The 56,848-nt window shown below is 60.9% G+C and carries 53 protein-coding genes (2 of these 53 only partly in view); 37 read left to right on the top strand and 16 right to left on the bottom strand.

The features are described from left to right. Both V3W27_RS02395 and V3W27_RS02400 read right to left on the bottom strand, forming a co-directional pair. Positions 1–1,219, bottom strand: partial view of a GspE/PulE family protein gene (locus V3W27_RS02395; protein WP_330205835.1) — the 5' portion only. Its footprint begins 566 nt before the window's first position; 1,219 of the gene's 1,785 nt are visible here — the first part of the coding sequence; its start codon is at positions 1,217–1,219; the stop codon falls past the left edge of the window. A gap of 90 nt (positions 1,220–1,309) precedes the next feature. After that, a complete protein-coding gene (locus tag V3W27_RS02400; RefSeq protein ID WP_096796142.1) occupies positions 1,310–1,648 on the bottom strand; it encodes a hypothetical protein in 339 nt (112 codons plus the stop codon). Between the two features lie 126 nt (positions 1,649–1,774). On the opposite strand from V3W27_RS02400, the gene V3W27_RS02405 reads away from it, so the two are divergent. Continuing rightward, positions 1,775–2,245, top strand: coding sequence for an Lrp/AsnC family transcriptional regulator (locus V3W27_RS02405; RefSeq protein ID WP_007951785.1), 471 nt, complete (start codon positions 1,775–1,777; stop codon positions 2,243–2,245). A gap of 135 nt (positions 2,246–2,380) precedes the next feature. Here V3W27_RS02405 and V3W27_RS02410 read toward each other — a convergent pair whose 3' ends face one another. After that, positions 2,381–3,751, bottom strand: a complete 1,371-nt coding sequence (locus V3W27_RS02410) for a CYTH domain-containing protein (RefSeq protein WP_096796143.1) — start codon at positions 3,749–3,751, stop codon at positions 2,381–2,383. A 156-nt stretch (positions 3,752–3,907) separates the two neighbouring features. Here V3W27_RS02410 and argE point away from each other — a divergent pair, with 156 nt between their 5' ends. Continuing rightward, on the top strand, positions 3,908–5,062 hold the full coding sequence (argE, locus tag V3W27_RS02415; protein WP_330205836.1) for an acetylornithine deacetylase: 1,155 nt from the start codon (positions 3,908–3,910) through the stop codon (positions 5,060–5,062). Between the two features lie 266 nt (positions 5,063–5,328). Further along, positions 5,329–6,627 carry an amino-acid N-acetyltransferase gene (gene argA, locus V3W27_RS02420; protein ID WP_007967974.1) on the top strand — a complete coding sequence of 433 codons (1,299 nt, stop codon included), beginning with the start codon at positions 5,329–5,331 and terminating at the stop codon, positions 6,625–6,627. 124 nt (positions 6,628–6,751) lie between these two features. Here the strand turns inward: argA and tauA are convergent, their stop codons facing one another. Next, on the bottom strand, positions 6,752–7,747 hold the full coding sequence (tauA, locus tag V3W27_RS02425) for a taurine ABC transporter substrate-binding protein (protein ID WP_330205837.1): 996 nt from the start codon (positions 7,745–7,747) through the stop codon (positions 6,752–6,754). Positions 7,748–8,111: 364 nt separating this feature from the next. Between tauA and V3W27_RS02430 the strand changes: the two genes are divergently transcribed. The 8 genes from V3W27_RS02430 to V3W27_RS02465 all read left to right on the top strand — a co-directional run bounded on the left by V3W27_RS02430 (position 8,112) and on the right by V3W27_RS02465 (position 15,393). Next, positions 8,112–9,461 (top strand): OprD family porin, encoded by a 1,350-nt coding sequence (locus V3W27_RS02430; protein WP_247267251.1) that lies wholly within the window; start codon positions 8,112–8,114, stop codon positions 9,459–9,461. A gap of 295 nt (positions 9,462–9,756) precedes the next feature. Then, complete coding sequence (locus V3W27_RS02435) at positions 9,757–10,395, top strand: peroxiredoxin (RefSeq protein WP_007967980.1); 639 nt, start codon at positions 9,757–9,759, stop codon at positions 10,393–10,395. A 317-nt stretch (positions 10,396–10,712) separates the two neighbouring features. Beyond that, positions 10,713–11,306 (top strand): NADPH-dependent FMN reductase, encoded by a 594-nt coding sequence (ssuE, locus tag V3W27_RS02440; protein WP_096797603.1) that lies wholly within the window; start codon positions 10,713–10,715, stop codon positions 11,304–11,306. A gap of 89 nt (positions 11,307–11,395) precedes the next feature. Further along, complete coding sequence (locus tag V3W27_RS02445) at positions 11,396–12,376, top strand: sulfonate ABC transporter substrate-binding protein (protein ID WP_330205838.1); 981 nt, start codon at positions 11,396–11,398, stop codon at positions 12,374–12,376. A 25-nt stretch (positions 12,377–12,401) separates the two neighbouring features. Beyond that, a complete protein-coding gene (gene ssuD, locus V3W27_RS02450; RefSeq protein ID WP_003229262.1) occupies positions 12,402–13,550 on the top strand; it encodes an FMNH2-dependent alkanesulfonate monooxygenase in 1,149 nt (382 codons plus the stop codon). An 8-nt stretch (positions 13,551–13,558) separates the two neighbouring features. Beyond that, entirely contained in the window at positions 13,559–14,341 is a 783-nt protein-coding gene (ssuC, locus tag V3W27_RS02455; protein WP_098966154.1) for an aliphatic sulfonate ABC transporter permease SsuC, read from the top strand. After that, positions 14,338–15,144 carry an aliphatic sulfonates ABC transporter ATP-binding protein gene (gene ssuB / locus V3W27_RS02460; protein WP_330205839.1) on the top strand — a complete coding sequence of 269 codons (807 nt, stop codon included), beginning with the start codon at positions 14,338–14,340 and terminating at the stop codon, positions 15,142–15,144. The genes ssuC and ssuB overlap by 4 nt, the downstream gene beginning before the upstream one ends. A gap of 33 nt (positions 15,145–15,177) precedes the next feature. Next, entirely contained in the window at positions 15,178–15,393 is a 216-nt protein-coding gene (locus V3W27_RS02465; protein ID WP_007967989.1) for a TOBE domain-containing protein, read from the top strand. Positions 15,394–15,554: 161 nt separating this feature from the next. Here the strand turns inward: V3W27_RS02465 and V3W27_RS02470 are convergent, their stop codons facing one another. Beyond that, complete coding sequence (locus V3W27_RS02470) at positions 15,555–16,187, bottom strand: TetR/AcrR family transcriptional regulator (protein ID WP_027610513.1); 633 nt, start codon at positions 16,185–16,187, stop codon at positions 15,555–15,557. Between the two features lie 246 nt (positions 16,188–16,433). Continuing rightward, positions 16,434–17,810: a glutamine synthetase family protein gene (locus tag V3W27_RS02475; RefSeq protein ID WP_003229254.1), complete on the bottom strand. Its 1,377-nt coding sequence runs from the start codon at positions 17,808–17,810 to the stop codon at positions 16,434–16,436. 730 nt (positions 17,811–18,540) lie between these two features. Here V3W27_RS02475 and V3W27_RS02480 point away from each other — a divergent pair. The 7 genes from V3W27_RS02480 to V3W27_RS02510 all read left to right on the top strand — a co-directional run bounded on the left by V3W27_RS02480 (position 18,541) and on the right by V3W27_RS02510 (position 26,900). Then, the gene (locus V3W27_RS02480) at positions 18,541–19,899 is read left to right on the top strand and encodes a glutamine synthetase family protein (protein ID WP_007967993.1); all 1,359 of its coding nucleotides are present in this window, start codon (positions 18,541–18,543) and stop codon (positions 19,897–19,899) included. Positions 19,900–19,955: 56 nt separating this feature from the next. Further along, positions 19,956–21,320 carry an aspartate aminotransferase family protein gene (locus V3W27_RS02485; RefSeq protein WP_330205840.1) on the top strand — a complete coding sequence of 455 codons (1,365 nt, stop codon included), beginning with the start codon at positions 19,956–19,958 and terminating at the stop codon, positions 21,318–21,320. A 171-nt stretch (positions 21,321–21,491) separates the two neighbouring features. Then, positions 21,492–22,601, top strand: a complete 1,110-nt coding sequence (locus V3W27_RS02490; RefSeq protein WP_027610515.1) for a polyamine ABC transporter substrate-binding protein — start codon at positions 21,492–21,494, stop codon at positions 22,599–22,601. A gap of 187 nt (positions 22,602–22,788) precedes the next feature. Next, positions 22,789–23,886 carry a polyamine ABC transporter substrate-binding protein gene (locus tag V3W27_RS02495; RefSeq protein WP_047596655.1) on the top strand — a complete coding sequence of 366 codons (1,098 nt, stop codon included), beginning with the start codon at positions 22,789–22,791 and terminating at the stop codon, positions 23,884–23,886. A 67-nt stretch (positions 23,887–23,953) separates the two neighbouring features. Then, complete coding sequence (locus tag V3W27_RS02500; protein ID WP_003229245.1) at positions 23,954–25,096, top strand: ABC transporter ATP-binding protein; 1,143 nt, start codon at positions 23,954–23,956, stop codon at positions 25,094–25,096. Positions 25,097–25,131: 35 nt separating this feature from the next. Next, the gene (locus tag V3W27_RS02505) at positions 25,132–26,013 is read left to right on the top strand and encodes an ABC transporter permease subunit (RefSeq protein ID WP_171061891.1); all 882 of its coding nucleotides are present in this window, start codon (positions 25,132–25,134) and stop codon (positions 26,011–26,013) included. Beyond that, the gene (locus V3W27_RS02510; RefSeq protein WP_007968003.1) at positions 26,010–26,900 is read left to right on the top strand and encodes an ABC transporter permease subunit; all 891 of its coding nucleotides are present in this window, start codon (positions 26,010–26,012) and stop codon (positions 26,898–26,900) included. Before V3W27_RS02505 ends, V3W27_RS02510 begins: the two co-directional genes overlap by 4 nt. 142 nt (positions 26,901–27,042) lie before the next feature. On the opposite strand, the gene V3W27_RS02515 is transcribed toward V3W27_RS02510, so the two are convergent. Continuing rightward, entirely contained in the window at positions 27,043–27,684 is a 642-nt protein-coding gene (locus tag V3W27_RS02515; RefSeq protein WP_330205841.1) for an HD domain-containing protein, read from the bottom strand. Between the two features lie 315 nt (positions 27,685–27,999). Between V3W27_RS02515 and V3W27_RS02520 the strand changes: the two genes are divergently transcribed. Next, complete coding sequence (locus V3W27_RS02520) at positions 28,000–28,965, top strand: GlxA family transcriptional regulator (protein WP_330205842.1); 966 nt, start codon at positions 28,000–28,002, stop codon at positions 28,963–28,965. Positions 28,966–29,079: 114 nt separating this feature from the next. Here V3W27_RS02520 and V3W27_RS02525 read toward each other — a convergent pair whose 3' ends face one another. Together V3W27_RS02525 and V3W27_RS02530 are read right to left on the bottom strand one after the other, a co-directional pair. Next, positions 29,080–31,491, bottom strand: coding sequence for a penicillin acylase family protein (locus tag V3W27_RS02525; RefSeq protein WP_330205843.1), 2,412 nt, complete (start codon positions 31,489–31,491; stop codon positions 29,080–29,082). Positions 31,492–31,593: 102 nt separating this feature from the next. Then, positions 31,594–32,172, bottom strand: coding sequence for a DUF6436 domain-containing protein (locus V3W27_RS02530; RefSeq protein WP_330205844.1), 579 nt, complete (start codon positions 32,170–32,172; stop codon positions 31,594–31,596). 99 nt (positions 32,173–32,271) lie between these two features. Here V3W27_RS02530 and V3W27_RS02535 point away from each other — a divergent pair, with 99 nt between their 5' ends. Next, on the top strand, positions 32,272–33,219 hold the full coding sequence (locus V3W27_RS02535) for an alpha/beta hydrolase (protein ID WP_330205845.1): 948 nt from the start codon (positions 32,272–32,274) through the stop codon (positions 33,217–33,219). 103 nt (positions 33,220–33,322) lie between these two features. On the opposite strand, the gene V3W27_RS02540 is transcribed toward V3W27_RS02535, so the two are convergent. Then, positions 33,323–34,075 (bottom strand): DUF2059 domain-containing protein, encoded by a 753-nt coding sequence (locus V3W27_RS02540; RefSeq protein WP_097088904.1) that lies wholly within the window; start codon positions 34,073–34,075, stop codon positions 33,323–33,325. Positions 34,076–34,183: 108 nt separating this feature from the next. Between V3W27_RS02540 and V3W27_RS02545 the strand changes: the two genes are divergently transcribed. Both V3W27_RS02545 and V3W27_RS02550 read left to right on the top strand, forming a co-directional pair. Next, positions 34,184–34,816 carry a 2OG-Fe(II) oxygenase gene (locus V3W27_RS02545; RefSeq protein ID WP_103369653.1) on the top strand — a complete coding sequence of 211 codons (633 nt, stop codon included), beginning with the start codon at positions 34,184–34,186 and terminating at the stop codon, positions 34,814–34,816. Position 34,817: 1 nt separating this feature from the next. Continuing rightward, positions 34,818–35,303, top strand: coding sequence for a DUF523 domain-containing protein (locus tag V3W27_RS02550; RefSeq protein ID WP_330205846.1), 486 nt, complete (start codon positions 34,818–34,820; stop codon positions 35,301–35,303). 120 nt (positions 35,304–35,423) lie between these two features. Here the strand turns inward: V3W27_RS02550 and V3W27_RS02555 are convergent, their stop codons facing one another. Beyond that, on the bottom strand, positions 35,424–35,993 hold the full coding sequence (locus tag V3W27_RS02555) for a transporter substrate-binding domain-containing protein (RefSeq protein WP_027610527.1): 570 nt from the start codon (positions 35,991–35,993) through the stop codon (positions 35,424–35,426). Between the two features lie 135 nt (positions 35,994–36,128). Between V3W27_RS02555 and V3W27_RS02560 the strand changes: the two genes are divergently transcribed. Further along, positions 36,129–36,554 carry a DUF4399 domain-containing protein gene (locus tag V3W27_RS02560; RefSeq protein WP_027610528.1) on the top strand — a complete coding sequence of 142 codons (426 nt, stop codon included), beginning with the start codon at positions 36,129–36,131 and terminating at the stop codon, positions 36,552–36,554. A gap of 61 nt (positions 36,555–36,615) precedes the next feature. Here V3W27_RS02560 and serA read toward each other — a convergent pair whose 3' ends face one another. Then, positions 36,616–37,845, bottom strand: coding sequence for a phosphoglycerate dehydrogenase (serA, locus tag V3W27_RS02565; protein WP_003229219.1), 1,230 nt, complete (start codon positions 37,843–37,845; stop codon positions 36,616–36,618). Between the two features lie 204 nt (positions 37,846–38,049). On the opposite strand from serA, the gene V3W27_RS02570 reads away from it, so the two are divergent. The 4 genes from V3W27_RS02570 (at position 38,050) to V3W27_RS02585 (ending at position 42,399) form a co-directional block, all read left to right on the top strand. Continuing rightward, a complete protein-coding gene (locus V3W27_RS02570; RefSeq protein ID WP_330205847.1) occupies positions 38,050–39,444 on the top strand; it encodes an FAD-binding oxidoreductase in 1,395 nt (464 codons plus the stop codon). Between the two features lie 39 nt (positions 39,445–39,483). Next, a complete protein-coding gene (locus V3W27_RS02575) occupies positions 39,484–40,149 on the top strand; it encodes a fumarylacetoacetate hydrolase family protein (protein WP_027610530.1) in 666 nt (221 codons plus the stop codon). Positions 40,150–40,455: 306 nt separating this feature from the next. Beyond that, positions 40,456–41,379, top strand: coding sequence for an SdiA-regulated domain-containing protein (locus tag V3W27_RS02580; RefSeq protein WP_330205848.1), 924 nt, complete (start codon positions 40,456–40,458; stop codon positions 41,377–41,379). Positions 41,380–41,481: 102 nt separating this feature from the next. Further along, entirely contained in the window at positions 41,482–42,399 is a 918-nt protein-coding gene (locus tag V3W27_RS02585; protein WP_330205849.1) for an SdiA-regulated domain-containing protein, read from the top strand. A 150-nt stretch (positions 42,400–42,549) separates the two neighbouring features. Here the strand turns inward: V3W27_RS02585 and rpiA are convergent, their stop codons facing one another. Beyond that, positions 42,550–43,224 (bottom strand): ribose-5-phosphate isomerase RpiA, encoded by a 675-nt coding sequence (rpiA, locus tag V3W27_RS02590; protein WP_095137581.1) that lies wholly within the window; start codon positions 43,222–43,224, stop codon positions 42,550–42,552. Positions 43,225–43,370: 146 nt separating this feature from the next. On the opposite strand from rpiA, the gene ilvA reads away from it, so the two are divergent. Next, entirely contained in the window at positions 43,371–44,885 is a 1,515-nt protein-coding gene (ilvA, locus tag V3W27_RS02595) for a threonine ammonia-lyase, biosynthetic (protein WP_027610533.1), read from the top strand. 39 nt (positions 44,886–44,924) lie between these two features. Further along, positions 44,925–45,350, top strand: a complete 426-nt coding sequence (locus V3W27_RS02600; protein WP_121182505.1) for a DUF2269 domain-containing protein — start codon at positions 44,925–44,927, stop codon at positions 45,348–45,350. Positions 45,351–45,461: 111 nt separating this feature from the next. Here V3W27_RS02600 and V3W27_RS02605 read toward each other — a convergent pair whose 3' ends face one another. Next, on the bottom strand, positions 45,462–46,118 hold the full coding sequence (locus V3W27_RS02605) for an HAD family hydrolase (RefSeq protein ID WP_247267263.1): 657 nt from the start codon (positions 46,116–46,118) through the stop codon (positions 45,462–45,464). Positions 46,119–46,261: 143 nt separating this feature from the next. Here V3W27_RS02605 and V3W27_RS02610 point away from each other — a divergent pair, with 143 nt between their 5' ends. Continuing rightward, positions 46,262–46,741, top strand: a complete 480-nt coding sequence (locus V3W27_RS02610) for an RNA pyrophosphohydrolase (RefSeq protein ID WP_003229203.1) — start codon at positions 46,262–46,264, stop codon at positions 46,739–46,741. A gap of 22 nt (positions 46,742–46,763) precedes the next feature. Beyond that, positions 46,764–49,043 carry a phosphoenolpyruvate--protein phosphotransferase gene (gene ptsP, locus V3W27_RS02615; protein ID WP_007965577.1) on the top strand — a complete coding sequence of 760 codons (2,280 nt, stop codon included), beginning with the start codon at positions 46,764–46,766 and terminating at the stop codon, positions 49,041–49,043. 108 nt (positions 49,044–49,151) lie between these two features. Here ptsP and V3W27_RS02620 read toward each other — a convergent pair whose 3' ends face one another. Continuing rightward, the gene (locus V3W27_RS02620; protein WP_330205850.1) at positions 49,152–49,898 is read right to left on the bottom strand and encodes an NRDE family protein; all 747 of its coding nucleotides are present in this window, start codon (positions 49,896–49,898) and stop codon (positions 49,152–49,154) included. A 130-nt stretch (positions 49,899–50,028) separates the two neighbouring features. Here V3W27_RS02620 and V3W27_RS02625 point away from each other — a divergent pair, with 130 nt between their 5' ends. The 3 genes from V3W27_RS02625 to V3W27_RS02635 all read left to right on the top strand — a co-directional run bounded on the left by V3W27_RS02625 (position 50,029) and on the right by V3W27_RS02635 (position 52,742). Then, a complete protein-coding gene (locus V3W27_RS02625; RefSeq protein ID WP_027610537.1) occupies positions 50,029–50,811 on the top strand; it encodes a sulfite exporter TauE/SafE family protein in 783 nt (260 codons plus the stop codon). A gap of 93 nt (positions 50,812–50,904) precedes the next feature. Further along, on the top strand, positions 50,905–51,720 hold the full coding sequence (gene lgt / locus V3W27_RS02630; RefSeq protein WP_007965581.1) for a prolipoprotein diacylglyceryl transferase: 816 nt from the start codon (positions 50,905–50,907) through the stop codon (positions 51,718–51,720). A 50-nt stretch (positions 51,721–51,770) separates the two neighbouring features. Next, positions 51,771–52,742 carry a thymidylate synthase gene (locus V3W27_RS02635; protein ID WP_047596629.1) on the top strand — a complete coding sequence of 324 codons (972 nt, stop codon included), beginning with the start codon at positions 51,771–51,773 and terminating at the stop codon, positions 52,740–52,742. 126 nt (positions 52,743–52,868) lie between these two features. Here V3W27_RS02635 and cadR read toward each other — a convergent pair whose 3' ends face one another. Further along, on the bottom strand, positions 52,869–53,318 hold the full coding sequence (cadR, locus tag V3W27_RS02645; RefSeq protein ID WP_007964189.1) for a Cd(II)/Pb(II)-responsive transcriptional regulator: 450 nt from the start codon (positions 53,316–53,318) through the stop codon (positions 52,869–52,871). An 84-nt stretch (positions 53,319–53,402) separates the two neighbouring features. On the opposite strand from cadR, the gene V3W27_RS02650 reads away from it, so the two are divergent. The 3 genes from V3W27_RS02650 to V3W27_RS02660 all read left to right on the top strand — a co-directional run. Then, on the top strand, positions 53,403–55,718 hold the full coding sequence (locus V3W27_RS02650) for a heavy metal translocating P-type ATPase (RefSeq protein ID WP_330205851.1): 2,316 nt from the start codon (positions 53,403–53,405) through the stop codon (positions 55,716–55,718). 16 nt (positions 55,719–55,734) lie between these two features. Next, on the top strand, positions 55,735–56,598 hold the full coding sequence (locus V3W27_RS02655; RefSeq protein ID WP_041072184.1) for a LysR family transcriptional regulator: 864 nt from the start codon (positions 55,735–55,737) through the stop codon (positions 56,596–56,598). Positions 56,599–56,840: 242 nt separating this feature from the next. Beyond that, positions 56,841–56,848, top strand: partial view of a putative 2-aminoethylphosphonate ABC transporter ATP-binding protein gene (locus V3W27_RS02660; protein ID WP_003229183.1) — the start only. Its footprint extends 1,069 nt past the window's final position; the window shows 8 of its 1,077 coding nt (coding positions 1–8); the start codon lies at positions 56,841–56,843; its stop codon lies beyond the right edge, outside the window.

A 56,848-nucleotide genomic window follows, 5' to 3' on the forward strand; every position in this document is an offset into this window, starting at 1 on the left:
GCGCACGCACGCCGGCGGCGAAGCTCAGGTCGATGTTGTGCTGCACCTGCATCTGGTTGAATGCCGGCTCGACCATTTCGATCGGGTCTTCGATGGTGCAGAGGTTGATCTCCGGCGTCGCCAGTTTCTTCAGCGTGGTGTACAGCGTGGTGGTCTTGCCCGAGCCGGTTGGTCCGGTGACCAGAATGATGCCGTTAGGCTGGCGGGTCATGTCCTGCCAGCGGCGCAGGTCGTCGGCGGAAAAGCCCAACTGATCGAAGTCCTTGAGCAGCACTTCCGGGTCGAAGATCCGCATGACCATTTTTTCGCCAAACGCGGTGGGCAGCGTTGAGAGCCGCAGCTCCACCTCGCCGCCGTCCGGGGTTTTGGTCTTGACCCGGCCGTCCTGGGGTTTGCGCTTCTCGGCGACGTTCATCCGCCCGAGGCTTTTCAGGCGACTGACGATCGCCATGGTCACCTGCGGCGGGAATTGATAGACGTTGTGCAGCACGCCGTCGATGCGGAAACGCACGGTGCCCTGTTCGCGGCGCGGTTCGATGTGGATATCGCTGGCGCGCTGCTGGAAGGCGTACTGGAACAGCCAGTCGACGATGTTGACGATGTGCGCGTCGTTGGCGTCCGGCTCCTGATCGCTGGCGCCGAGGTTGAGCAGTTGTTCGAAGTTGCCGAGGTTGCCGTTTTGCTGATCGGCGTTGTTGGCGCCGCTGACCGATTTGGCGAGGCGGAAGAATTCGACGCTGAAGCGCTGGATGTCCACCGGGTTGGCGACCACCCGTTTGATCGGCAGCTTCAGCACGTGGGTCAGGTCAGCCTCCCAACCGGTGACGTAGGGCTGGGCGCTGGCGACGACCACGGCGTCGCGGTCGACCGCCACCGCGAGAATCTTGTGGCGTTGGGCAAAGGCGTAGGACATCAGCGGGGTGATCGCCGCAACGTTGATCTTCAACGGGTCGATGCGCATGTACGGCTGGCCGGCCTGCTGCGCCAGCCACAGGGTCAGGCTTTCCAGGTCCAGATGTTTGCCCGGACGGCTGAGGTCATCCAGTTGCTGGCTGGCGATGAACTCCAGCGGATGTTGCTGGCCGTGGGTCGCATGGCGGCGCCGGGCGTTGAGCGCCTGCTCCGCCGAGTCCTGGCTGATAAAGCCCTGGGCGACCAGCTCACGCAACACATCGTTGAGATCCAGCCAGCGGTCCTGAGTGGCGAGTTGAACGGACATGCGGGCTCCTTTTGAACGACTGTGCGCAAAGGATAGTCGTGGCCCCGCAGACTGTTGGGCCACTACCCGACAAAGCCGTTGCCGGATTTGTCAGCCGGACGCCTGGGCCGGCGCAGCCCACGCCGTGTCGGCGTCTTGCAGGTTCACCGAGCAGACGCTGATCAGGTTACGAAGTTTTTCCGCAATCACCTGGGCGCGATGCCAGCTCAGACCATCAATGACGATATCGATCGACAGCAGATCGTCGAGCCGCTCGACGTGGACCTGTTGCGGCGTGAGGAATTGCAGCGCAAACAGATTCAGCACCCGCACCAACAGATCCGGCTCGGCCTCGGCAAGCAGTTGATAACGCGCGCAGCAGTGCGCGTTGTTGACGTTCCACACATCGGCGCGGGGCGCGGGGGTATTCACGGCTTCGAGGTGAGGCATGTCCGGTCTCCAGAGTCAGTGGAGGAATTTTTACATTCGGTGTCGGGCATTTCTTGTCTAAGATGAGCGGATTCGCGGATTGCTCGACTGGAACGATTCGCAAAATGATCATTTTGAGGATTGATTATGCATAGCGAGCTGGACAGTTACGACCGGCGGATTCTCGCCTTGCTGCAAGAGGACGCGTCACTGTCCAGCGCGCAGATCGCCGAGCAGGTGGGACTGTCGCAGTCGCCGTGCTGGCGGCGGATTCAGCGGATGAAGGAGGAGGGGATCATTCGCGGGCAGGTGACCTTGCTTGATCGCAAGAAGATCGGCCTGAACACGCAGATCTTCGCCGAGATCAAACTCAACGCCCACGGGCGTTCGAACTTCACCGAATTCACCGAGGCGATTCGCGGCTTTCCGGAAGTGCTGGAGTGTTATGTGTTGATGGGCGCGGTGGATTTTCTGTTGCGCATTGTCGCGGCGGACATCGAGGCGTATGAGCGATTCTTCTTCGAAAAGCTGTCGCTGGTGCCAGGGATTCAGGAGGTGAACTCGATTGTGGCGCTGTCGGAGATCAAGTCCACGACCAGCCTGCCAGTTTTGCGCTGATGCCTCTGTGGCGAGGGAGCTTGCTCCCGCTGGGCTGCGAAGCGGCCCCAAAATCTGCAATTGCAGGAATTGGGAGTCCTTCGGCCTCGAGCGGGAGCAAGCTCCCTCGCCACAGTTTTCAGGTGTTGCTGAGCATCACATGCGCAGCAGCATTTTCCACGCACGATTCTGATAAACCGCAATCGCCTGCTGCTTGCGCGCATCGAGCAGTTCGTCAGTGATCGTCGGCTCGTTGGCCAGTTGCGCCAGTTTGTTCAGCTCGCCGTACAGGCGATCCATTTCCGCGATCTCCAGCACGTTACGCGCATGGTGCAGCCAGACCTGGATGCGTTCGATGCGCGGCAGTTGCTCGGCCAGATCTTCCGGCTGCTGCTGATAGCGCTGCAGTTGCAGGGACGTGGCTTCTTCGCCGAGCATGCGCGGCAGCCAGCTGTGCAGTTGCGCGGCGCCCTGACGATTGCCGCGGGTGTTGCGCTCGGCGGCCCAGGTGCGGGCCAGCAGCCAGCGCGAAACAGTCAGCGAGAACAGGCCCCAGCGTGGGTCTTCCAGTTCTTCGAGGAATTGCTCCGGCGCGGCCTTGCGTACGTCTTCGTCTTCGATACCGACCTGCACCAGCGGACGCCAGTCTTCCAGCAGTGCATCCAGCGCCACGCGCAGGTCGTGAGTGGCCGGACGCGGTGCGGCCTGGCCGAGGCTGCTGAGCAGGGCGCGCATTTCCGCGAGGTTCTCGACCCAGTCCTGCAGCAGGCGCCAGTGGCCGTTGAAGCGATATTGTTCGGCCAGACGCTGGCTGCTGCCGAGCAAGTGCCAGGCCAATGCGGCGAAGGCGTCGTCGAGTTGGGTTTCCGGGGTCAGTTGCGGCGCCGGCAGGCTCAGCGAGTAGCTGTTGGCGTCGTACAGACGGTAGCCGCGCTCGGCCTTGCTGATGTCGCACGGCATCAAGGCCAGGGTTTCGGCCAGTTCGGCGGCCAGCTCCAGCAGCGCAGCCGGCTCGCCTTCGCGCAGCTCCAGCTCCAGCTCGCAGATTTCTTCTTTCTGTTTGCCGACCACCACGTGACCGAGGTCCAGCGCGGCTTCGATCACCACTTTGGCCTTGCCGCGGCCCCAGGCGATTTCCGCGCGCTCGCGGACGAAATCGGTGGTGAAGATCGGCTTCAGGGTTTTCTTGTCCAGCTCGGCCAGCGACTCGGGCCAGCATTCGCCGTCGAGTTTCTTCACGTCGAGCTTGGCTTTGGGCAATTTCCAGTCGTACTCATTACGCTCGGACAGACCGGCCACGCTCTGGCCGCGGGTCTTGAGGGTCTGAATCACTTCGTCACCGTCCTTGCGCAGACGCAGGGCGACTTTGGCCTGAGCCAGATCGCGCTCGGGGGTGTCGAAGTACTGGTTCATCAACTCACGGCGTTCCCAGCCATTTTTGTTGCGTTTTTTCAGTAGCGGGTGCTCGCGCAGGGCAGCGAGGGTTTCGCGGCTGACGCGGAGTTTGATTTCGGTTTCTTTCTGCATGGCCGGAAAATCCAGGATCGGGAGCGCAGCCGGGGGAATGTGTGGCTGCCAAGGCCGTGCAGTGTACAGGACTCAAACTTCCTACGCCCTGCGGCGGTTTATTCCGAGCGCCGGATGGCTCTATGATGGACTTCAAATCGGGAGTTGGAGTCAGCGATGCCTTTGCCATCCATGCAAGACCAGTTCGCGGCACTGATCGCCGCACCGTCGGTCAGTTGCACCCAACCGAGCCTGGATCAGTCCAACCGGGCGGTGATCGATTTGCTCGCCGGTTGGCTGGGTGATCTGGGCTTCAGCTGCGATATCCAGCAGGTCAGCCCCGGCAAATTCAACCTGCTCGCCAGTTTCGGCAGTGGCCCCGGCGGCCTGGTCCTGGCCGGGCACAGCGATACCGTTCCTTATGACGATGCGCTGTGGCAGACCGATCCGCTGAAACTCACCGAAGTCGATGGTCGCTGGGTTGGCCTGGGCAGTTGCGACATGAAGGGCTTTTTCGCGCTGATCATCGAAGCCGTGCAGCCGCTGCTCGAGCAACCGTTCAAGCAACCGCTGCTGATCCTCGCCACTTGTGATGAAGAGAGCTCGATGTCCGGTGCCCGGGCGCTGGCCGAGGCCGGCAAGCCACTGGGCCGTGCGGCGGTGATCGGCGAGCCGACCGGGCTCAAACCGATCCGCATGCACAAGGGAATCATGATGGAGCGCATCGATATCCTCGGGCAGAGCGGCCATTCGTCGGATCCGCGTCTGGGCCACAGCGCCCTCGAAGCGATGCACGATGCCATTGGCGAACTGCGCGGTTTGCGTCTGCTATGGCAGCGTGAATTCAACAACCCGCAGTTCAGCGTGCCGCAACCGACCATGAACTTCGGCTGTATTCATGGCGGCGACAATCCGAATCGCATCTGCGGCCAGTGTTCGCTGGAGTTCGATCTGCGCCCGTTGCCGGGCATGGACCCGAAAGTCCTGCGTGCGGAAATCCTGCGCAAGCTCAATCCGGTTGCGGAACGTCATCAGGTGAAGATCGACTACCAGCCGTTGTTCCCGGAAGTGCCGCCATTCGAGCAGGCCGAAGACACCGAATTGGTGCGCATTGCTGAAAAGCTCACCGGCCACAGTGCCGAAGCAGTAGCGTTCGGCACCGAAGCGCCTTATCTTCAGCGCCTTGGCTGCGAAACCATCGTGCTTGGCCCCGGCGACATCGCCTGTGCACACCAGCCCGGCGAATACCTTGAAATGTCACGTTTGCAGCCTACCGTGCATCTATTGCGGCAGTTGATTGAACATTACTGCCTGAACCCGGACAAACGATGATGTCCACCTGTGGGAGCGGGCTTGCTCGCGAAAGCGGTGTATCAGGTATATCGATGTCGACTGACTCACCGCTTTCGCGAGCAAGCCCGCTCCCACAGGGGGACGGTGTTTTGTCAGATCAAACGCTGTAAATTGCCAGCACCCCAACCCGTATTCATGAGGAGAGCGCGCGTGTCGCCAAGCCTGTTCCGACGATAACCATCAGCCCGCTGTGCGTTTTCCGTTTCGCCCTTTTTTCGGCTGCTATTTATTACAGGCCCAGGTTCATGCCCGAATACGTCAATTGGCTTCGTCACGCGTCCCCTTACATCAATGCCCACCGCGACTGCACCTTCGTCGTCATGCTGCCCGGCGACGGCGTGGAGCATCCGAACTTCGGCAACATCGTCCACGACCTGGTGCTGCTGCACAGCCTCGGCGTGCGCCTGGTGCTGGTCCACGGTTCGCGCCCGCAGATTGAAACCCGCCTCGCTGCGCGCGGCCTGACCCCGCACTACCACCACGGCATGCGCATCACTGATGCGGCGACGCTGGAGTGCGTGATCGACGCGGTCGGTCAGCTGCGCATCGCTATCGAAGCGCGGCTGTCGATGGACATGGCCTCGTCGCCGATGCAGGGCTCGCGCTTGCGGGTGGCCAGCGGCAACCTGGTGACCGCGCGGCCGATCGGCGTGCTTGAAGGCGTCGACTATCACCACACCGGTGAAGTGCGCCGGGTCGATCGCAAAGGCATCAATCGTCTGCTCGACGAGCGTTCGATCGTGCTGCTGTCGCCGCTGGGCTACTCGCCGACCGGGGAAATCTTCAACCTCGCCTGCGAAGACGTCGCCACCCGCGCCGCCATCGACCTCGGTGCCGACAAGCTGCTGCTGTTCGGCGCCGACCTCGGTCTGATCGACGAGAACGGCAAACTGGTGCGCGAACTGCGTCCGCAACAGGTGCCTGCGCATCTGGCGCGTCTGGGCAATAACTATCAGGCGGAACTGCTGGATGCTGCTGCCGAGGCTTGCCGTGGCGGTGTCGCGCGCAGCCATATCGTCAGCTACGCCGAAGACGGCGCGCTGCTGACCGAACTGTTCACCCGCGACGGTGGCGGCACACTGGTCGCGCAAGAGCAATTCGAGCTGGTGCGCGAGGCGGCGATTGAAGACGTCGGTGGTTTGCTCGATTTGATCAGTCCGCTGGAAGAGCAGGGGATTCTGGTACGTCGTTCGCGCGAGGTGCTGGAGCGCGAGATCGAGCAGTTCAGCGTGGTCGAGCGCGAAGGGATGATCATCGCCTGTGCGGCGCTGTACCAGATTGCCGATTCGGATGCCGGTGAGCTGGCGTGCCTGGCGGTGAATCCGGAGTATCGCCACGGTGGTCGCGGCGATGAGCTGCTGGAGCGCATCGAGACCCGTGCCCGGGCGCAAGGGTTGAAAACCCTGTTCGTCCTCACCACCCGCACGGCGCACTGGTTCCGCGAGCGCGGGTTCGAACCTAGCAGCGTCGAGCGCCTGCCGGCGGCGCGGGCGTCGCTGTACAACTATCAGCGTAACTCGAAGATCTTCGAAAAGACCCTCTGAAGATTAGCGAAGGACTTTTGTGGCGAGGGGATTCATCCCCGATGGGCCGCGCAGCGGCCCCCGCTTCAGCAAAAGCAGGGGACTGCTGCGCAGTCCATCGGGGATGAATCCCCTCGCCACCTATTCAATTGTTTTCGGTTACAAACTTCGCACTGACGTACGGCGAGTAGTCCGGCAGCACCGTCTCGACCTTGCCTTGTTCCTTCAAAAACTTCGCCGTCTCACCAATCGCCTTGGCCGTGCCGCCGTCCAGCAGTGCGGTGGATTGCTGTGCCTTGGCATCCGGGAAGGCTGAACCGGCCAGCAGTTCCGGTACATCGGCGGCATTGGCACCGGTCAGTTTGGCGATTTTCTGAACCGGCGCCGAGTCAGCCGTCCAGCTGTCTTTATGCGCTGCGTAATCGGCAAATGAATCCAGCGTGACTTTGGCAAACTTCGCGACGACGTCAGGATGCTTCTCGGCGTAATCCTTGCGCGCGACCCAGACTTCGAAGGTCGGTGCGCCCCATTGGCCGACTTGAGCGGCATCGGTCAGGGTCTTGCCGGTCTTGCGGATTTCCCCCAGCGCCGGCGACCAGACGAACGCGCCATCGATATCCCCACGCTTCCAGGCTGCTGCGATTTCCGCCGGCTGCAGGTTCACCACTTTGACTTTGCTGGTGTCCAGACCCCAGTGCTTGAGTGCGCCGAGCAAGCTGTAGTGGGAGGTGGAAACAAAGGGCGTGGCGATGGTCTTGCCGACCAGGTCCTGCGGGGTGTTGATCCCGCTGCCATTGCGCACCACCAAGGCTTCGGCGGCATTGATCTGCGCCGAAACAATAAAGGCAACAATCGGCAGGTTTCGCGAAGCCGCGGCGGCCAACGGGCTGGAACCGAGGTTGCCGATCTGCACATCGCCGGAGGCAATGGCTGTCACAACTTCCGGGCCACTATTGAAGCGTCGCCAGTCGATCTTCTGGCCGATGGTTGTTTCGTAAGTACCGTCGGCCTGGGGGACTTTGCTGGGGTCGATCCCGGTTTGATAACCGATGGTGAGGTTGCCAGCGTGCGCGGAAAAACAAATCAGTGCTGACACACAAACTGTAACAAATTGACTAGATAGTGCGCGTTTAGCCATCATGGCGTCGCCTTTTCGATAGGGTTTGACGAATTGGGGTTGCGCCAAAGCTAATCGATATAAAAAAAGGCTAACAAATACCATTTAGGAATGAGCTTAGTCGCCGATACGTTGTATCCGGGCGAAGATGGCTAGATAGTGGCCATATTCCCGAATGATATGAAAAAGAATGAATAAATTCTTTTTGGGTTTATCAGGAAATCTTTACTCTGCACGGACCAAATCACTGCGATTAGACCTTGGTCGTAGACACACAAGGTTACGATTGACTTGTCAGTCACGGTCTGGCGCTAATCGCGCATCTTAGGATCCAGGGCATCAGACCCCGGGCCAGGAACACAAGAATTAGAAACGAGAGGAGCTTTACATGAACAAGTCCACCTTGGCCCTGGCTGTGGCCGTAGGGGTTATGGCGCAGCAGGCAGGCGCCGCCGGTTTCATCGAAGACAGCAAGGCCACTCTGGGCTTGCGCAACTTCTACATCAACACTGACAACCGTGACTCCGGCACCAAAGCGGCTGGCGCGCAGAACAAGAACGAAGAATGGGGCCAAGGCTTCGATCTGCGTTTCATCTCCGGTTACACCCAAGGCACCGTAGGCTTCGGTATCGACGCCATCGGCCTGCTGGGCGTGCGCCTGGATTCGGGCGGCGGCACCAACGGTGCAACCTCGACTTCCTACGGTGGCACTGTGTTCCCGAGCAAGTCCAACGGCGAAGCTGTTGATAACTTCTCGAGCCTGGGCCTGACCGCCAAGGCCAAGATCTCCCAGACCGAACTGAAGCTGGGTACCCTGCAGCCGAAGAACCCGGTCATCGTGACAAACGACGGTCGTCTGCTGCCACAAACCTGGCAGGGTGGCCAGATCACTTCCGGCGAGATCAAGGACCTGACCCTGGTCGCTGGTCAGATCGAAGCAGTGAAAGGTCGTAACTCCAGCAACAACGAGAACCTGTCCGTTGGTGGTGCGAACGCTCGCGTTGCCAACAGCAACAAGTTCTACTACGCCGGTGGTGACTACAAAATCACCAAGGACCTGACTGCCCAGTACTACTACGGCAACCTGGAAGACTTCTACAAGCAACACTTCCTGGGTCTGGTTCACAACTGGGCAATCGGCCCGGGCGTGCTGAAGTCTGACTTCCGCTACTTCCACAGCAGCGACGACGGCGCCAACGGCAACACCGCAGCCTACTTCGGCAACGGTAACTACGTCGGCAACGTCAGCGGCAAAGGTCCGATCGACAACAATCTGTACAGCGGCCTGTTCCTGTACACCGTTGAAGGCCACACCTTCGGTGGCGGCTACCAGGTTTCCAACGGCAGCTCCGACTTCCCTTGGCTGAACCAGGGCGACGGTTCGTCGAACTACACCATCACCGACATGCAGATCCAGAAGTTCGGTCGTGCCGGCGAGAAAACCTGGCAAGCACGCTACTCGTATGACTTCGCCAAAGTCGGCCTGCCAGGCCTGACTGCCGGTGTGGTCTACCTGCGCGGCGACGATATCGACACCGTTGGCTCCAACCGTCGTGAAAACGGCACCGGCGCTTCCGAGTGGGAACGCGACCTGACCGTCGGTTACGTGATCCCTGAAGGCCCGGCGAAAAACCTGGGCTTCATGTGGAAAAACGCTACCTGGCGCAACGACGTCCCAGGTCAGCGCGACCAGGATGAAAACCGCCTGATCGTCAGCTACTCGATCCCGCTGCTGTAATAGCGCGTCTCGATTCGCTGATGTAAAAAAGCCCCGTCCGGCATCGCGCCGGACGGGGCTTTTGCATTTTCGGGTCAGGCTCACCCCCGTAAGCCTGTTCCGAAATTCCCTCTTTTGCAGCTACTCAAGGCCTTCTCGAACCTTGAGGGCGATGTTCGTCGCGATGCGGGCGAGCGTCCAGTGAACGATGTTTAATATTCATTTAAATTCTAAATATCTGCTTATTTATTCTTTTTCATGATGTCGAATCCCGAGCTACAGTTGAGTTCTCCAACAACTCATCAGGAGCAGCACCATGAGCCTCAGACTCGGCGACATCGCCCCCGACTTCGAACAGGATTCCAGCGCCGGCAAGATTCGTTTCCACGAGTGGCTGGGCGATAGCTGGGGCGTGCTGTTCTCCCACCCGGCCGACTTCACCCCGGTATGCACCACCGAGCTGGGCTTCACCGCCAAGCTCAAGGATGAGTTCGCCAAGCGCGGCGTCAAAGCCATCGCGCTGTCGGTCGACCCAGTGGACTCGCACCACAAGTGGATCGAAGACATCAACGAAACCCAGAACACGATCGTCAACTTCCCGATCCTGGCCGATGCCGATCGCAAGGTTTCCGACCTCTATGACCTGATACACCCGAACGCCAACGACACCCTGACCGTGCGTTCGCTGTTCGTGATCGATCCGAACAAGAAGATCCGCCTGACCATCACCTATCCGGCGAGCACCGGGCGCAACTTCCACGAGATCCTGCGGGTGATCGATTCGCTGCAGCTCACCGACAACTACAAGGTGGCAACTCCGGCCAACTGGCAGGACGGTGAAGAGGTGGTGATCGTGCCGTCGCTCAAGGACGAGGAAGAGATCAAGCGGCGCTTCCCCAAAGGCTATCGCGCGGTGAAACCATACCTGCGCCTGACGCCGCAGCCGAATAAGTGAATCAGTGAGATTGGCGGTGTAGCCACCACCGACATTGCGAGCAGGCTCACTCCTATATTTGAAATGCGTTCCCCTGTAGGAGTGAGCCTGCTCGCGATGGCGTTAGTCCAGCCACCACGGAACCACAAAGCAGGGGATTTCAGGCCGTTTTCACGGCCTGTTTTTTTGCCCGGAACAAAGCAAATCGCATATCTCTTAAACGCATAACCAAATGAATAAATATGATTTATGGATATATAAATCAGCTGGTAAGGTCACTCCCATCGAAGCGAGATCGCAACCCGCGAATCGCCTGTAACGCTTAAGGAATTGTCTCAATGCTGGTCGTCTCACTCGGTGGCAGTCCCAGCCAGCGCTCCCGCTCAGGAGTGTTGCTTGAGCGCTCGCAACGCTGGTTGCAGGCGCAAGGGGTGGAAGTGGTGAGTTATCAGGTGCGGGACTTCCCGGCCGAAGATTTGCTCCACGCCCGCTTCGACAGCCCGAAGGTGCTCGACCTGCTGGCGCAGATTGAAAACGCTGACGGTCTGCTGATCGCCACGCCGGTGTACAAGGCGTCGTTTTCCGGGGCGCTGAAGACCGTACTCGATCTGCTGCCCGAACGCGCCTTGAACCACAAGATTGTTCTGCCGATGGCCACCGGCGGCAGCATCGCCCACATGCTGGTGGTCGATTACGCGCTCAAGCCCGTGCTGTCGGCATTGAAAGCCCAGGAAATGCTTCAAGGGATTTTTGCCGAGGACAGCCAGATCGCTTACGGCGAAGGCAGCGCCCAGGCGCAACTGGCGCCAGCGCTGGAACAGCGTCTGCATGAAGCGCTGGATCAGTTTGTCAGTGCCATGGCTCGCCGGCCGAAACCGCTGGAGCCGGGCCTGTTGAATGAACGTTTATTGAGTGCTCGCTGGAGCATTTGAGCCTTACCCGAATTTGCTCCACTCACCTTACTCAGCCGCTAACGGCCAAGCAGGTGCAGCCAAAACCCAACAGCAAAAAGGAGAGCGCTATGCGCACTGTATTTTTGCGTCGTGGTCTGGTCGCTCTGTTTGCTGCGGCTGTGTCCTTCGGCGCCATTACTCAAGCTCAAGCCGAGACATTACGGATCGGTTACCAGAAGTACGGCACGCTGGTGCTGCTCAAGGCCAAAGGCACGCTGGAAAAGCGTCTGGCCGCCCAAGGCGTGGACGTGCAATGGACTGAATTCCCCGGCGGCCCGCAACTGCTCGAAGGCCTGAACGTCGGCTCGATCGACTTCGGCGTGACCGGTGAGACTCCGCCAGTGTTTGCCCAAGCAGCGGGCGCTGATCTGCTTTACGTCGCCTACGAACCGCCAGCGCCGAACAGCGAAGCGATCCTCGTACCGAAAGACTCGCCGATCAAATCGGTAGCGGATCTCAAGGGCAAGAAAGTCGCCCTGAACAAAGGCTCCAACGTGCACTACCTGCTGGTGCGCGCACTGGAAGACGCCGGCCTCAAATACTCCGATATCCAGACCGTATTCCTGCCGCCGGCCGATGCCCGCGCCGCGTTCGAGCGTGGCAGCGTCGATGCCTGGGTAATCTGGGATCCGTACCAGGCTGCTGCCGAGCAACAGCTGCAAGCGCACACTCTGCGTGACGGTAAAGGCATCGTCGACAACCATCAGTTCTACCTCGCGACCAAACCTTACGCACAGAAAAATCCCGAGGTGATCAAGACCCTCGTCGAAGAAGTGCGCGCTGTCGGCGAGTGGTCCAAAGCCAACCCTGAAGACGTGACCCAGCAGGTCGCGCCGCTGCTCGGCCTGCCGGCGGACATCACCCTGACCTCGGTGAAACGCCAGGGCTACGGTGCGTTGTTCCTGACCCCGGAGGTGGTCGCCGCACAGCAGAAAATCGCCGACACCTTCTACCAGCTCAAGCTGATTCCCAAGCCGTTGAGCATCAAGGATGTGATCTGGACACCACCGGCCGCTGTGGCCCAAAGCTCGGTTACCCAAGCCCAGTAAATCGAATCCCCAAGGAGACCACTCCATGAGCCTCAACATCTTCTGGTTCCTGCCTACCCACGGCGACGGCCATTACCTTGGCACCGCCGAAGGCGCCCGCGCCGTTGACCACGGTTATCTGCAACAGGTCGCGCAAGCGGCGGATCGTCTGGGCTTTGGCGGCGTGCTGATTCCCACCGGCCGTTCCTGCGAGGACTCGTGGCTGGTCGCCGCGTCGCTGATCCCGGTGACCCAGCGTCTGAAATTCCTTGTCGCCCTGCGCCCCGGGATCATTTCCCCGACGGTGGCGGCGCGACAGGCAGCGACCCTGGATCGTCTGTCCGGCGGTCGTGCGCTGTTCAACCTGGTGACCGGCGGTGACCCGGAAGAGTTGGCCGGTGATGGTCTGTTCCTCAACCACGAAGAACGCTATCAAGCCTCGGTGGAATTCACCCGCATCTGGCGTCGGGTGCTGGAAGGTGAAACCGTCGATTACGACGGCGAACACATCAGCGTGAAGGGCGCCAAACTGCTCTATCCGCCGATCCAGCAACCGCGTCCGCCGCTGTACTTCGGCGGCTCCTCGGAAGCGGCGCAGGATCTGGCCGCCGAACAGGTCGAGATGGTGCTGACCTGGGGCGAGCCGCCAGCCGCGGTGGCCGAGAAGATCGAACAAGTGCGCGCCAAAGCCGCCAAACTCGGGCGTACCGTGCGCTTCGGCATTCGTCTGCATGTGATCGTGCGCGAAACCAACGCCGAAGCCTGGCAAGCAGCCGACCGGCTGATCTCGCATCTGGACGATGACACCATCAAACGTGCGCAAGCATCGCTGGCGCGCTTCGACTCGGTCGGTCAGCAGCGCATGGCCGCGCTGCACGGCGGCAGTCGCGACAACCTCGAAGTCAGCCCCAACCTGTGGGCCGGCGTCGGTCTGGTGCGTGGCGGTGCTGGCACCGCGCTGGTCGGCGATGGTCCAACCGTGGCCGCCCGCGTGAAGGAGTACGCGGATCTGGGTATCGACACCTTCATCTTCTCCGGTTATCCACACCTCGAAGAATCGTACCGCGTCGCTGAACTGCTGTTCCCGCACCTCGACATCGAGCGCCCGGAACTGCCGAAAAGCGCCGGTTATGTCAGCCCGTTCGGCGAGATGGTAGCCAACGACATTCTTCCCAAAGCCGCGTCGCAGAGCTGAGGCGCGCCATGAAAAAATTTATCCACAGCCTCGCGCCCTGGGCGTTGCCGGTGCTCCTGCTGGCGGTGTGGCAGTTGTCGGTGTCTGCCGGTTGGTTGTCGACGCGAATCCTGCCGGCACCGGTGGCGGTGATCGAGGCCGGTGTCAGCCTGGTGCGCAGCGGCGAAATCTGGACGCATCTGGCGATCAGCGGCTGGCGCGCGGCACTCGGTTTCACCATCGGCGGCAGCATCGGCCTGGTGCTGGGCTTCATCACTGGCCTGTCGAAGTGGGGCGAACGCCTGCTCGACAGCTCGGTGCAGATGATCCGCAACGTGCCGCACCTGGCGCTGATTCCACTGGTGATCCTGTGGTTCGGCATCGATGAGTCGGCGAAGATTTTTCTGGTCGCATTGGGCACGTTGTTCCCGATCTACCTCAACACCTATCACGGCATCCGCAACGTCGACCCGGCGCTGGTGGAAATGGCGCGCAGTTATGGCCTGTCCGGTTTCAGTTTGTTCTGGCAGGTGATTCTGCCGGGCGCACTGCCTTCGATTCTGGTCGGTGTGCGCTTTGCGCTGGGCTTCATGTGGCTGACGCTGATCGTTGCCGAAACCATCTCCGCCAGCTCCGGCATCGGCTATCTGGCGATGAACGCCCGCGAGTTTTTGCAGACCGACGTGGTGGTGCTGGCGATCCTGCTTTACGCGGTACTCGGCAAGCTTGCTGATCTCGCCGCCCGTGCTCTTGAGCGGGTGTGGCTGCGCTGGCATCCGGCCTATCAGGTTGCCAAGGGAGGTGCGGCATGACCGCTCAACAACCTCCACGCTTGCTGCGCGGGATTCCGCTGGTGGTGCGCAACCTGCAGAAAACCTTTGGCGCGCGGCAGGTGTTGCGCGACATCGACCTGCACATTCCGGCGGGGCAATTCGTCGCCGTGGTCGGACGCAGCGGGTGCGGCAAGAGCACCTTCCTGCGCTTGCTCGCCGGCCTCGACCAACCGACTGGCGGCGACCTGCTGGCCGGCGCCGCGCCGCTGAGCGATGCGCGGGAAGACACCCGGCTGATGTTCCAGGAAGCCCGGCTGCTGCCGTGGAAAAAGATCATTGACAACGTCGGCCTCGGCCTTAAAGGCAACTGGCGCCCGCAAGCTCTGGAGGCGCTGGAAGCGGTGGGTCTGGCCGATCGCGCCAACGAGTGGCCGGCAGCCTTGTCCGGTGGGCAGAAGCAGCGCGTGGCACTGGCCCGGGCGCTGATTCACCAGCCGCGCCTGCTGTTGCTCGACGAGCCGCTGGGTGCGCTGGATGCGCTGACCCGGATCGAGATGCAGCAACTGATCGAACGCCTCTGGCAGAAGCATGGGTTCACCATGCTGCTGGTGACCCATGACGTCAGCGAAGCGGTGGCGATTGCCGACCGGGTGATTCTGATCGAGGACGGCGAAGTCGGCCTCGACCTGCAAGTGGAACTGCCACGCCCGCGAGTGCGCGGATCGCATCGACTGGCGGCGCTGGAAACCGAAGTGCTCAACCGTGTTCTGTCCCTGCCCGGCGAGCCGCCGGAGCCGGAACCTGTTTCACCACTGCCTACGCAATTGCGCTGGGCGCAATAACTCAAGTTACATCCAACGACAGGAATCAAAGCCATGACTATCAAAGCCATCAACGTGCGCAACCAGTTCAAAGGCTCGATCAAGGAGATCGTTCTCGGCGACGTGCTGTCGGAAATCGACGTGCAAACCGCTTCCGGCATCGTCACTTCAGTGATCACCACCCGCTCGGTCAAGGAGCTGGAACTGGCGGTGGGCAGCGAGGTGATCGCCTTCGTGAAATCCACCGAGGTGTCGATCGCCAAGTTGTAAGCCAGTGAGTAAAAAACAACCCCGAAAGGCGTGAGCCCTTCGGGGTTTTTTGTACCTGGCTTGAAATCGGCTGAGCGGCCTTCGCGAGCAGGCTCGCTCCCACAGGGAACCGCATTCCAAATGTGGGAGCGAGCCTGCTCGCGAAGAGGCCGGTAAAGACGCTAGAGAATTCTTTTGGGCAGATAAGGCGGCAGATACAGCCCGATATAGGCATCAAACACCCGCATCCCTTCCTCGGCCATGCGCGGCGTGATCTGCCCATGCTGCTGCACCGAGCGCGCATACACGCGGTCACCCAGTTCCATCGCCAGGGCAAACACATCGACATCGCTGGGCAGTCGCGGCAATTCGAAGTGATGGTCGAACAGCTTGTGCATCAGGTCGCCGAGTTCGATGTCGTGCTGGCGGTCGGCCTGGGTCACTTCGGTCAGGCCGTGCTGGGCGAGGATCAACTGGCGGGCCGCCGCGTCTTCGTCGTAGATCTCCAGCATCCGCTCTTCGACCAGTCGCGACAGGTCACGCCAGTCGCGCAGGGCGTCGTGGTCGATCGGCGCTTGCAGGCAGGCGCGAAACGCCGCATGCACGTCGGCGGTCAGCGCTTCGAGCAGTGCCGGGACGCTGGCGAAGAAGTGATACACGGATGACGGCGGAATCTGCGCGCGTTCGGCGACGCTGTAGATCGACAGACTGGCCACACCCTCGGCGGCCAGCAGCGTACGCGCGGCTTCGAGTATCGAGTCGATCCGCGCCTGGCTGCGGGCACGGGGTTTGCGGACGGGGGCGGGACGCGTCATGGAAGTCTCCTGCGGGGCAGCGGGCATTGTACGAGCCACACCGTGTGTTGTCTGCCAGGACGCCTTCGGGAGCAAACCCCCTCCCACAGTTGATCTTCTGCGTACAAACGATCCCCATTCGCTGAGGCCCCTGTGGGAGGGGGCTTGCACCCGAACCGCCGCAGGCGGCCATTCAGATCAAAATTCGGCCATAAAAAACGCCGTGGGCCAAGACGGCCGACGGCGTTTTATCTGGTCGCAATCCGCTTAAACGGTATGCAGATACCAGTTGTACTCAAGGTCGGAGATGGAGTGTTCGAACTCCTCCAGCTCGCTTTCCTTGCAGGCGACGAAGATATCGATGTATTTCGGATCGATGTACTTGGCCATCACCTCGCTGTCGTCCAGCTCGCGCAGGGCATCGCGCAAGTTGTTCGGCAGGCTTTGTTCGTTCTGCTCATAGCTGTTGCCTTCGACCGGAGCGCCCGGTTCGATCTTGTTCACCAGACCGTGATGCACACCGGCCAGGACCGAAGCCATCAGCAGGTACGGGTTGGCGTCGGCGCCCGCTACGCGGTGTTCGATACGCACGGCATCGGCAGAGCCGGTTGGTACGCGGATCGCCACGGTGCGGTTGTCCAGGCCCCAGCACGGCGAGTTCGGCACATAGAACTGCGCGCCGAAGCGACGGTACGAGTTGACGTTCGGGCAGAGGAAAGCCATCTGCGCCGGCAGGGTCTCGAGCACACCGCCGATCGCGTGACGCAGCGCGGCGTTCTGCTCGGGATCCTCGCTTGCAAAGATGTTCTTGCCATCTTTGTCGAGCACCGAGATGTGGACATGCAGACCATTACCCGCCTGGCCCGGATACGGCTTGGCCATGAAGGTGGTGTCCATTTCATGGTCGTAGGCGATGTTCTTGATCAGACGCTTGAGCAGGACTGCGTAGTCGCACGCCTTGATCGGGTCGGCGACGTGGTGCAGGTTCACTTCGAACTGCGCCGGGGCACTTTCCTTGACGATGGCGTCGGCCGGGATGCCTTGCTCTTTGGCGCCTTCCAGAATGTCCTGGAGGCAGTCGACGTATTCGTCGAGGTCGTCGATCAGGTAGACCTGAGTCGAGTGCGGGCGTTTGCCGGAGATCGGCGAGCGTGGCGGCTGAGGGCGGCCGTTCACGTTTTCCTGGTCGATCAGGTAGAACTCCAGCTCGAAGGCTGCGCAGATGGTCAAGCCCAGCTCGTCAAACTTTGCAACAACTTGACGAAGCACTTCGCGCGGATCGGCGAAGAACGGGTCGCCTTCGAGTTCGTGCATGGTCATCAACAGCTGCGCGGTAGGGCGCTTCTGCCATGGCTCGTTGCACAGGGTATCGGGGATGGGATAGCAGATCCGGTCGGCGTCGCCGATGTCCAGACCCAGGCCGGTGCTTTCCACCGTAGAGCCATTGATATCCAGAGCAAATAGGGAGGCCGGCAGGTTGATGCCTTTCTCGTAAACCTTGTGGAGGCTGGTGCGTTCGATGCGCTTGCCGCGCACCACACCATTCATATCCGCAATCAGAAGGTCGACGTACAGAACCTCAGGATGTTCCTTAAGGAACGCGTTCGCTTCGTTAAGCTGAACGGCACGCGGGGGTACCGACATGATGCAACACCTTTGTTGTTAAAAATATCAATCATTGATCTTTTCTGGTTTCAGTCAACCCGAACGGCCTGCCGAAGTCAAGCGAGGCCTTTTTTGCCCTAAAAAAGCGCTGCGAGGGCATTTATGGGGCACTTTGGGGCAGTTTTTTGTCTTGGGGACGCTTGGCACCCGCGGGCTTGAGCAGGCCGTGTTGTATTTTTTACGGGGGTGTTGTGTAAAAAAATGAACAAGGCTAAGCTCCGACCAAACCCATAACAGCAATAATACCGGGGTGCTTCATGTCTCGCCTGCCGTTAATCGGCATCACCGACTGCTCGCAACAGTCCGGTCTGCATGCTCATCACATCAGTGGCGACAAATCCGTCCGTGACGCGGCCAGCATGGCTCGTGGCGGGTCGACGAGGTTCTTGTGCGCATCAGGCCCAACGGCAACGTCCGATATTCTGGACGCACGGGACAGCATCCTGTTTATGGCGTCTCCTTCCAATATAGATCCCTTTGAGTCCCAAAGCCTGTGCCGCTTCCAAAGCCGTGCTCATGATTCTGCACGCCTTGAATGTGCACAGGAAATGCAACGCCAGCGTAAAGGGCAGGTAAGCTCCTCTTTCATTGTCTATGCGCGGTGCCAGGCGTAAGCCGGTACTGCGCGCAAGCAAGCCCCCTTTAACGCGACGCCACGGCGTCAAACTTTGCCTGACACGATGTCAGGAGACTCAGCCCAGAGGCATTTATGAGTAACAACCTCGACCAGCTCACCGATTGGTTGAAAGACCACAAGATCACAGAAGTCGAATGCATGATCGGCGACTTGACCGGTATTACCCGGGGCAAGATCTCGCCGACCAACAAGTTCATCGCCGAGAAGGGCATGCGCCTGCCGGAAAGCGTGCTGTTGCAGACCGTGACCGGCGACTACGTCGAAGACGACATCTATTACGAACTGCTCGACCCGGCCGACATCGACATGATCTGCCGCCCCGACCAGAACGCCGTGTACCTGGTGCCATGGGCCATCGAGCCGACTGCCCAGGTGATCCACGACACCTACGACAAGCAAGGCAACCCGATTGAGCTGTCGCCGCGCAACGTGCTCAAGAAAGTCCTCAAGCTCTATGCCGACAAGGGCTGGCAGCCGATCGTGGCGCCGGAGATGGAGTTCTACCTGACCAAGCGCAGTGACGACCCCGACTATCCGCTGCAGCCGCCAATCGGCCGCTCGGGCCGTCCGGAAATCGGTCGTCAGTCGTTCTCCATCGAAGCGGCGAACGAATTCGACCCGCTGTTCGAAGACGTCTACGACTGGTGCGAACTGCAGGAGCTGGACCTCGACACGCTGATCCACGAAGACGGCACGGCGCAGATGGAAATCAACTTCCGTCACGGCGATGCACTGTCGCTGGCCGATCAGATTCTGGTGTTCAAGCGCACCATGCGCGAAGCCGCGCTCAAGCATGACGTGGCCGCGACCTTTATGGCCAAGCCGATGACCGGCGAGCCCGGCAGTGCGATGCACCTGCACCAGAGCATCATCGACATCGAGACTGGCAAAAACGTGTTCTCTAATGAAGACGGAACCATGAGCCAGCTGTTCCTGCACCACATCGGTGGTCTGCAGAAACTGATCCCGGAATTGCTCCCGCTGTTCGCACCGAACGTCAACTCGTTCCGCCGCTTCCTGCCGGACACTTCGGCGCCGGTGAACGTGGAGTGGGGCGAAGAGAACCGCACCGTGGGCCTGCGCGTACCGGATGCCGGCCCGCAGAACCGTCGGGTGGAAAACCGCCTGCCGGGCGCCGACGCCAACCCGTACCTGGCGATTGCCGCGAGCCTGCTCTGCGGTTACATCGGCATGGTCGAGGGCCTCAACCCGAGCGCGCCAGTGGTCGGTCGTGGCTATGAACGCCGCAACCTGCGCCTGCCGCTGACCATCGAGGACGCGCTGGAGCGTATGGAAAACAGCGCGACCATCGAGAAATACCTGGGCAAGACCTTCATCACCGGCTACGTCGCGGTCAAGCGGGCCGAGCATGAAAACTTCAAGCGCGTGATCAGTTCCTGGGAGCGTGAGTACCTGCTCTTCGCCGTCTGATACGCCGGGCGCGGTGGCCAGCCGCCGCGCCTTCACCGATAACAAGGAGAATTGGCATGACCAGCAACAACCCGCAAACCCGTGAGTGGCAAGCCCTGAGCAGCGATCACCACCTGGCCCCGTTCAGCGATTTCAAGCAGCTGAAAGAGAAGGGTCCACGGATCATCACCAACGCCAAGGGCGTGTACCTGTGGGACAGCGAGGGCAACAAGATCCTCGATGGCATGGCGGGTCTGTGGTGCGTGGCGATCGGTTATGGCCGCGATGAGCTTGCTGACGCCGCCGCGAAGCAGATGCGCGAACTGCCTTACTACAACCTGTTCTTCCAGACTGCGCACCCGCCGGCACTGGAACTGGCCAAGGCCATCGCCGATGTGGCGCCGCAAGGCATGAACCACGTGTTCTTCACCGGTTCCGGCTCCGAAGGCAACGACACCATGCTGCGCATGGTTCGCCACTACTGGGCGATCAAGGGCCAGCCGAACAAGAAAGTCATCATCAGCCGCAAGAACGGTTATCACGGTTCCACCGTGGCCGGCGCTAGCCTGGGTGGCATGACCTATATGCACGAGCAGGGCGACTTGCCGATTCCGGGCATCGTCCATATCGCGCAGCCGTACTGGTTCGCCGAGGGCGGCGACATGTCGCCGGAAGAGTTCGGCATCTGGGCGGCCAATCAGCTGGAAGAGAAGATTCTCGAAGTCGGCGTGGACAACGTCGGAGCGTTCATTGCCGAGCCGATTCAGGGCGCTGGCGGCGTGATCATTCCGCCAGAGACTTACTGGCCGCGCATCAAGGAAATCCTCGCCAAGTACGACATTCTGTTCGTCGCCGACGAAGTGATCTGTGGTTTCGGTCGTACCGGCCAATGGTTCGGTTCGGATTTCTACGATCTGAAACCCGACATGATGACCATCGCCAAAGGCCTGACCTCCGGCTACATCCCGATGGGTGGCCTGATCGTGCGTGACGAAGTGGTGAAGGTGCTCAACGAAGGCGGCGATTTCAACCACGGCTTCACCTACTCCGGGCACCCGGTGGCGGCGGCGGTGGGGCTGGAAAACATCCGGATTCTGCGCGACGAGAAAATTATCGAGAACGCGCACAACGAAACGGCACCGTATTTGCAGAAACGTCTGCGCGAACTCAACGGCCACCCGTTGGTGGGCGAAGTGCGCGGCGTTGGTCTGCTGGGGGCGATCGAGCTGGTGCAGGACAAGGCCACTCGCAAGCGTTACGAAGGTCGGGGCGTGGGCATGATCTGCCGGCAGTTCTGCTTCGATAACGGCCTGATCATGCGCGCCGTGGGCGACACCATGATCATTGCGCCGCCGCTGGTGATCAGCAAGGCGGAGATCGATGAGCTGGTGACCAAGGCGCGCAAGTGCCTGGACCTGACCCTCAGTGCGTTGCAGGCCTAAGTGCTAGGCTTCGAGCGGGGGAGCTGCGGCGCTCTCGCTCGAAGGTGTCAGAAAGGTTGGCCTTTTCTTGAAAGACCGCCTCCGATCTTGCCAGACTAGCCGCGGTTCCAGTTGTCCGGGTTCGGCCGCTGAACAAAGTGGTTCAAAAAAGAAAAATTTGGAGCATGACGCATGAAGGCATTAGGTAAAAAGCTTGCTGGCAAGACTCTTCTCGCGCTGTCCGTCGCGGGCATGATGGCGGGTGCGGTTCACGCGGACGACAAGGTACTGCACGTTTACAACTGGTCTGACTACATCGCTCCGGACACCATCGCCAACTTCGAAAAAGAGTCGGGGATCAAGGTGGTCTACGACGTATTCGACAGCAACGAAACCCTGGAAGCCAAGCTGCTGGCGGGCAAGTCCGGTTACGACGTGGTTGTGCCGTCGAACAACTTCCTGGCCAAGCAGATCAAGGCGGGCGTTTATCAGGAGCTGGACAAGTCCAAGCTGTCCAACTACGGCAACCTGAACAAGTCGCTGCTCAAGGCCGTTTCGGTCAGCGACCCGGACAACAAGCACGCCTTCCCGTACATGTGGGGCTCGATCGGCATCGGCTACAACCCGGAGAAGGTCAAGGCTGCACTGGGCGTCGACACCATCGATTCCTGGGACACTCTGCTCAAGCCGGAGAACATCGCCAAGCTCAAGAGCTGCGGTGTGAGCTTCCTCGACTCGCCGACCGAAATGCTCCCGGTCGCGCTGCACTACCTGGGCCTGCCAACCGACAGCCAGAAGAAAGAAGACATCAAGAAAGCCGAGGAACTGTTCCTCAAGATTCGTCCTTCGATCACCTACTTCCACTCCTCCAAGTACATCTCGGACCTGGCCAACGGCAACATCTGCGTAGCGGTCGGCTACTCGGGTGACGTGCAGCAGGCCAAGTCCCGTGCCGCCGAGGCCGGTGACAAGGTCAAGGTCAGCTACGCCATTCCGAAGGAAGGTGCCGGCAGCTTCTATGACATGGTCGCGATTCCGAAAGATGCGGAAAACATCGACGGCGCCTACAAGTTCATGAACTACCTGCTGCAACCGAAAGTGATGGCCGAGATCACCAACGCTGTGCGCTTCCCTAACGGTAACGCCGAAGCGACCCAGTACGTGAACAAGGACATCACCGCCGATCCAGGCATCTACCCGCCAGCCGACGTGCAGGCCAAGCTGTATGCGATCGCCGATTTGCCGGCCGCTACCCAGCGTGAACTGACCCGCAGCTGGACCAAGATCAAATCCGGTAAATAAGCCGGTTTGACGCAGCAACCGCTGGCCGTCGTCGCCGCGACGGCGGCCAGCGGATCAATTAAATGACAGGAAGTTTTGCAGGAACGGTTTTTCGAGGGTAAGTTGCGCGCCGGTTTGGTTGCCGGGCAGCCATGGCTGTCATGTAACGCGGGGCAACTTGGGCCCAACTAATTTAGAGGACCTCCACTTGCCTATTTTTTCTTCTTTGCGCAAAGCCCTGCTGGCCACTGCCGGCCTGACGATCGCTGTCGGAGCCCAGGCCGCCGGTACGGTGCATATTTATAACTGGTCGGATTACATCGGCGAGACCACCCTGGCCGACTTCGAGAAAGCCACCGGGATCAAACCGGTGTACGACGTGTTCGATTCCAACGAGACCCTGGAAGGCAAGCTGCTGGCCGGGCGTACCGGTTACGACGTGGTCGTGCCGTCGAACCACTTCCTCGGCAAGCAGATCAAGGCGGGCGCGTTCCAGAAGCTCGACAGGTCGCAGCTGCCGAACTACTCGAATCTCGATCCGGTGCTGCTCAAGCGCCTGGAGCAGAACGACCCGGGCAACCAGTACGCCGTGCCGTACCTGTGGGGCACCAACGGCATCGGCTACAACGTCGAGAAAGTCAAAGCGGTGCTCGGCATCGACAAGATCGACTCCTGGAGCGTGCTGTTCGAACCGGAGAACATCAAGAAGCTGCACAGTTGTGGCGTAGCGTTCCTCGACTCGGCCGATGAAATGATGCCGACCGTGCTCAACTACATGGGGCTGAACGCCAACAGCACCAATCCGAAGGACTACGCCAAGGCCACCGACAAACTGCTGGCCGTGCGTCCTTACGTGACCTACTTCCACTCGTCGAAATACATCGGTGATCTGGCCAACGGCGACATCTGCGTGGCCATCGGTTTCTCCGGCGATATCTTCCAGGCCAAGCACCGTGCCGAAGAAGCCAAGAAGGGTGTGAACATCGCCTACTCGATTCCGAAAGAAGGCGGCGCGCTGTGGTTCGACATGCTGGCGATTCCAAAGGACTCGTCCAACGTCAAAGAGGCCCACGCCTTCATCAACTATTTGCTGAAACCTGAGGTGATCGCCCAGGTCAGTGATTACGTCGGTTACGCCAACCCCAACCCGGGGTCGGACAAGCTGATGGAACAGTCCATCCGCACCGACGAAGCGGTTTATCCACCGCAAGCAGTCCTCGACAAGACTTACGTGTCGGTCGAGTTGCCACCCAATATTCAGCGTTTGATGACCCGTAGCTGGACCAAGGTCAAGTCGGGCAAGTAAGGCACAAACTATCCTGGGTTCGTCCGCATGGGGCGAACTGCACTGTTTTTTTCTGGGAGTTTCGTAAATGGCAGTTGCCTCCGGCGCCTATAAGAAAGCCCTCGAGGGCGACCAGACACCTAAGCAGGTGTTGGTCAAAATCGACCGGGTCACGAAGAAGTTCGACGAGACGATTGCCGTGGACGATGTGTCCCTGGAAATCAAGAAAGGCGAGATCTTCGCCCTGCTCGGCGGTTCGGGATCGGGCAAATCCACGCTGCTGCGGATGCTGGCAGGGTTTGAACGGCCCACGGAGGGGCGCATTTTCCTCGACGGCGTCGACATCACCGACATGCCGCCGTACGAGCGACCGATCAACATGATGTTCCAGTCGTATGCCTTGTTCCCGCACATGACTGTGGCGCAGAACATCGCCTTCGGCCTCAAGCAGGACAAGATCCCCAACGCCGAGATCGATGCGCGCGTGGCCGAGATGCTCAAACTGGTGCAGATGAGCCAGTACGCCAAGCGCAAGCCGCATCAACTGTCCGGCGGTCAGCGCCAGCGTGTGGCTCTGGCGCGCTCGCTGGCCAAGCGGCCGAAACTGCTGCTGCTCGACGAGCCGATGGGCGCACTGGACAAGAAACTGCGTTCGCAGATGCAACTGGAGTTGGTGGAAATCATCGAGCGTGTGGGCGTGACCTGCGTGATGGTGACCCACGACCAGGAAGAGGCCATGACCATGGCCGAGCGCATCGCAATCATGCACCTGGGCTGGATCGCCCAGATCGGCAGCCCGATCGACATCTACGAAACCCCGACCAGCCGTCTGGTCTGCGAATTCATCGGCAACGTGAACATCTTCGAAGGCGAAGTGATCGACGACGCCGAAGGCCACGCGACCATCACTTGCAAAGACCTCGACCGGCAGATCTACGTCGGCCACGGCATCAGCACTTCGGTGCAGGACAAATCCGTGACCTACGCGATTCGTCCGGAGAAGCTGCTGGTCACCGCCGAAATGCCGACCTGCGAATACAACTGGTCGAGCGGCAAGGTGCATGACATCGCCTACCTCGGCGGTCACTCGGTGTTCTACGTCGAATTGCCGAGCGGCAAACTGGTGCAGTCGTTTGTCGCCAACGCCGAACGTCGCGGCCAGCGTCCGACCTGGGGCGATCAGGTTTACGTGTGGTGGGAAGACGACAGCGGCGTGGTACTTCGCTCATGAACATGCGCAAGTTCAAACGACGGCTCAACCGAATAATTCCCAATGGCCGGCAACTGGTCATCGGGGTTCCGTTCATCTGGTTGTTCCTGTTCTTCATGCTGCCGTTCTTCATCGTCCTGAAGATCAGCTTCGCTGAAGCCGACGTGGCCATCCCGCCGTACACCGAGATCTACACCTTCGCCGAGCAGAAGCTGCAATTGCTGCTGAACCTGGGCAACTACGCGATGCTGGGCGACGACGAGTTGTACATCGCCGCCTACCTGGGCTCGCTGAAGATGGCGTTCTTCAGCACGCTGCTGTGCCTGCTGATCGGCTACCCGATGGCCTACGCCATCGCCAGCGCCCGTAAAGAGCTGCAGACAGTGCTGGTGTTGCTGATCATGATGCCGACCTGGACTGCGATCCTGATCCGTGTGTATGCGTGGATGGGCATCCTCAGCAACAACGGCCTGCTCAACGGTTTCCTGATGAGCATGGGCTTTATCGACGAGCCGCTGCAGATCCTCAACACCAACCTGGCGGTCTATATCGGCGTTGTTTATTCGTACCTGCCGTTCATGATCCTGCCGCTGTACGCCAACCTGGTGAAGCACGATCAGAGCCTGCTGGAAGCCGCTTCCGACCTCGGTTCGAGCACCTTCAACAGCTTTTGGAAAATCACCATTCCGCTGTCCAAGAACGGGATCATCGCCGGCTGCATGCTGGTGTTCATCCCGGTGGTCGGCGAGTTCGTGATCCCGGAACTGCTTGGCGGCCCGGAAACCCTGATGATCGGTAAAGTGCTCTGGCAAGAGTTCTTCAACAACCGTGACTGGCCGGTGGCGTCCGCCCTGGCGGTGGTGATGCTGGCGATCCTGATTGTGCCGATCATCTTGTTCAACCGCAGTCAGGCCAAGGAAATGGAGGGCAAAGAATGAAACGCATCCGTTTCTCCAGCCTGATGCTGGTACTGGGTCTGTTGTTCATCTACCTGCCGATGCTGATCCTGGTGATCTACTCGTTCAACGCCTCGAAACTGGTGACCGTGTGGGGCGGCTGGTCGATCAAGTGGTACGTCGGCCTGCTCGACAACACCCAACTGATGGGCTCGGTGGTGCGCTCGCTGGAAATCGCCTGCTATACCGCGGTTGCGGCGGTGGCGCTGGGTACGCTGGCAGCGTTCGTGCTGACCCGCATCACCCACTTCAAGGGCCGCACGCTGTTTGGTGGCCTGGTGACGGCGCCGTTGGTAATGCCGGAAGTGATCACCGGTCTGTCGCTGTTGCTGCTGTTCGTGGCCATGGCGCAGATGATCGGCTGGCCGCAGGAACGCGGCATCGTCACCATCTGGATCGCCCACACCACGTTCTGTGCGGCGTATGTGGCGGTGGTGGTGTCGGCGCGTCTGCGTGAGCTGGACCTGTCGATCGAAGAGGCGGCGATGGACCTCGGTGCACGGCCGTGGAAGGTGTTCTTCCTGATCACCATCCCGATGATCGCGCCGTCGCTGGCAGCCGGCGGCATGATGTCGTTCGCTCTGTCGCTGGATGACCTGGTACTGGCGAGCTTCGTTTCCGGCCCGGGTTCGACCACGCTGCCGATGGAAGTGTTCTCGGCGGTGCGTCTGGGCGTGAAGCCTGAGATCAACGCCGTGGCCAGCCTGATTCTGCTGGCGGTGTCGATCGTGACGTTCCTGGTGTGGTTCTTCAGCCGCCGAGCCGAAGAAGCGCGTAAGAAAGCCATCCAGCAAGCCATCGAAGAAGGCGCCGCCGATTCGTGGAAGCAACCGGACGTACGCCGCGCGCCTGCGCCGGAAGCGGCTTAAAGCAAACTCGGGTTGGCCCCTTTATCAAGGCCAACCCAAATCTACTGTGGGAGCGGGCTTGCTCGCGAAGAGGGCGTGTCAGTCGACTGAAATGTTGGCTGACCCACCGCATTCGCGAGCAAGCCCGCTCCCACATTGGGTATTAGGCAGTCCAGGGAGATTGGCGGATGACCTCAACAAAATTCATCGGCTTGAACCCCGGCTCCTGATCCACCAGCACATCGGTCTTCACGTTGCCAAACGTGGTCTGCGGACGATGGCGCAAGCCGTCGGCAAACGCGCAGATGATGCACTCCTTGAAACCTTCCCCGCGTGGATGCGCATGCACCACCGCCTCGCGCTGGGTGCTGCTGAACGCCGCGTAATCCATTCCCAATACATCCATCTCGACACCCGCCGTCACCAGCGCCACGGTCGGACGCAGATGCTTAGGCACCCCCGGTGTGGTGTGCAGAGCAATCGACAGCCAGACCTGCTCGATGTCGTCATCACTCAGCCCGTACGGTTTGAGAAACGCCGCTGCCGCGTTGGCGCCATCCACTTCGAAACGCTCGTCGGCACTGCGATAGCCCTCGACCAGCCCGAGGTCGTGGAACATCGCGCCGACGTACAGCAGTTCGGGGTTGTAGACCAGTTGTTGGCGCTCGCCGCTCAACGCACCGAACAGAAATACCCGGCGCGAGTGGTGGTAGAGCAGGTCGGTTTCGATGTCGCGAATGTATTCGGTGGTGGCCCGGGCGAGGGCGCTGTCGGGGATCTTGATGCCGGCAATGGTCGTGCTCATAAGGTGTTTCCTCGTCGAAAACGCCGTCGTGGCGCTGATGGACGAAGTCTGTTCCCCAAGGCACTAAACGGACAATCAACGCATGGCTGCGATCCTTGCCAATCAACCTGCAAATCGTGCCAACCTCGCTTGTTGAACCTGGATTGGCTAGGGTTGGCTCAATCAACAAGGCAGGCACGGCCCATGTGGGAGTGGGCTTGCTCGCGAAAGCGGTGTGTCATTCAACAGATAAGTTGAATGTAAGGGCCCTTTCGCGAGCAAGCCCGCTCCCACAGGGATTTGTGTTTGCCAGGGCATTGAGGACATTGGAGGCTTATGAACAAAACCATCGCCATCGTGATATTTCCCGGCGTGCAGGCGCTGGATGTCAGCGGGCCGATGGATGTGTTCGCCGAGGCCAATCGTTTTTTGCCGCCTGATGATCACTATCAACTGGAGGTGATCGGCCTCGAACGCGGGCCGATGGCTTGTTCCAACGGTTTGAATCTCAGCGCCCATCGGTACTTCAGCGAAGCGCAGGATGCTTATGACTTGTTGCTCGTCGCTGGCGGCCCGCAGTTGCCGTTCATGGATTTCGGCAAGCCATTCGACACCTGGCTGCGCGAGGCCTGCGCGCGTGCGCGGCGCTTTGGCTCGATCTGCAACGGCGCGTTCATGCTGGCGCGGGCGGGGTTGCTCGACGGGCGCACCGTGACCACCCACTGGAACGATGCCGAAGCCTTGGCACAGTTGTGTCCATCGACTCAAGTCAAGGCCGATCGCCTGTACGTCGAGGACGGTGCGCTCTACACCTCGGCCGGGGTCACCGCCGGGATCGATCTGTCGCTGTACCTGTTGGCCCGCGATCACGGCGCTGAAGTGGCGCTGAGTGTGGCCAAGCGACTGGTGGTGTTCACCCAGCGCTCGGGCGGGCAATCGCAGTTCAGTCCGTTCCTCACGCCGCATGCGGAGCCGACGTCGGCGGTGGCGATGGTGCAGTTGTATGTGCTGGCCAACCTCACCGGGGATTTGACGATTGCCGATCTTGCGAACGCGGCGAACATGAGTGCGCGCAACTTCTCCCGGGTGTTCGCCCGTGAGGCTCGGGTCACCCCGGCAGAGTTCGTCGAAAGTGCGCGAGTGGATGCGGCGCGGGTGCTGCTGGAAAGCACCACGGCACCGCTGAAGACCGTGGCCTATCAGTGCGGGTTTCGCGATGCGCAGCACATGCGCAGTGTGTTCAATCGGCGGTTGGGGGTGACGCCGCAGCAGTTTCGGCTGAATTTTGCGTTGATGCTCTGAGAGATGTGTTGAGTTGGCGGGCCCCATCGCGAGCAGGCTCACTCCTACAATTGGAATGCGTTCCCCTGTAGGAGTGAGCCTGCTCGCGATAGGGCCCGTCCGGCTAACCGAGAACTATTGGGCAGCCCGCGCCGGCAACAGCTTCAAGGTACTGCGCGTATTGGCCGTCACCTCTTCCTCGCTGAAATGCGCCTGCACGTACATCCCCTCGACGTACTCTTCGGCCTGATCGTCATAGTGGCTGTCGAACGGCACGCCGCTCTGGCCGACCGGGTTGATGGTCAGGCTGTGCGCCGGGTCGGCGAAGTCCACCAGGCGCCGCGTCGAAGGTCCATAGGTCACCGGCCACGGCGCCGGGCCGAGCTTGGCCGAGAGATTGTTCGGAACTTCGTGACTGCCCGGCGCTGCGAACGGCCCGACATTGACGATGCGGTCCAGCGGCTTCTGTTGCCCCAGCGGATGAGCATGGGTCAGGGTGTGCGCCGTGCCCCATTGCCAGTCGGACGTATTGTCGCCGAGGGTCTGTTTCAGGTGCGTCATGCTCGCCTGCCACGCCGCTTTGACTACGTCGGCGCGGGTTTCCTTGTTCGGCGTGTTGCGGTTGTCCCACCACGGTGAGTCCGCGTTCGCCGCCAGGCGCGGCAGGGCCGCGTCGATCACCCGGGTCGACAACAGCGTTTCGAAGAAATCGTTGCCCAGCTCATCACGCATCGCCGCATCGGCGAGATCGTAGAGGAACTGGTTGAACACTGTGGCGTTGACCGAATCCAGCGGATAGTCGCCTTGCCACTGCGCCAGTTGCTCGACCAGTTTCAGTTGCGCCGGATCACTCACCACTTCACGCAACACCGGCAGCAACGGTGCCAGGGTGCGCGGGCCGTAGGCGGTGGTGGTGCCCAGTTGCAGCTTCTGGTTGGCCTCGTTGCTCCACTTCAGGCTCTTGTCGCTGAGCTGGCGGTTGAGCTGCTGGCCGCGATCGGCGAGGTTGTAGTAACCGGGGATTTCCATCCCGGTCGGCGACAGCGGCTGGAAGTTGGCCGAGACGATGTAGCCGCGCGCCGGATTTTCTTCCTGCGGGTTGGCGCTGAACGGGTAGTAGCCGTCCTTGTCCGCCTGATTGCCGCTGCCGTCGAGAATGAACTCCGGGCGCACGCCCGTCGGGCGTTTCGGCAACAGCGCCGAGGCCCACCAGGCAATGTCACCCTTGGCGTTGGCGTAGACGATGTTCAGCCCCGGCGCCTGCACCTTGGCTGCCGCCGCACGGGCCTTGGCCAGGGTGTCGGCGCGGTTGAGCTGGTAGAAACCTTCGAGGATCGGGTTCGGCGTTTCGAGAAACGCCCACCACATGGCGATCGGCGTTTTACCGGCGGCAGTGCCGAGGGCGTCGTTGACGATCGGGCCGTGGGGCGACTGGCGCAAGGTCAGCGTCACCGGCGCCTGGCCCTTCACCGCGATCTGCTGCTGGGTGCTGAGCAGATCGGTCCACTGGCCGTGGTACCAGACCTGATTCGGGTTGTCCGGGTTGACCTTCTCGGCGATCAGATCCAGATCGTCATTCTGGAACATGGTCAGGCTCCAACCGAAATCCAGGTTGTGCCCCAGGAATGCGAACGGCACCAGCGCCTGATGATGGCCGTAGAGCTCAAATCCCGGTGCCGACAGTTGCGCTTCGTACCACACCGACGGCACCGAAAAACGAATGTGCGGGTCACCGGCCAGCAGCGGTTTGCCGCTCTGGCTACGGCTGCCGGCGATCACCCAGGCGTTGCTGCCTTCGAATTGCGGCAGGCCGTTTTCAATCAGCGCCTGCTCGCTGAGACGGGCGAGGGCATTGAGGTCTTTCCAGTCGCCGGCGGCGAGGGCCGGGGTCTTGTTGGCGTGACCTTTGGCGAGCACGCCTTTGGGCTGCCAGTCGAGGTCGAAGACGTTGAGGTAATCGGCGCCGAGTTGATCGCGCACGTAGGTCAGCAGTGGCTCGGTGCGAAACGCCGCGGCAAAGCTGTAGGCCATGTAACCGGCGACGCTGATGCTGTCTTCGGCGGTGAACGGCCGCTTGGGGATGCCCAGCACGTCGAACTCGATCGGCGCGGCGTGGCTGTCCTGATATTGGTTGATGCCGTCCAGATAGGCTTGCAGGGCCTTCCACGCCGGTGACTGCTTGTCGAGGCTGGCGACATAGCTGGCAGCGCGCTCACGGATGCGCAGGCTGCGGAACAGTTTGTCGGTGTCGAGCAGCTTCGGCCCGAGCACTTCGGCCAGTTCGCCGCGCGCGAGGCGGCGCATGGCTTCCATCTGGAACAGTCGGTCCTGGGCATGCACGTAGCCGAGGGCGCGATACAGATCGATTTCGTTCTCGGCACGAATATGCGGCACCCCGCGTTCGTCGTAACGCACGGTCACCGAACCCTGCAGATTGCGCAGCTCCACCTGGCCCTGACGCGTCGGTTGCTTGCTATAGACGTACCCGCCGACACTGGCGAGCAGGACAACGATGAGCAAGGCAAGAACGGTGAAAACGCGTTTCATGGTGACTCCTTGTGCATGCGGGATTGCCGCCCGTCGGGCTGCAAACAATTAGCACAGACCTTCCGTGCCGTGCATCGCTGTCCTCGAAAAGTCCGGAATGCCTTACTGCGCCAGCACCGGCCAAGGGCAATAACAACCGACCGCCAGGGTGTGAGTGGCGTTGACCGGGCGATCATCGGTCAGGGCATTGAGGATCGGTTCGATAAAGCTGTTGCTGGAGTTGCAGGTCAGCCCTTCGCTGTAAGGGCCGAAGTACGCCAGTTTGCCGCTACGGTCCCAGATCGCCACGGCGGGACTGGCCGGGATCTGCTCGGAGCCGGGCAGCACGGCGATGGTTTTCAGGTTGCTCAGGGTCGCAGGCAATTGACCGTGGGAGCCGGCGCGCTGCACGGCGAAGAATTCCACACCGCGCGCGCCGTACTGCTCGACCATCTCGGTCAGGTGCTGTTGATTGCCGACGTTGCACGGGCAGGCCGGGTCCCAGAAATGCACGAGACGGATTTTGCCGGGGCCGGCCAGTTCATCCGGCAGGCGCAACGGATCACCGGAAAACACCGCGGTGTGCTGACTGAACGCGCGCAGATAGCGTCCCTGAAACCAGTCGTACGCCGCCCACAGCACCCCGGCACACACAAGCGCGAGCAGGCTGGCAAACAGTGCGGTGCGGTAGGGCGAGCGCATGGTTTTTCGATCCTCGAAGGGGGGCTAGCTTGCCATGCTTGCCGCAACAGATGAATATCGCAGGCCGATAAAGTCTGTTTACCGCTTTGGAATACCCGCATGCCTGACACTTTCGATGCCGATCATTTACGCGCCAGCCTCAAGCCTTTGGCCCAGTGGCAGCCGTTGTCGGACGAAGCCAAGGCGTATCAGCGGTTTTATAAAACCGACTTTCCCGAGCGCGATGTCTGGCGCGGCATGGGCCGTTTCGACGTCGATGGTTATGAACTGGTCAGCCATTGCTGGTGGCCGGAAAAGGTCAAGGGCACGCTGTTTCTGCTGCACGGTTTTTACGATCACACCGGGCTGTATCGGCATGTGATCGAGTGGGCGCTGGATCAGGATTTTGCCGTCATCGCCTGCGACTTGCCGGGTCATGGTTTGTCGAGTGGGCCGCGGGCGAGCATTCGCGACTTCTCCGAATACCAGGACGCCTTGCAGGCGTTGTTCGCCGAAGCCAGTTCGATCGCCCTGCCGCAACCCTGGCATCTGTGCGGACAAAGCACTGGCGGCGCGATCGTCGTCGACCATGTGCTCAACCATGGCGAGAACAGTCCGGCGCAAGGTCAGTTGATTCTATTGGCACCGCTGGTGCGTCCGCGCGCCTGGGGCTGGTCGCAGCTCAGTTATTACCTGCTGAGGCCTTTCGTGCGGGGCATCGCCCGGCGCTTCAGCGAGAACTCCAACGACCCGGATTTCCTGCCGTTCCTGCAGACCGATCCGTTACAGCCAAAACGTTTGCCGACCGCGTGGGTCGGTGCGCTGTCGCGCTGGATCATCCGTGTCGAACACGCGAAAAAAAGTCCGCGACGGCCGCTGATCATTCAGGGGCAGGCGGACATGACCGTGGATTGGCAGCACAACTTGCAGGTGCTGAAGTGGAAGTTCGACCGGCCGCAGATTCTGCTGCTGCCGGAGGCGCGGCATCATCTGGCGAATGAGACGCTGGAAATGCGCGAGGAGTATTTCGAGTTTCTGAACAAGCGGATCAGGGGCAGAAATTTGTAGTGTTTGTAAGGGCCTCTTCGCGAGCAAGCCCGCTCCCACAGGAGACCGCGATCAACTGTGGGAGCGGGCTTGCTCGCGAAGGCGGCCGTTCAGGCGATAAAGCTTACTGGCCAAGGTTCGAGGAGCTTTGCCCCACCGCCAACCCCGCCCGAATCGCCGCCAGCGCCGCCTGGTAATACGCCTTGCCCTCGCTGGACTCGGCGAAGGTCGCGAACTGCTCCAGTTCGTCATCCGACAGATCGCGATAAACGTAGAGCAGCGTGTTGTTCAGGTCGGCGCCGATCTGCTCCATCAGGCGCTGGCGCTGACCGTTCAGCATGCCTTGCGCCTGACCGCCGCCGAGCAGGCCGGGGATCATCGAGCTCAAACTGTCCGCCGCCACCCCGGCAATCGCCAGACTGACTTCGGCGCCGGCCTCGCGCGCCGGCAGCGCTTGCGCCAGATGGCCGATGATCAGCAGACGACTGTCGCTGGCCTGCATCTTCGGCAGGCCCTTGGCGTTCTTCGCCAGTTGATCGCGACGGGTGGCGAGCAATTCAGCGGCGACGATTTTCTTGCCCAGCGGCGATTGAAAAAAAGTCAGCGCCGGTTGTGGATCGGCAAGGTGCTGGCGCAGTTGCGCTTCGGCACGCTGATCCATGGCCTGGGGGGCGAAGCGCTGGTTGCTGTTGTTGACCAGGGCTTGAAACACCGCCGGCGGCAGGTTGTTCTGGTAGCGCTGCTGCGCGGCACTCAGGGCATCATTGAAATGCGCACGTTGATCTGGCCAGCCGGCGATCTTGTACAGCTGATCGTGGCCGTCCGCCCAGGCGGGCAAAACGCAGAACATCAACAGTGAAAAAAGCAAACGGCGCATAGGGACTCCTGTCAGCAGCGGACTATTCTCCGTGCGGTGCCGGTACTTGTCGAGAATTCGTAGCAAGCCGCTGCGTGGCTCTGTCGGATTTCCTGCCGCCGGCATACTATGCGCGCCATGCAAATATCCTCTGAACACCCGCTGCTGTTACGCATCGTCGACGACCTGGCCGAACACGGCTGGTCGCAGCAGAACATTTTCCTGCCCGCAGGTTTGACCCGCGAGCTGGCGGCCGAGTGCCGCAAACGTGAGGCCGAGGGTGAACTGGCGCCGGCAGCGGTAGGCCGTGGGCCGTTTTCAGAGATTCGCGAGGGCATTCGTGGCGACCACATCCAGTGGATCGACCCGGGCCAGGCCGAGGCCAGCGACCGTTATCTGAATCTGATGGAAAGCCTGCGCGAGGCGCTCAATCGCGGGTTGTTCCTCGGGCTGGAGGATTTCGAGTGTCATTTCGCCCTGTATCCGCCGGGCGCGTTTTACCGCAAGCACGTCGACCGTTTTCGCGACGATGACCGGCGCATGGTCTCGGCGGTGGTCTACCTCAATGACGCGTGGCTGCCGGAAGACGGCGGTCAGTTGCGCATGTATCTGGACGAAGACCGGGTCCACGACGTGCAACCCACCGGCGGCTGTCTGGTGGTGTTCCTCTCCGGTGAGGTGCCCCATGAAGTGCTGCCGGCGCACCGCGAACGCCTGTCGCTGACCGGCTGGTTCCGCCGCCGTGGCAACGAGCCGTTCTGATATGCAGAAGATTCTGGTCAGCCGCTGCCTGTTGGGCCACCGCGTGCGTTACGACGGCGGGGCCAGCGGGCCGTTCGATCTGCTCGAACAGTGGATCGCCGAAGGGCGTGTGGTGCCGCTGTGTCCGGAAGTGGCTGGCGGTTTGCCAACCCCGCGTGCTGCGGCGGAAATCCCCGGCGGGCAGGGCGCCGAAGTGCTCGATGGCAACGCGGCGGTGATCACCACCGAGGGCGAGGACGTCAGCGCGCAGTTTCTCGACGGCGCGCGGCAGGCGCTGGCGCTGGTGCAAAAGCACGGCATCCGCGTCGCGGTGCTCAAGGCCAACAGTCCTTCCTGCGGGAATTTGCTGACCTATGACGGGACGTTCAGTGGGGTCAAGGTCTCTGGCGAAGGCGTGACGGCAGCATTGCTCAAGCGCCATGGTGTGCAGGTCTTCAGCGAGCTCGAACTGCCTGAAGCCGCAATCGCCCTGACCCACCTCAACTAAAAAACTCCACAAAATCCTTGTGGGAGCGGGCTTGCTCGCGAATGCGGTGTGTCATTCAAAGATGATGTTGACTGACACACCGCATTCGCGAGCAAGCCCGCTCCCACAGGGTTTATGTGTTCATTTGGGTTCGGTGAACCACTTTTGCGACAATGCCGCCAAGCGTCCATCTGCCTTGATCCGCTCCATCGCGCTCGCAAGACTGGCCTGAAACGCCGGATTACCCTTCTGAAACGGAATCGCCAACTCCACCGGCACCGCCGTCTTCGGCTTCTCCTCGGTCAGCGCCTGTACCAGCACCATCGGTCGAGGCTGCTCATCCTTCTTCGCCAGCAGCTGCGAATCGACCTTGCCGTAAGGCTCGCTGACGTCGAAACGATCCTTGAGTTCAGGTGTCAGTGCTATGTGGTTGAGCGCGACGTCGTACTTGCCGCTTTCAACGCCCTGGAGCAGGTCGGCTTCGTCGGTGACGATGAAGTCGGCGCGCACATCCAGCTCGTTGGCCAGCAGTTGCCCAAGCTCGACCTCGAACCCCGTGAGTGTGTCGCCATCCTTGAAATTGAAGGGCGGTGTATTAGCCTCAAGGGCAATGCGCAACTCGCCACGGTCGTTGACGTCATCAATCAGTTCGGCGTGAGCCAGAGGGCTCAGAAGGGGTAGCAGGCAGATCAGGCCAGGCAGAAAGCGCATGGTCACTCCTTTGAAATCATTATTGCGATGCTCTGAGTCAGGCTCGCTTTGCTATGGTTGTCGAGTGCCTTCGACAACGAATGGTCATGAAGTTGTCATGACCGCGCGGATTTTACGGAAAAACTGGAGAAGAGAATGAAAACGTTTATGTCACGAGCAGCCTTGGCTGGCCTGTTGATGGGTGTTTCAGTGCTGGCCAGTGCAGCGACCCCGGCACCCAAGGGCGCCGAAGTGTTCATCGTTTCTCCCGAAGACGGGGCCACGGTTTCTCAGGAGTTCAAGGTCAAGTTCGGGGTCAAGGACGTTGCGCTGGCACCCGCCGGTGACGTCACCAAGAACACCGGGCACCATCACCTGCTGATTGATGCCAAGGAAATCGTTCCGGCCGGTTCCGTCGTGCCGACCGACGCCAACCATATGCACTTCGGCAAGGCGCAAACCGAGGCCACAATCAAACTGGCCCCGGGCAAGCACACCTTGCAACTGGAGCTGGGCGACAGCGGCCACATGGCGTTCGATCCGCCGATCGTGTCGAAAAAGATCACCGTCAACGTCGAATGACGTTTTCGCACGCATGAAAAAGGGAGCCCGAAGGCTCCCTTTTTTGTCGCTCAGCGTCGGATCAGAACAACACGCGGCTACGGATAGTACCGTTGACGTGTTGCAGCTTCTCTTGCGCCAGCTCCGAGTACTCGGCGTCGACGTCGATCACCACGTAACCGACTTTCTCGTTGGTCTGCAGGAACTGACCGGAGATGTTGATACCGTTTTCGGCGAAGACCTTGTTGATCTCGCTCATCACACCCGGGATGTTCTCGTGGATGTGCAGCAGGCGGTGCTTGCCAGGGTGAGCCGGCAGGGCCACTTCCGGGAAGTTCACCGACGAAACGGATGTGCCGTTGTCGCTGTACTTGACCAGTTTTTCCGCCACTTCCAGACCGATGTTGGCCTGCGCTTCGGCAGTCGAGCCACCGATGTGCGGGGTCAGGATCACGTTGTCCAGGCCACGCAGCGGGCTTTCGAACTCTTCGTCGTTGGAGCGAGGCTCCACCGGGAACACGTCGATGGCCGCGCCGATCAGGTGCTTGTCCTTGATCGCGTCCGCCAGGGCGTCCAGCTCGACCACGGTGCCGCGCGCGGCGTTGATCAGGATGCCGCCCTTCTTGATGGCGCGGATTTCCTTCTCGCCGATCATCCACTGGGTCGCAGCGGTTTCCGGAACGTGCAGGGTGACGATGTCGGACATGCCCAGCAGCTCGTGCAGGTTGCCGACCTGAGTGGCGTTGCCCAGCGGCAGCTTGGTCACGGTGTCGTAGAAGAACACCTGCATCCCTAAGCCTTCCGCCAGAACCGACAGCTGAGTACCGATCGAGCCGTAGCCGACGATGCCGAGTTTCTTGCCACGGATCTCGAAGGAGTTGGCTGCGGACTTGATCCAGCCGCCACGGTGGCAGGAAGCGTTTTTCTCAGGGATGCCGCGCAGCAGCAGGATCGCTTCGGCCAGCACCAGTTCCGCGACGGAGCGGGTGTTGGAGTACGGCGCGTTGAACACGGCGATACCGCGCTCGCGGGCAGCACTCAGGTCAACCTGGTTGGTGCCGATGCAGAAACAGCCGACCGCGACCAGCTTCTTCGCGTGATCGAAGATCTCTTCGGTCAGTTGGGTGCGCGAACGAATGCCGATGAAGTGAGCGTCAGCGATCTTTTCCTTGAGCTCGGCTTCCGGCAAGGAGCCTGTCAGGTATTCGATGCTGGTGTAGCCCGCCGCCTTGAGGACGTCGACAGCCGATTGGTGGACGCCTTCGAGAAGAAGGAACTTGATCTTGCTCTTATCGAGAGAAGTCTTGCTCATCTGCGTAAACCTGTATCCCGGAGAAAAATGGCAGGAAATGGTCAACAGACATTGACCTGGACGACAAGAAAGCCGTCACCGCAGAACTGGCCTTGGGCACTGGCCTGCGGGGTCGGTATGCTAGCATAGCCACCCTGCTAAACACTCATTCCTGCGACGTGAAGCGTCTTCAGGATGACCATGAATTGTTCGAGAGTTCTGTCGATGACCAATCCTGCCCTGATTGATGAACTGAAGACCCTGGTCGAGCCTGGCAAGGTCCTGACCGACGCCGACTCCCTGAACGCGTACGGCAAGGATTGGACCAAGCACTTCGCGCCCGCGCCAAGCGCCATCGTGTTTCCCAAGACCATCGAACAGGTGCAGGCCATTGTCCGTTGGGCCAACACCCATAAGGTGGCGCTGGTGCCATCCGGCGGGCGAACCGGTCTTTCTGCCGCTGCCGTTGCCGCGAATGGCGAAGTGGTAGTGTCGTTCGACTACATGAACCAGATTCTCGACGTGAACCTCACTGACCGCACCGCCGTGTGTCAGCCGGGCGTGGTCACCGAGCACTTGCAGAACATCGCCGAGGAAAACGGCCTGTACTACCCCGTGGACTTCGCTTCGGCCGGTTCCAGCCAGATTGGCGGCAATATCGGCACCAATGCCGGCGGGATCAAGGTGATTCGCTACGGCATGACCCGTAACTGGGTCGCCGGCCTGAAAGTGGTCACCGGCAAGGGCGATGTGTTGGAGCTGAACAAAGACCTGATCAAGAACGCCACCGGCTACGATTTGCGCCAGCTGTTCATCGGCGCCGAAGGCACCCTCGGCTTTGTGGTCGAAGCGACCATGCGTCTGGATCGCGCGCCGAAAAACCTCACCGCGATGGTCCTCGGCACCGCCGACTTCGACTCGATCATGCCGGTGCTGCACGCCTTCCAGGGCAAACTCGACCTGACCGCGTTCGAATTCTTCTCCGACAAGGCCCTGGCCAAAGTGCTGGGCCGTGGCGATGTGCCGGCGCCGTTCGAGACCGATTGCCCGTTCTATGCGTTGCTGGAGTTCGAGGCGACCAGCGAAGAAGTGGCCAACACTGCGCTGGAAACCTTCGAACACTGCGTCGAGCAGGGCTGGGTGCTGGACGGCGTGATGAGCCAGAGCGAAACCCAGCTGCAGAACCTGTGGAAGCTGCGCGAGTACATCTCCGAGACCATCTCGCACTGGACACCTTACAAGAACGACATCTCGGTCACCGTGTCGAAAGTCCCGGCATTTCTGCAGGAAATCGACGCCATCGTCGGTGAACACTACCCGGACTTCGAAATCGTCTGGTTCGGCCACATCGGCGACGGCAACCTGCATTTGAACATTCTCAAGCCGGATAACCTGAGCAAGGACGAGTTCTTCGCCAAGTGCGCGACCGTCAACAAGTGGGTGTTCGAAACCGTCGAGAAGTACAACGGTTCGATCTCCGCCGAGCACGGCGTGGGCATGACCAAGCGCGACTACTTGACCTACAGCCGTTCTCCGGTCGAAATCGAGTACATGAAAGCGGTCAAAGCGGTGTTCGACCCGAACGGCATCATGAACCCGGGCAAGATCTTCGCGGTTTGATTGGCAATCCCCTGAATCAATGAAGGCAGGAGTCGGTAAATGAGCTATCAGCACCAGTACGTCGACGGCACGCGCATTCACTTCCCGATTGGGAAAGTGGTGTGCATTGGCCGCAATTACGCCGAACACGCCAAGGAACTGGACAACCCGGTGCCTACCGAGCCGTTGCTGTTCATCAAGCCGGGCAGTTGCGTGGTGCCACTGGAAGGCGGTTTCAGCATTCCGACCGAGCGCGGCTCGGTGCACTACGAAGCGGAAATCGCCGTGTTGATCGGCAAGCCGTTGTCGACCAAGCCGAGCCGCGAAGAAGTGCTCGACGCGATCTCCGGTTTCGCTCCGGCGCTGGACCTGACCCTGCGTGACAAGCAGGCCGAGCTCAAGTCCAAGGGCCTGCCATGGGAAATCGCCAAGTCGTTCGACGGCGCGGCGGTGATCGCGCCGTTCGTGGTCGGCAGCACTTTCCCAGACCTGACCGACATCGGCATTCGCCTGACCATCAACGGCGAAGTGCGCCAGGACGGCAACAGCAGCGCAATGCTCAACCCGATCGTGCCGATGATCCAGCACATGGCCGGCTGCTTCTCGCTGCAGGCCGGCGACGTGATCCTCACCGGCACGCCAGTGGGTGTTGGCCCGCTGAATGTCGGCGACGACATTGTGCTGGAACTGGTTGGCGCGAGCAGCTTCAGCAGCAGCGTGCGCTGACCGAACGCATCCGATACGCAGCAACTGTGGCGAGGGAGCTTGCTCCCGCTGGACTGCGCAGCAGGCCCCTTGAAAAGCAGGGTCGCTTCGCGCCCCAGCGGGAGCAAGCTCCCTCGCCACAATAAATCCCCTCACAACAGGGCTCACTCCCACACTGGTTATGTGTCGCGGCTCGCAAAGCCGCACGGCAATCCCGCCATTTGCCGTTTTTTTCACATTCTGTACGGATAATTCCTCTCATTCTGGCGTCTGAGCCGGCCTCTTTGTGCTATTACCCATAGCCTGAATTTTCGGAACGCGTCCCTGATGTCAGCTCAAACTCAGCTCAAAACTTCCCGTCGTTCACGTTTTGCCCTGCGCTGGTATGTCTGGTTGTTGCTGGTGATCGCAGCCGCCTATGGTCTGGCGTTTGCCATGCATTGGGACGACCGTGGTCTGCTGTGGCTACGTGAGCGACTTGAGACTCAGGCCGAGCAGAAGGCAAGCATCTGGTTGCCGGATTATCGGGCAGTGATCGACGGCAAGCTGCTGCCGGGAATGGAAAAGGACGAGGCTTCGGACCTTTCCTACAACCCACAGACCAAAACCCTGTTTTCGGTGATGGGCAAGAACCCGTTCCTGGTCGAACTGACCCTGCAGGGTGATGTGCTGCGCAAGATGCCGCTGGTGGGCTGGACCAACCCGGAAGGCGTAACCGTGATGGAAAACGGCCTGATGGCGATTGTTGATGAGCGCGAACACCTGCTGACCATCGTCAAGGTCGATGCCAGCACCCGCGAGCTGAATATCGCCGACTTCCCGAAATACGACCTCGGTCCGTCGAAAAACCAGAACAAGGCATTCGAAGCAATCACCTGGGATCCGCACAACCAACAGTTGCTGCTGGGCGAAGAGCGGCCGCCGGCGTTGTTCACCTGGAAGAGCGACGGCAGCCAGATCCTCAAGGGCGACAAGCAGAAGCTGGCCAATGATGAACTGGACATTCGCAACCTCTCGGCACTGGCCATCGACCCGCGTACCGGCCACACCCTGGTGCTATCGGCCGACTCGCACCTGTTGCTGGAACTGGACGAGAAGGGCGAGCAGGTCAGCTTCATGACCCTGCTCGGCGGCTTCAATGGTTTGAAGGACACCATCCCCCGCGCCGAAGGCGTGACCATGGACGACGCCGGTACGCTGTACATGGTCAGCGAGCCGAACCTGTTCTATCGCTTCGAAAAGCACAAGTAAGCCCATCGCGGTCGGCTTGTGGTCGCAGGCAAGTGGCCATTAAGCTTCAGTTCAGACAGGCGTGATATTTCATCCGCCTGTTTTGATCCCGAGCCTGCCCGAATGCGTCGACTTGCCCGCCCCAAGCCCCTGTTTATCATCCTGTCGGTTGTTGTCCTGATCGTGTTGATCGCGATCGGCCAATACCTGCGCCTGTTCGAGCGCGCCTGGTTCAATCTGCATACCTTGTGGCAGCCGTTGAGCAGCGTGGCCATTGGTCTGGATCAATACCGGGTCGAGGTCGAGGCCAGGATCATCGACGGCCTGAACGACGATGTCTCGGCGCTGACCTACGATCCGGTGCGCAAAAGCCTGTTCACCGTGACCAACAAGAATGCCGAGCTGGTCGAGTTGTCGCTCGAAGGCAAAATCCTGCGGCGCATCGCGCTGATCGGCTTCGGCGATCCTGAAGCGGTGGAGTTCATCAGCGCCGACACCTATGTGATCACCGACGAGCGCCAGCAACGCCTGATCAAGGTGCATCTGGAGCGGGACACCACGTTCCTTGATGCGGCGGACGCTGAACAGATGACTCTGGGCGTGCACATGAGCGGCAACAAGGGCTTCGAAGGCTTGGCGTATGACTCGGTGGGCAAGCGCCTGTTCGTCGCCAAGGAGCGTGACCCCATGCTGATTTATGAGGTGCACGGTTTTCCGCACTTCAATCCGGAAAAGTCCTACGCGGTGCACGTGATCAACAACCCCAAGCGCGATGCCGGGATGTTCGTGCGCGATCTGTCGAGCCTGCAATACGACGAGCGCAGCGGCCATTTGCTGGCGCTGTCCGACGAGTCGGGGCTGATTCTGGAACTGGATGTGGACGGGCGGCCGTTGAGTACCTTGTCGCTGAACAAGGGGCGGCAGGGTTTGCAGAAGAGGGTGCCGCAAGCCGAAGGCATTGCGATGGATGACGACGGGACGTTGTATCTGGTGAGTGAACCGAACTTGTTTTACGTCTTCAAGAAACCTGCGCAAAACTGACTGACACCCCAAAAAACCAAATGTGGGAGCGGGCTTGCTCGCGAATGCGGTGTGTCAGAACAATTAATGTATCTGACGCACCGCATTCGCGAGCAAGCCCGCTCACACAGGGGGAATGCATTTGCCTGCAAGAGTGTGGGCGGTCTCGGCTTACTCGGCCTTCAGCGTCTTCACACCTTCGCTGGTACCCAACAACAGCAGATCCGCCGGACGCGCCGCGAACAGGCCGTTGGTGACCACGCCGACGATCGCATTGATCTGCGCCTCCAGCTCCACCGGATTGGTGATCTGCAGGTTGTACACGTCGAGGATGATGTTGCCGTTGTCGGTCAGCACGCCTTCGCGGTAGACCGGGTCGCCGCCCAGTTTTACCAATTGGCGGGCGACGTGGCTGCGGGCCATCGGGATCACTTCGACCGGCAGCGGGAATTCACCCAGCACCGGCACCAGTTTGCTGGCGTCGGCGATGCAGATGAAGGTCTTGGCCACGGCCGCGACGATCTTCTCGCGGGTCAGGGCCGCGCCGCCGCCCTTGATCAGGTTCAGGTGCGCGTCGCTCTCGTCGGCGCCGTCGACGTAGAACTCCAGGTCGCTGACGGTGTTCAGCTCATACACCGGAATCCCGTGGCCCTTGAGGCGCGCCGCAGTGGCTTCGGAGCTGGCAACCGCGCCATCGAATGCGCCCTTGTGCTGGGCCAGTGCATCGATGAAGCAGTTGGCGGTGGAGCCGGTGCCGACCCCGACGATGCTCTTGTCGTCGAGTTTCGGAAGGATGAAGTCGACGGCGGCCTGAGCCACTGCCTGTTTGAGTTGATCCTGGGTCATGCGGGCTCCGGAAGCGGGCAAGGTGAGTGCGGAAAGGCCGGCATTATAGCCGCAAGCCGGGCTAAAACCTCCTGATTCGTGTGGTCGCACGGGCAAAAGCCGGGTTAGACTCGTCGGTCCCGCCCAATCGCCAGTGATGCTTTCCGATGCTCGAACAGTACGTCAAAAAGATCCTCACCTCGCGCGTTTATGACGTTGCCGTAGAAACCCCGCTGCAGAACGCTCGCCAGCTCTCCGAGCGGCTGGGCAATGACATCTGGCTCAAGCGCGAAGACTTGCAGCCGGTGTTCTCGTTCAAGATTCGCGGGGCGTACAACAAGTTGACCCAACTGACCGACGAAGAGCGCGCCCGTGGCGTGGTCACCGCGTCGGCGGGCAACCATGCGCAGGGTCTGGCGCTGGCGGCGAAAGTGCTGGGCGTGAAAGCGACCATCGTGATGCCCAAGACTACCCCGGAGATCAAGGTCGAAGGCGTGCGTTCGCGCGGCGGCAAAGTCGTGCTGCACGGCGATTCCTTCCCGGAAGCACTGGCCTACTCGCTGAAACTGGTCGATGAAAAGGGCTACGTCTACATCCACCCGTACGACGATCCACACACCATTGCCGGGCAGGGCACCGTGGCGATGGAAATTCTGCGTCAGCACCCGCAACCGCTGGACGCGATTTTCGTGCCGGTCGGCGGCGGCGGTCTGATTGCCGGTATTGCGGCGTACGTGAAATACCTGCGTCCGGACATCAAGGTCATCGGCGTCGAGCCGGACGACTCCAACTGCCTGCAAGCGGCCATGGCCGCCGGCGAGCGCGTGGTGCTGCCGACCGTGGGCATCTTCGCCGACGGCGTGGCCGTGGCGCAGATCGGCCAGCACACCTTCGACATCTGCAAGGATTACGTCGACGAAGTGATCACCGTCAGCACCGACGAGATCTGCGCGGCCATCAAGGATATTTACGACGATACCCGCTCGATCACCGAACCTGCCGGCGCCTTGGGCGTGGCCGGGATCAAGAAGTACGTCGAGTTGCGCGGCGTCAGTGGCCAGACCTTCGTCGCCATCGACTCCGGGGCCAACGTCAACTTCGATCGCCTGCGCCACGTCGCCGAACGCGCCGAGCTGGGCGAGGGCCGTGAAGCGATCATCGCCGTGACCATCCCGGAGCAGGCCGGCAGCTTCAAGGCGTTTTGCGAAGCGATCGGCAAGCGCCAGATCACCGAATTCAACTACCGCTACAACACCGGCAGCGAAGCGCACATCTTCGTCGGCGTGCAGACTCACCCGGAAAACGACCCACGCAGCGCACTGCTGGCGAGCCTGACCGAGCAGGGCTTCCCGGTACTCGACCTGACCGACAACGAACTGGCCAAGTTGCACATCCGCCACATGGTTGGCGGCCACGCGGCGCACGTGATCGACGAAGTGGTGTTTCGCTTCGAATTCCCGGAGCGTCCGGGCGCGCTGTTCAACTTTCTCAACAAGCTCGGCGGGCGCTGGAACATCTCGATGTTCCATTACCGCAACCATGGCGCGGCAGACGGCCGGGTGGTCGCCGGCCTGCAAGTACCGCATGACGAACGTCATCTGGTGCCGGCGGCACTTGAAGAAATCGGCTACCCGTACTGGGATGAAAGCGAGAACCCGGCCTATCAGCTGTTTCTTGGCTGAGCGGCTACGCTGATGGGCAGGCCCTGAGGAAATCGAACAATGGAAACGTTAACTGCCCTGAAAACCGCGCACATGGTCGCCACTGTAGTGTTGCTGGCCGGTGCGCTCGGGTTGGGAGTCTGGGTTTTTCTGGCAAAACGCAAAGGTGATGCAACGGCGGGCAGCCGCACCTTGCAACGGCCACGGGTGTTCATCTGGCTGTTGATGGGCCTGGCGTTGTTGAGCATGCCGTTCACCGGCTGGGGCATGGTGCATCTGGTCGGCTGGCCGCTGGGGCAGACCTGGCTGCTGGCCTCCAGCGTGCTGTACACCGTGGCGGCGCTGGCGTGGTTCTGGTTGCTGGTGCGGTTGAATCGGTTGCGCAAGGCGCCGGGTGGCGTTGGCAGGTTCACTTTTGCCTTGGCGTTGTTCAGCTTTGTCTGCTTTATCGCGATTGCCGGGTTGATGGGCGCCAAGCCTGTTTAAGGCTTGAGAACGCGTCGACCTCATCGCGAGCAGGCTCACTCCTACAGTTGCCCGAGTTCCAAATTTGGAATGCGCTCCACTGTAGGAGTGAGCCTGCTCGCGATAGCGATATCAGTCGCGCAACGAAATCACCGGCCAGCCCCGCTTCTCGGCCTCGGCGCGCAGATTCGGATCCGGATCCACCGCCACCGGGTTCGCCACCTGCTCCAGCAGCGGCAAATCATTCATCGAATCGCTGTAGAAATAGCTGTCATCCAGCGAATACCCGGTTTCATCGAGCCAGCGATTCAGGCGCGTCACCTTGCCCTCACGGAAGCACGGAATGTCGGTGCTGCGCCCGGTGTAGCGGCCATCGACCATCTCGCACTCGGTGGCGATCAGGGTTTCAACGCCCAGGCGCACCGCAATCGGCGCGGTGACGAAGCGGTTGGTGGCGGTGATGATCACCAGTTTGTCGCCGGCGTCGCGGTGCTGTTTCAGCAGTTCCAGCGCCTTGGGCAACACGATCGGCTCGATGCAGTCGCGCATGTAATCGTTATGCCACTGCTCAAGCACAGCCATTTCGGTGCGGCCGAGAATTTCCAGGCAGAAGTTCAGGTACGCGGCGTTATCCAGCTGGCCGGCCAGGTAATCCTGGTAGAACTCGTCGTTGCGCTGCTTGTATGCAACCGGGTCGAGGAAGCCGCGTTCGCACAGATAGTCGCCCCAGGCGTGATCGCTGTCGCCGCCCAGAAGGGTGTTGTCCAAATCGAATAGAGCCAGGCGCATTGCAGTTACCCGCTGAAAAGTCAGTAAAAAGGCGACAAGAATACGGTCTTTTCACAAGAGTGCACATAAGGTAGGAACCTTCGTTGCCGCCTTATCAAGCTTTGTGGAACAATGCGGCGACATGCGTTTGCGAGGTTGTTGCCGTGATCGACCCCGATGGTTTCCGCCCCAATGTCGGGATCATTCTGACGAATGACGCCGGCCAGGTGCTATGGGCTCGCCGTATCAATCAAGATGCCTGGCAGTTTCCACAAGGGGGAATCAATCCCGAGGAGACGCCGGAAGACGCCTTGTACCGCGAGCTGAACGAAGAAGTTGGCCTGGAACGTGAAGATGTTGAAATACTGGCCTGTACCCGGGGCTGGTTGCGCTATCGTTTGCCGCAACGTCTGGTGCGTACCCACAGCCAACCGCTGTGCATCGGCCAGAAACAGAAATGGTTTCTCCTGCGCCTGATCTCCAACGAGCAGCGGGTGCGGATGGATTTGACCGGTAAACCGGAGTTCGATGGCTGGCGCTGGGTCAGTTATTGGTATCCGTTGGGCCAGGTGGTGACATTCAAGCGCGAGGTGTATCGACGCGCCCTCAAAGAGCTTGCCCCGCGCCTTTTAGCGCGCGACTGACGACGGAGTTCGACCCCGAGCCATGCTCAATACGCTGCGCAAGATCGTCCAGGAAGTTAACTCCGCCAAGGATCTCAAGGCGGCGTTGGGGATTATTGTGTTGCGCGTCAAAGAGGCCATGGGCAGCCAGGTCTGCTCGGTCTACCTGCTTGATCCCGAGACCAACCGCTTCGTCCTGATGGCCACCGAGGGCTTGAACAAGCGCTCGATCGGCAAGGTCAGCATGGCACCCAACGAAGGTCTGGTGGGTCTGGTCGGCACGCGTGAAGAACCCCTGAACCTCGAAAACGCCGCGGATCACCCGCGCTACCGTTACTTCGCCGAGACCGGCGAGGAGCGCTACGCCTCGTTCCTCGGGGCGCCGATCATTCACCACCGCCGCGTCGTCGGCGTGTTGGTCATCCAGCAGAAAGAACGCCGCCAGTTCGATGAAGGTGAAGAAGCCTTCCTCGTGACCATGAGCGCGCAGCTCGCCGGCGTAATCGCCCACGCCGAGGCCACCGGGTCGATCCGTGGCCTGGGCCGTCAGGGCAAGGGCATTCAGGAAGCCAAGTTCGTCGGCGTACCGGGTTCGCCGGGTGCCGCCGTCGGTACTGCGGTGGTGATGCTGCCGCCGGCGGATCTGGACGTGGTGCCGGACAAGCACATCACTGACATCGACGCCGAGCTGGCGCTGTTCAAGACCGCCATCGAAGGCGTGCGCGCCGACATGCGCGCGTTGTCCGCCAAGCTTGCGACCCAGCTGCGCCCGGAAGAGCGTGCGCTGTTCGACGTCTACCTGATGATGCTTGACGATGCCTCGCTGGGCAGCGAAATCACCACCGTGATCAAGACCGGCCAGTGGGCCCAGGGCGCGCTGCGTCAGGTGGTCACTGAGCACGTCAACCGTTTCGAACTGATGGACGACGCCTACCTGCGCGAGCGTGCGTCGGACGTCAAAGACCTCGGTCGGCGCCTGCTGGCCTACCTGCAGGAAGAGCGTCAGCAGAATCTGGTCTACCCGGAAAAAACCATTCTGGTCAGCGAAGAGCTGACGCCGGCGATGCTCGGCGAGGTGCCGGAAGGCACATTGGTCGGTCTGGTGTCGGTCCTCGGTTCGGGTAACTCGCACGTCGCGATCCTGGCCCGGGCCATGGGCATTCCGACGGTGATGGGCCTGGTTGACTTGCCGTACGCCAAGGTTGACGGCATCGAGGTGATCGTCGATGGCACCCGCGGCGAGGTCTACACCAACCCCAGCGATGTGCTGCGCAAGCAGTTCGCCGAGGTGGTCGAAGAAGAGAAACAGCTGGCGCTGGGCCTCGACACCCTGCGTGATCTGCCGTGCGTGACCCTCGATGGCCATCGCATGCCGTTGTGGGTCAACACCGGTCTGCTGGCCGATGTGGCGCGGGCGCAGAAGCGCGGCGCCGAGGGAGTCGGTCTGTACCGCACCGAAGTGCCGTTCATGATCAACCAGCGTTTCCCGAGCGAAAAGGAACAACTGGCGATCTACCGCGAGCAACTCGCCGCGTTCCACCCGCAACCGGTAACCATGCGCAGCCTGGACATCGGCGGCGACAAGTCGCTGTCGTACTTCCCGATCAAGGAAGACAACCCGTTCCTCGGCTGGCGCGGGATTCGCGTGACCCTCGACCACCCGGAAATCTTCCTGGTGCAGACCCGCGCGATGCTCAAGGCCAGCGAAGGCCTGAACAACCTGCGGATCCTGCTGCCGATGATCTCCGGCACCCACGAACTCGAAGAAGCCCTGCACCTGATCCACCGGGCCTGGGGCGAAGTGCGTGACGAAGGCACCGACGTGCCGATGCCGCCAATCGGGGTGATGATTGAAATTCCGGCTGCGGTGTACCAGACCAAGGAACTGGCGCGGCAGGTGGACTTCCTGTCGGTCGGCTCCAACGACCTGACCCAGTACCTGCTAGCCGTCGACCGCAACAACCCGCGAGTGGCCGACCTCTACGACTACCTGCACCCGGCGGTGCTGCAAGCCCTGCAAACCGTGGTCCGCGACGCGCATGCCGAAGGCAAACCGGTGAGTATCTGCGGCGAAATGGCCGGTGATCCGGCAGCGGCGGTGCTGTTGATGGCGATGGGCTTCGACAGCCTGTCGATGAACGCCACCAACTTGCCGAAAGTGAAGTGGATGCTGCGCCAGATCAACCTGAGCAAGGCCAAGGATCTGCTGGCGGAGCTGATGAAGATTGATAACCCGCAAGTTATCCACAGCTCGCTGCAACTGGCGCTGAAGAATCTCGGGTTGTCGAAGATGAATCCGCCGGCGGTCAACAAGGCCCTCTGAAAGGCTGATGGCCCCTTCGCGAGCAAGCCCGCTCCCACAGGGATTTGTGTCGATCACAGAACCAATGTGGGAGCGGGCTTGCTCGCGAAGGCGTCAGTCCCGCTACCGCTAAACCTGAACCTCCACCTCACCCAAATGCCCGCCATACGGCCCGAAACTGCGCTCGACCATTCGCCGCGTGCCGTCCGCCTGCACGATCAACGCCGTACTCGCCCGTGTCCCATAACTTTGACTGGCAATAAACACACTCGACAGCAGTGATTCCGTGGCCAGCCCGACCCCGGTGTCCGGCAATTCATTAAACGGCGCGGTCTGCGCATCGCTCAGTAACCCCAGCAGTCGCGCAGGCTGCGGATCATCCAGCACCGCACTCAATGCAGCCTTGGCCTTGAGCAATTTCGGCCACGGCGTATCCAGCCCGGCATTCGATAGCCCGTAAACCCCGGGCTCGAGCATCACCGGTTCAGACGTCCGCGCATTGAAGTGCCACAGCTCGTGGGCATTGCCCAGCAGCAGGTTGAACCCGGCGTACTCCGGCGAGCGCGCGACCACATCGCTTAAATAATCATCAATCGACGCATCGCCCGTGAGAAACCGCGCCACCAGCTCGCCCCTTGATTTACGCGCCGGAGGCTGGTGTGGATCGCGGATATTGGTCAGTGCGGCGAAGCGTCCGTTGGCACCAATCCCCAGCCACGTGCCGCCCGCCTCAAGATCGCGCCCGGCATGCACGTGCGGTGCGTCGGCCCATGGCGCCAGCGGCAGGCTCGGGCGGGCGTAGAACTCGTCACGGTTGGCCGCGACGATCAGCGGCTGGGCATGGCCCGGGCGCCAGGCGAAAACGATCAGGCACATAAGGTGGTCCTTGTGCGTTTTCTGCTCACTCTACGCAGTCGGCGTCCGTGCATCCATCGTCAGTGGAGCCAAAGGGCATGCATCCGTTACCATGCCGCTCCGGTTTTGGGGATGCGTCTGGGAGACGGTCATGGAATTTCTGCTCTATCTGGCGTTGGGCGCCTGTGCGGGCGTGCTGGCCGGGCTGTTCGGGGTGGGCGGCGGGATCATTATTGTCCCGGTGCTGGTGTTCAGTTTTACCTTGCAGGGATTCGATCAGTCGATCCTCACGCATCTGGCGGTAGGGACATCGCTGGCGACCATCATCTTCACTTCGGTCAACGCCGTGCGTGAACACCATCGACGTGGTGCGGTGCGCTGGCCGATCTTCATGTGGATGACCGTGGGTATTCTGCTCGGCGCCGGTTTTGGGGCGCTGACGGCCGAGGCGATTTCCGGGCCGAACCTGCAGAAGATCATCGGCGTGTTCGCCTTGGTGATTGCCGTGCAACTGGCGCTGGAGGTCAAACCCAAGGCCAGTCGAACGGTGCCGGGCAAACTCGGTCTGACCGTGGCCGGCAGTGTGATCGGCTGGGCCTCGGCGATTTTCGGAATCGGCGGCGGTTCGCTGACCGTGCCGTTCCTGACCTGGCGCAGCGTGCCGATGCAGCAGGCGGTGGCAACGTCGTCGGCCTGTGGCTTGCCGATTGCTGTGGCGAGTGCGTTAAGTTTCATGATTCTGGGCTGGCATGATCCGCTGTTGCCGCCGCATAGTCTCGGTTTTGTCTATTTGCCGGCGCTGCTGGGCATTGCCCTGACCAGCATGGTGTTCGCCCGTCTCGGCGCGCGCCTGGCACACAGATTGTCGCCGCGCTTGCTGAAACGGCTGTTCGCCGCTTTGCTGTTCTGCGTGGGCCTGAATTTCCTGCTCTGATCCGCTGGGTCAGAACGGGCCGCAATCCTGGCTTAATCCTGAGGTGGCAGCGTCGCCCGGGAATTTTGGTTTCAACTCTAACGAGGAGTCGCAATGCTGCCTTACCCGCAGATCGACCCGGTGGCCCTGGCCATCGGTCCGCTGAAAATCCACTGGTACGGCCTGATGTACCTCGTCGGCATCGGCGGCGCATGGCTGCTGGCGTCGAGCCGGCTCAACCGATTCGACCCGACCTGGACCAAGGAGAAGCTCTCCGATCTGGTGTTCTGGCTGTCGATGGGGGTGATTGTCGGTGGACGACTGGGTTACGTGCTCTTCTATGACCTGAGCGCCTACATCGCCAACCCGACGCTGATTTTCGAAGTGTGGAAGGGCGGTATGTCGTTCCACGGCGGCTTCATCGGGGTGATGCTCGCCGCGCTGTGGTTCGGCAAGCGTAACGGCAAGACCTTCTTCCAACTGATGGACTTTGTTGCGCCGATGGTGCCGATCGGTCTGGGTGCCGGGCGTATCGGCAACTTCATCAACGCCGAGCTGTGGGGCAAGCCGACAGACGTGCCGTGGGCGATGATCTTCCCGCCGTTCAGCGATCCGGCGCAGTTGCCGCGTCACCCGTCGCAGCTATATCAGTTCGCGCTCGAAGGCGTGGCGCTGTTCCTGATCCTGTGGTTGTTCTCGCGTAAACCGCGTCCGACCATGGCCGTATCCGGCATGTTCGCGCTTTTTTACGGCATTTTCCGTTTCATCGTCGAGTTCGTCCGCGTGCCGGACGCGCAACTGGGCTACCTGGCCTGGAACTGGCTGACCATGGGTCAGGTGCTGTGCGTACCGATGATCGTCGGCGGTCTGTTCCTGATCTGGCTGGCCTATCGTCGTGCGCCGGCAGCGCCGCTCGCGCCGACCGCTTAAACTACGAACCCCGGCGCGCGACGCCGGGGCTCAAAGGACACAGGTAACTCATGAAGCAATATCTCGAACTGGTCTCGCACGTCATCCAGAACGGCACCAAACAGGCCAACCGCACCGGCATCAACACCATCAGCTTCCCGGGTGCGATGCTGCGTTTCGATCTGCAGGAAGGCTTTCCGGCGATCACCACCCGCAAGATGGCCTTCAAGTCGGCCATCGGCGAGATGTGCGGTTTTCTGCGTGGCGTGAACAACGCCGCTGAATTCCGTGCGCTGGGCTGCAAGGTCTGGGACCAGAACGCCAACGAAAATGCGCAATGGCTGGCCAACCCGTTCCGTCAGGGCGAAGACGACCTCGGCGAAATCTACGGCGTGCAATGGCGCAAATGGCCGGCGTACAAGCAGATCCCGCTGAGCAACACCGCCGCCATCGAACAAACCCTGAGCAATGGCTACAAGCAGATCGCCCAGGGCGAAGAAGACGGCCAGGCTTATGTGGTGCTGTACAAAGCCATCGATCAGGTGCGCCAGTGCGTCGACACGATCATCAAGGACCCGGGCAGCCGCCGCATCCTGTTCCACGGCTGGAACGTCGCCCAGCTCGATGAAATGGCCCTGCCGCCATGTCATCTGCTGTACCAGTTCCACCCGAACGTCGAGACCAAAGAGATCTCCCTGACCCTGTACATCCGCTCCAACGACCTGGGTCTGGGCACGCCGTTCAACCTCACCGAAGGCGCCGCGCTGCTGAGCCTGATCGGGCGCCTGACCGGCTACACGCCGCGCTGGTTCACCTATTTCATCGGTGATGCGCACGTCTACGAGAACCACCTGGACATGCTCAACGAACAGCTCAAGCGCGAGCCGTTCGCCATGCCGAAACTGAAAATCTCCGACCGCGTGCCGGAGTTTGCCAAGACCGGTGTGTATCAGCCGGAGTGGCTGGAGTTGGTAGAACCGAGCGATTTCTCGCTGGAAGGCTATGAGCACCACGCGCCGATGACCGCGCCGATGGCGGTCTAGAAACTTCACGCAATACCCTGTGGGAGCGGGCTTGCTCGCGAAAGCGGTGTATCAGTTAACGATGATGTCGACTGACACTCCGCCTTCGCGAGCAAGCCCGCTCCCACATTGGGTTCTGTGTAAGCCTCAGTGGCCGTGACTGCGGCCGACATGCGAATGCTCAACCTCCGTCGCCACAACCCCGCCACTCACCTCCAGGCGCTGCAAAATCCCGCACTGATCCGCCCCCGGCCCTTCGCCACAGCGTTGGCGCAGGTCGAGCAGTTGTGTCTGCAACGCCAGCAACCCGTCAATCCGCGCTTTCACATGCTGGATGTGCTCGTCGATCAGCGTATTGACGCTTGCACACTGATCCTGCGGGCTGTCGCGCATGGCCAGCAGGCTGCGGATTTCTTCGAGGGTCATGTCGAGGGTGCGGCAGTTGCGGATGAAGGTCAGGCGTTCGGCATGCGCCTGGGTGTAGACGCGGTAGTTGCCGTCGCTGCGCGCCGGCTCCGGCAGCAGGTTTTCGCGCTCGTAATAGCGGATGGTTTCCACGGCGCAGTCGGTGAGTTTGGCCAGTTCTCCGATCTTCATGACGGCAATCTCCAAAAGGGTGCTTGACCCTATAGTGGCTACAGGGTCTTTACTTGGCAACAGGCACCTTCATGGACGCGACCAATGAGCGATTCCCAGCACACCCACAAGCCCGACGACGGGCATGATCATAGCCACAGCCATAAATTGCAGCCTGTGCATAAGCACGAACATGGCGGCGATTCCTGCTGCGGGTCGAAAGCCGCAGCACCGGCACTGGTTCATTCGCACGAAGATTCTTGCTGCTCGTCGACAGTCGCCGCGCCTGCGTTGGTGCAACTGAGCGAAAAGACCAGCGCTGACGCCCGCCTGAGCAGTTTCCGCATCGAAGCGATGGACTGCCCGACCGAGCAGACGCTGATCCAGAACAAACTCGGCAAACTCGCTGGCGTGCAGCAGCTGGAATTCAACCTGATCAACCGCGTGCTCGGCGTGACCCACAATCTGCCGGACACCGCGCCGATCACCGAGGCGATCACCTCGCTGGGCATGCACGCCGAGCCATTGGAGGCGGGCGTCGAAGCCCCGACCCCGGCGCCGGTGAAAAAACACTGGTGGCCCCTGGCGCTGTCCGGTGTCGGCGCGCTGGCGGCCGAAGTGATCCATTTCACCAACGCTGCGCCAACCTGGGTGGTGGCGATCATTGCGCTGATCTCGATCCTCAGCGGCGGCCTGACCACCTATAAAAAGGGCTGGATCGCCCTGAAGAACCGCAACCTCAACATCAACGCGCTGATGAGCATCGCGGTGACCGGTGCGGTGCTGATCGGGCAGTGGCCGGAAGCGGCGATGGTGATGTTCCTGTTCACCGTGGCCGAGCTGATCGAGGCGCGTTCGCTGGATCGTGCGCGCAATGCCATCAGCGGCCTGATGCAGATGACCCCGGAACAGGCCACGGTGCAGCAAGCCGACGGCAACTGGATCGAACAAGAGGTTAAAAGCGTCGAACTCGGCGCCCGCGTGCGGGTAAAACCCGGCGAGCGCATTGCGCTGGACGGCGAGGTCGTCAGCGGCAGTTCGACCATCGATCAGGCGCCGATCACCGGTGAAAGCCTGCCGGTGGAGAAAACCGTGGGCGACAAAGTCTTCGCCGGCACCATCAACCAGGCCGGTTCGCTGGAATACTCGGTGACTGCGGCGGCGAACAACTCGACCCTGGCGCGGATCATCCACGCCGTCGAGCAGGCTCAGGGTGCGCGGGCGCCGACGCAGCGCTTCGTCGATCAGTTCTCGAAAATCTACACCCCGGTGGTGTTCGTGCTGGCGCTGGCGGTGGCGATCATCCCGCCGCTGTTTATGGGCGCGTTGTGGTTCGACTGGATCTACCGTGCGCTGGTGCTGCTGGTGGTGGCGTGTCCCTGTGCACTGGTGATTTCCACCCCGGTGACCATCGTCAGCGGCCTCGCGGCAGCGGCGCGCAAAGGCATTCTGGTCAAGGGCGGCGTGTATCTGGAGGGCGGTTTCAAGCTCGATTATCTGGCGCTGGACAAGACCGGCACCATCACCCACGGCAAACCGGTGCAGACCGATTACCTGTCGCTCGACCCGACCGCGGAAGCCACCGCTCCGGCAATCGCCGCCGCGCTGGCCGGGCGTTCCGATCACCCGGTGTCGCTGGCCATCGCCAATGCGGCTGTGGATAAAAACCTCGCCGTGCTGACTGTGGATAACTTCGAAGCGCTGGCCGGTCGTGGCGTGAAGGGACAGGTCAACGGCCAGACCTATCACTTGGGCAACCATCGTCTGGTCGAGGAGCTGGGCCTGTGCTCGCCGCAACTGGAAGAGAAGCTGTTTGCGCTGGAGAAACAGGGCAAATCCGTGGTGTTGCTGCTCGACAGTTCTGGTCCGCTGGCGCTGTTCGCCGTGGCCGACACGGTCAAGGAGTCCAGCCGCGAAGCGATCCGCCAGTTGCACGCGCTGGGCGTGAAAACCATGATGCTCACCGGTGACAACGTGCACACCGCGCAGGCGATTGCCGCGCAGGTCGGCATCGATCAGGCCAAGGGCGACTTGCTGCCAACCGACAAGCTGCAAGCCATCGAAGCGCTTTATGCACAGGGGCATCGGGTGGGCATGGTTGGCGACGGCATCAACGACGCCCCGGCACTGGCCCGCGCCGAGATCGGTTTCGCCATGGCGGCCGCCGGCACCGACACCGCGATTGAAACCGCCGATGTCGCCCTGATGGACGACGATCTGCGCAAGATTCCCGCGTTCATCAGCCTGTCGCGCGACACCGCGAGCATCCTGAAACAGAACATCGCCTTGGCCCTGGTGATCAAGGCTATCTTTCTTGGGGTAACCTTCGCCGGGCTCGCCACCATGTGGATGGCGGTGTTCGCCGACATGGGTGTGAGCCTGCTGGTGGTGTTCAACGGTTTGCGCCTGCTGCGTAAATAAACGATGAGGGATGGTTGTGCTGAGTGCCGAGCTGAAAGCGTTTTATATGGTCGCCCGCTTGGGCAGCATTACGCTGGCGGCGAAAAAGCTCGGCCTCAGCCAACCCACCGTAACCACGCAGATTCGCAATCTGGAAAGTCAGTACTCGGTGGAGCTGTTCTACCGTGGCGGCCGTCGTTTGAGTGTCAGCGACGAAGGCGCGCGGTTGCTGCCGATGGTCAAGGCGCTGTTGCAGCAGGAGGCCGACATCGAGTTCTTCCTGCGCAACAGCGGTCAGGTACAGGGCACGTTGCGCATCGCTGCCACTGCGCCGTATTACATCCTCGATCTGGTGAAGACCTTCCGCGAGCGTCTGCCGCAGGTGGAAGTATCGGTGGAGATCGGCAACTCGCAGCAGGTGCTCGAAGCGCTGGAGGATTACCGGGTCGATGTCGCCGCGTCGTCGCAGTTGCTTGAGGATGCGCGGTTGATTCGCCGGGTATTGGGTAGCGATCCACTGGTGCTGGCGGTGCATCGCAATCATCCGCTGGCGGCGCAGGAACATGTGGCGTTGAGTGCGCTGGCCGGACATACCTTGCTGATGCGCGAATCCGGCTCGACCACCCGCCGTTTGACCGAGGAGTTGCTGGAAAGCGCCGGGGTCAGTTTCGGGCCGCTGCTGGAAATTGGCAGCCGCGAATCGATCCGTGAGGCGGTGCTGCGCAATATCGGCATCAGCATCATTGCTCGTCAGGAAGTGCCGCACGATCCGCAATTGCGGGTGCTGACCATCGAGAATGCGCCGCAGATTCCCGAGTACCTTTACTGCTTGAAAGAAAGGAAGGGCGCGCGGTTGCCGGCGGCCTTCCTCGGCTTGGCCCAAGAGATGTCTCCGGCCTGATTTCTTCAGTGCACATATGGGCCTCTTCGCGAGCAAGCCCGCTCCCACATTGGATGTGTGTTGTGAACACGGTCCCCCTGTGGGAGCGGGCTTGCTCGCGAAGGCGTCAGACCAGGCAACCCATGACTTGAAACCTGAACCAAAATCCCCGAATACCACTATCGGCCGTTTTTGCCCTACTGCCACATGACGGACGCATTACAACTCTAGGATTGGCCCCATCAGCTTGATGAGGTCTGTCCATGAATCC

The organism is Pseudomonas sp. AM14(2022) (genome assembly GCF_036346455.1).
In the GTDB taxonomy this organism is placed as follows: Bacteria; Pseudomonadota; Gammaproteobacteria; order Pseudomonadales; family Pseudomonadaceae; genus Aquipseudomonas; species Aquipseudomonas putida_A.

Coding starts and splice junctions, on each gene's coding strand:
- V3W27_RS02400 (WP_096796142.1), bottom strand. CDS start 1,648: ATGCCTCACCTCGAAGCCGTGAATACCCCCGCGCCCCGCGCCGATGTG.
- V3W27_RS02405 (WP_007951785.1), top strand. CDS start 1,775: ATGCATAGCGAGCTGGACAGTTACGACCGGCGGATTCTCGCCTTGCTG.
- V3W27_RS02410 (WP_096796143.1), bottom strand. CDS start 3,751: ATGCAGAAAGAAACCGAAATCAAACTCCGCGTCAGCCGCGAAACCCTC.
- argE (WP_330205836.1), top strand. CDS start 3,908: ATGCCTTTGCCATCCATGCAAGACCAGTTCGCGGCACTGATCGCCGCA.
- argA (WP_007967974.1), top strand. CDS start 5,329: ATGCCCGAATACGTCAATTGGCTTCGTCACGCGTCCCCTTACATCAAT.
- tauA (WP_330205837.1), bottom strand. CDS start 7,747: ATGATGGCTAAACGCGCACTATCTAGTCAATTTGTTACAGTTTGTGTG.
- V3W27_RS02430 (WP_247267251.1), top strand. CDS start 8,112: ATGAACAAGTCCACCTTGGCCCTGGCTGTGGCCGTAGGGGTTATGGCG.
- V3W27_RS02435 (WP_007967980.1), top strand. CDS start 9,757: ATGAGCCTCAGACTCGGCGACATCGCCCCCGACTTCGAACAGGATTCC.
- ssuE (WP_096797603.1), top strand. CDS start 10,713: ATGCTGGTCGTCTCACTCGGTGGCAGTCCCAGCCAGCGCTCCCGCTCA.
- V3W27_RS02445 (WP_330205838.1), top strand. CDS start 11,396: ATGCGCACTGTATTTTTGCGTCGTGGTCTGGTCGCTCTGTTTGCTGCG.
- ssuD (WP_003229262.1), top strand. CDS start 12,402: ATGAGCCTCAACATCTTCTGGTTCCTGCCTACCCACGGCGACGGCCAT.
- ssuC (WP_098966154.1), top strand. CDS start 13,559: ATGAAAAAATTTATCCACAGCCTCGCGCCCTGGGCGTTGCCGGTGCTC.
- ssuB (WP_330205839.1), top strand. CDS start 14,338: ATGACCGCTCAACAACCTCCACGCTTGCTGCGCGGGATTCCGCTGGTG.
- V3W27_RS02465 (WP_007967989.1), top strand. CDS start 15,178: ATGACTATCAAAGCCATCAACGTGCGCAACCAGTTCAAAGGCTCGATC.
- V3W27_RS02470 (WP_027610513.1), bottom strand. CDS start 16,187: ATGACGCGTCCCGCCCCCGTCCGCAAACCCCGTGCCCGCAGCCAGGCG.
- V3W27_RS02475 (WP_003229254.1), bottom strand. CDS start 17,810: ATGTCGGTACCCCCGCGTGCCGTTCAGCTTAACGAAGCGAACGCGTTC.
- V3W27_RS02480 (WP_007967993.1), top strand. CDS start 18,541: ATGAGTAACAACCTCGACCAGCTCACCGATTGGTTGAAAGACCACAAG.
- V3W27_RS02485 (WP_330205840.1), top strand. CDS start 19,956: ATGACCAGCAACAACCCGCAAACCCGTGAGTGGCAAGCCCTGAGCAGC.
- V3W27_RS02490 (WP_027610515.1), top strand. CDS start 21,492: ATGAAGGCATTAGGTAAAAAGCTTGCTGGCAAGACTCTTCTCGCGCTG.
- V3W27_RS02500 (WP_003229245.1), top strand. CDS start 23,954: ATGGCAGTTGCCTCCGGCGCCTATAAGAAAGCCCTCGAGGGCGACCAG.
- V3W27_RS02510 (WP_007968003.1), top strand. CDS start 26,010: ATGAAACGCATCCGTTTCTCCAGCCTGATGCTGGTACTGGGTCTGTTG.
- V3W27_RS02515 (WP_330205841.1), bottom strand. CDS start 27,684: ATGAGCACGACCATTGCCGGCATCAAGATCCCCGACAGCGCCCTCGCC.
- V3W27_RS02520 (WP_330205842.1), top strand. CDS start 28,000: ATGAACAAAACCATCGCCATCGTGATATTTCCCGGCGTGCAGGCGCTG.
- V3W27_RS02525 (WP_330205843.1), bottom strand. CDS start 31,491: ATGAAACGCGTTTTCACCGTTCTTGCCTTGCTCATCGTTGTCCTGCTC.
- V3W27_RS02530 (WP_330205844.1), bottom strand. CDS start 32,172: ATGCGCTCGCCCTACCGCACCGCACTGTTTGCCAGCCTGCTCGCGCTT.
- V3W27_RS02535 (WP_330205845.1), top strand. CDS start 32,272: ATGCCTGACACTTTCGATGCCGATCATTTACGCGCCAGCCTCAAGCCT.
- V3W27_RS02540 (WP_097088904.1), bottom strand. CDS start 34,075: ATGCGCCGTTTGCTTTTTTCACTGTTGATGTTCTGCGTTTTGCCCGCC.
- V3W27_RS02545 (WP_103369653.1), top strand. CDS start 34,184: ATGCGCGCCATGCAAATATCCTCTGAACACCCGCTGCTGTTACGCATC.
- V3W27_RS02550 (WP_330205846.1), top strand. CDS start 34,818: ATGCAGAAGATTCTGGTCAGCCGCTGCCTGTTGGGCCACCGCGTGCGT.
- V3W27_RS02555 (WP_027610527.1), bottom strand. CDS start 35,993: ATGCGCTTTCTGCCTGGCCTGATCTGCCTGCTACCCCTTCTGAGCCCT.
- V3W27_RS02560 (WP_027610528.1), top strand. CDS start 36,129: ATGAAAACGTTTATGTCACGAGCAGCCTTGGCTGGCCTGTTGATGGGT.
- serA (WP_003229219.1), bottom strand. CDS start 37,845: ATGAGCAAGACTTCTCTCGATAAGAGCAAGATCAAGTTCCTTCTTCTC.
- V3W27_RS02570 (WP_330205847.1), top strand. CDS start 38,050: ATGACCAATCCTGCCCTGATTGATGAACTGAAGACCCTGGTCGAGCCT.
- V3W27_RS02575 (WP_027610530.1), top strand. CDS start 39,484: ATGAGCTATCAGCACCAGTACGTCGACGGCACGCGCATTCACTTCCCG.
- V3W27_RS02580 (WP_330205848.1), top strand. CDS start 40,456: ATGTCAGCTCAAACTCAGCTCAAAACTTCCCGTCGTTCACGTTTTGCC.
- V3W27_RS02585 (WP_330205849.1), top strand. CDS start 41,482: ATGCGTCGACTTGCCCGCCCCAAGCCCCTGTTTATCATCCTGTCGGTT.
- rpiA (WP_095137581.1), bottom strand. CDS start 43,224: ATGACCCAGGATCAACTCAAACAGGCAGTGGCTCAGGCCGCCGTCGAC.
- ilvA (WP_027610533.1), top strand. CDS start 43,371: ATGCTCGAACAGTACGTCAAAAAGATCCTCACCTCGCGCGTTTATGAC.
- V3W27_RS02600 (WP_121182505.1), top strand. CDS start 44,925: ATGGAAACGTTAACTGCCCTGAAAACCGCGCACATGGTCGCCACTGTA.
- V3W27_RS02605 (WP_247267263.1), bottom strand. CDS start 46,118: ATGCGCCTGGCTCTATTCGATTTGGACAACACCCTTCTGGGCGGCGAC.
- ptsP (WP_007965577.1), top strand. CDS start 46,764: ATGCTCAATACGCTGCGCAAGATCGTCCAGGAAGTTAACTCCGCCAAG.
- V3W27_RS02620 (WP_330205850.1), bottom strand. CDS start 49,898: ATGTGCCTGATCGTTTTCGCCTGGCGCCCGGGCCATGCCCAGCCGCTG.
- V3W27_RS02625 (WP_027610537.1), top strand. CDS start 50,029: ATGGAATTTCTGCTCTATCTGGCGTTGGGCGCCTGTGCGGGCGTGCTG.
- lgt (WP_007965581.1), top strand. CDS start 50,905: ATGCTGCCTTACCCGCAGATCGACCCGGTGGCCCTGGCCATCGGTCCG.
- V3W27_RS02635 (WP_047596629.1), top strand. CDS start 51,771: ATGAAGCAATATCTCGAACTGGTCTCGCACGTCATCCAGAACGGCACC.
- cadR (WP_007964189.1), bottom strand. CDS start 53,318: ATGAAGATCGGAGAACTGGCCAAACTCACCGACTGCGCCGTGGAAACC.
- V3W27_RS02650 (WP_330205851.1), top strand. CDS start 53,403: ATGAGCGATTCCCAGCACACCCACAAGCCCGACGACGGGCATGATCAT.